This is a genomic window from Klebsiella sp. GG_Kp173 (assembly GCF_040062415.1).
Lineage (GTDB): Bacteria > Pseudomonadota > Gammaproteobacteria > Enterobacterales > Enterobacteriaceae > Klebsiella > Klebsiella quasipneumoniae.
This window is the reverse complement of the sequence record NZ_JBEAFZ010000080.1, coordinates 1-56,728: the sequence shown is the minus strand read 5'-3', so window position 1 is coordinate 56,728 and position 56,728 is coordinate 1. Positions and strand designations below refer to the sequence as shown.

Here is a 56,728-nt window from a genome sequence, read left to right as displayed (position 1 = left end):
CGCACGTCTTCTTCTTTATGGGCGGCCTGGGGATTGTGATTAGCTTTGTCTGGCTGAAAGTGATCCACGATCCGAACAACCATCCGGGAGTAAACAAGAAGGAACTGGAATATATCGCCGAAGGCGGCGCCCTGATCAACATGGATCAAAAGAGCAGCGCGCAGAAGGTGCCGTTCAGCGTCAAAATGGGCCAAATCAAGCAGCTGATCGGATCGCGGATGATGATCGGCATCTATATCGGTCAGTACTGCATTAACGCCCTGACCTATTTCTTTATTACCTGGTTCCCGGTTTACCTGGTGCAGGCGCGCGGCATGTCGATCCTCAAAGCGGGGTTTGTCGCCTCCGTTCCGGCGGTGTGCGGGTTCGTCGGCGGGGTGCTGGGCGGGGTGATCTCTGACTGGTTAATGCGCCGCACCGGCTCGCTGAACATTGCCCGCAAAACGCCGATAGTACTGGGGATGCTGCTCTCCATGACCATGCTGATGTGTAACTATGTCAACGTGGAGTGGATGGTGATTGGCTTTATGGCGATGGCCTTCTTCGGCAAAGGGATCGGCGCGCTTGGCTGGGCGGTGATGGCGGATACCGCGCCGAAAGAGATTAGCGGTCTTTCCGGCGGCCTGTTCAACATGTTCGGCAATATCTCCGGTATCGTCACCCCGATCGCTATCGGCTATATCGTCGGCACCACCGGCTCGTTCAACGGGGCGCTGGTTTACGTCGGCATCCATGCCCTGGTGGCAGTGCTGAGCTACCTGGTGCTGGTGGGCGACATCAAACGTATTGAACTGAAACCTGTAGCGGGACGTTAATCATGACTACCCAATCCAGCCCGATTATTACAGAGATGAAGGTCATTCCGGTGGCCGGACACGACAGCATGCTGCTGAACATCGGTGGGGCGCATAACGCCTGGTTTACCCGCAATATCGTGGTGTTGACCGATAACGCCGGCAACACCGGCGTGGGCGAAGCCCCTGGCGGTGAGGTTATCTACCAGACGCTGCTGGCGGCGATCCCGCAGGTGGTAGATCAGGAGGTCGCCAGACTGAATCGCGTGGTGCAGCAGGTACACAAAGGCAATCAGGCGGCGGATTTCGACACCTTTGGCAAAGGGGCGTGGACCTTTGAACTGAAAGTCAACGCGGTAGCGGCGCTGGAGGCCGCGCTGCTCGATCTGCTCGGCAAGGTGCTCAATGTGCCGGTCTGCGAGCTGCTGGGGCCGGGCAAGCAGCGTGATGCCGTCACCGTGCTGGGCTACCTGTTCTATATCGGCGATCGGCAGAAAACCGACCTTGGTTATCTGGACCATACGCCGGGCGATCACGAATGGTATCGCCTGCGCCACCAGCAGGCGTTGAGCAGCGAAGCGGTGGTGCGCCTGGCGGAAGCCGCTCAGGATCGCTACGGTTTCAAAGATTTTAAGCTGAAGGGCGGCGTGCTGCCCGGCGAGCAGGAAATTGACACCGCCCGGGCGCTGAAAAAGCGCTTTCCGGACGCGCGCATCACCGTCGATCCTAACGGCGCCTGGCTGCTGGATGAGGCGATCGCCCTGTGCAAAGGGCTGCAGGATGTTCTGACCTACGCCGAAGATCCGTGCGGCGCCGAGCAGGGTTTTTCCGGCCGGGAGGTGATGGCCGAGTTCCGCCGCGCCACTGGGCTACCGGTCGCCACCAATATGATCGCCACTAACTGGCGCGAGATGGGTCATGCGGTGATGCTCAACGCCGTCGATATTCCCCTGGCGGACCCGCACTTCTGGACGCTCTCCGGCGCGGTACGAGTGGCGCAGCTGTGCGACGAATGGGGGCTGACCTGGGGCTGCCATTCCAACAACCATTTTGATATTTCCCTGGCGATGTTTACCCACGTCGGCGCCGCGGCGCCGGGTCAGCCCACCGCCATCGACACCCACTGGATCTGGCAGGAAGGCGAGGCGCGCCTGACCAAAAATCCGTTGCAGATTATTAACGGCAAGATTGCCGTGCCAGATGCGCCGGGACTCGGCGTGGAACTTGACTGGGAGCAGGTGCGCAAAGCCCATGAGGCCTATAAAGCGCTGCCGGGCGGCGCGCGCAACGACGCGGGCCCGATGCAGTACCTGATCCCCGGCTGGACATTCGACCGCAAACGTCCCGTTTTCGGCCGCCACTAATTACAAAAGGATGATGCTATGACGACTTTCTCTTCCACGCCCGTTGTCACCACCATGCAGGTGATCCCGGTTGCCGGCCATGACAGTATGCTGATGAATCTGAGCGGGGCCCACGCTCCGTACTTCACCCGCAATATCGTGATTATCAAAGATAACGCCGGCCATACCGGCGTCGGTGAAATTCCGGGGGGCGAAAAAATTCGCCAGACTCTGGAGGATGCCATTCCGCTGGTGGTGGGCAAAACGCTGGGCGAGTATAAAAACGTGCTCGGTGCGGTGCGCAATCAGTTCGCCGACCGTGACGCCGGCGGCCGCGGCCTGCAGACCTTTGACCTGCGCACCACCATCCACGTGGTGACCGGAATCGAAGCGGCGCTGCTGGACCTGCTGGGCCAGCACCTTGGGGTCAACGTCGCCTCGCTGCTCGGCGATGGACAACAGCGCAGCGAAGTTGAAATGCTGGGCTACCTGTTCTTTATCGGTAACCGCCACGCCACGCCGCTGGCCTATCAGAGCCAGCCGGATGAACAATGCGAGTGGTATCGCCTGCGCCATGAAGAGGCGATGACGCCGGATGCGGTGGTCCGCCTCGCGGAAGCGGCGTATGAAAAATATGGCTTCAACGACTTTAAGCTGAAGGGCGGCGTGCTGGCCGGTTTTGAAGAAGCCGAAGCGATCGGCGCCCTGGCGAAGCGCTTCCCGAATGCCCGCGTGACCCTCGATCCGAACGGCGCCTGGCTGCTTGAAGAAGCCATTCAGATTGGCAAGCAGCTGAAGGGAGTGCTGGCCTATGCGGAGGATCCGTGCGGCGCTGAGCAGGGCTTCTCCGGCCGCGAAGTGATGGCGGAGTTCCGTCGCGCGACGGGCCTGCCGACCGCCACCAATATGATCGCCACCGACTGGCGGCAGATGGGCCATACGCTCTCCCTGCAGTCGGTGGATATCCCGCTGGCGGACCCGCACTTCTGGACCATGCAGGGATCGGTTCGCGTGGCGCAGATGTGCCATGAGTTTGGCCTGACCTGGGGTTCGCACTCTAATAACCACTTCGACGTGTCGCTGGCGATGTTCACCCACGTTGCGGCTGCGGCGCCGGGCAAGATCACCGCTATCGATACCCACTGGATCTGGCAGGAGGGCAATCAGCGTCTGACCAAACAACCGTTTGAAATTAAAGGCGGAATGGTGCAGGTGCCGAGCACGCCGGGTCTGGGGGTTGAGCTGGATATGGACCGCGTAATGCAGGCAAATGAGCTATATAAGAAACATGGCCTTGGCGCCCGCGACGATGCGATGGCGATGCAGTACCTGATCCCGGGCTGGACCTTTGACAACAAGCGTCCATGCATGGTGCGCTAAAAGGCCGCCGGCCTCTGCGGGGGCCGGCATTGCGCGATAGCCACAAGGGTTAGCTCAGAGTAAGGACTGCAGATGAAAATAGTGATCGCACCGGATTCCTGGAAGGAGAGCCTGAGCGCGCTGGAAGTAGCCAGTGCGATAGAGCAAGGCTTTCGCGAGATTTATCCTGACGCGGAATATGTCAGGCTGCCGGTTGCCGACGGCGGGGAAGGGACGGTGGAAGCCATGGTGGCGGCGACCGGCGGGCATCAGGTTCCGCTGACGGTGACCGGGCCGCTGGGGGAGCCGGTAGAGGCATTTTATGGGCTGTCCGGCGATCGCCAGTGCGCCTTTATCGAAATGGCGGCGGCCAGCGGGCTGGAAAGCGTTCCCCCGGCGCAGCGTAACCCGCTGCTGACCACCTCCTGGGGCACCGGGGAGCTCATCCGCCATGCGCTGGAAGCTGGTGTGCGGCAGATCATTATTGGCATTGGCGGCAGCGCGACCAATGACGGCGGCGCCGGCATGGCGCAGGCGCTGGGGGCGAAACTGCTGACCGCCGACGGTCAGCAGATCGCGCCAGGGGGCGGTGCGCTGGAGACGCTGGCGCGCATCGATCTTAGCGAGCTGGATCCACGGCTGGCAGATTGTCGGATTGAAGTGGCCTGCGACGTTACCAACCCGTTGACCGGCCCGCAGGGCGCCAGCGCGGTATTCGGCCCGCAAAAAGGGGCGACGGCGCAGATGATTGACCGGCTTGACGGCGGCCTGCGGCACTATGCCCGGATCATCGCCCGTGATTTAGATTGCGACGTGCTGAGCCTGGAAGGCGGCGGCGCGGCGGGCGGGATGGGCGCGGCGCTGTATGCGTTTTGCGGCGCTCAGCTGCGCCCGGGCATTGAGATTGTCACCGATGCGCTGCAGCTGGCGGAGCGGGTGGCGGATGCTGATTTAGTGATCACCGGCGAAGGGCGTATCGACAGTCAGACTATCCACGGTAAGGTGCCGGTGGGGGTGGCCCGGGTGGCGAAGCGATTTAACGTACCGGTGATCGGGATTGCCGGCAGCCTGACCGCCGATGTCGGCGTCGTGCATCAGCACGGGCTGGATGCGGTATTCAGCGTGTTGTACACCATCTGCACTCTGGATGAAGCGCTGGCCAATGCCGCCACCAATCTGCGGATGACGGCGCGAAACGTCGCCGCGGTTTTGCAGATGGGCGGTAAGCTGTAATTGAGGTATCCCGGCTGGCGCAGTGGTATTTGTAGCCCGGATAAGGTGCGTAGCACCGCGATCCGGGAACCATCCCCGGTGGCGCTTACGCTTACCGGGGCTACCAACCGAATACCGGACCGTAGGGCGTAGCCCGGATGAGGCGCATAGCGCCGCTATCCGGGGTTTACACCCCCATCCGGCACGCTTCGCGCGCCACATTGTCCATCTCATCTAACAGCTCAAGCAGCTCCGGCTCCAGATCCTCGGCGGCGGTGCCTGCGCGCAGCTGGCTCTCCAGAGTGTGGCACAGCTTTTTCAGCCGCGGCACGCCGCTGTAGCTGCAGCTGCCATGCAGTTTGTGGATCAGATCCACCAGCCCTTCCGGCTGCTCGCCAACCAGTTGCTCTTCCACTTTGTTACGTACCTCCGGCATAAAAGCGATCAGCATCTGCAGCATCTCCCTCGCCAGATCTGGCTTCATCGCCGCCTGGCGCAGCGCCAGCTGCCAGTCGAGTGTCTGGTTATGGTCGATGACCGGCTCTGTGGGCGGTATCGCCGCCGGGGCGATACTGTGTACTCCGGGCTGATAGCGCAGCAGCAGGGCGTGCAGTTTCTCTTCTTCGATCGGCTTCGCCAGATAGTCGTTCATGCCGGCGCTCAGGAGCTTCTCGCGCTGGCCCTCCAGGGCGTGTGCGGTGACGGCGATAACCGGCGTTAGCTGGTGATGCGGCAGATGATGGATAAGCTCACAAGCGCGGATGCCGTCCATATCCGGCATCTGAATATCCATCAGGATCAGATCCATCTGCAGTTGCTTGGCCTTGTCCACCGCCTGCTGGCCGCTGTCGCAGAGGATCACCTGCTGCACAAGGTCATCCAGCAGGGCGCCAATGAGCTTCAGGTTTGCCGGGTTGTCGTCGACGGCCATCACGGTCATCGGCAGCTTATGACTGTCGGCCTGCGTCAACGGCGCGGAGGCTGTCGCATGATTGGTGGCCACCAGCGCTGGCAGTAAACGGGTAGTGGTGAGCGGTTTCAACAGGCAGGCGGCGACGCCATCGCGTTTCAGGGCTTCGGCGCTAACCTGGGCATGACACGGCAGAGCCAGCAGTACGTTGTCTGACATCGCGCAGGCTTTGGCCAATTTTTCCCGGTGCGGTGACAAATCGCGCATTGAGACCGGGATACCGACCAGCAGAATGTCGTACTGGGCTTCCGCCAGCGAGGAGAAGGTGGGGCTGTAGATCACCTCCAGCGGCGTGGCGGCCAGCATCTCCAGCGTGCACTGCGCCGCCGTCGCGTTGGCTTCCACATAGGCCAGACGCTTGCCCGCCAGCCCGTCGGTATTCAGCATATCCGGGATGGCGTTCGGGTTGAGATCGAGGTTGATATGGAACCAGAAGGTGGAGCCGCGGTTCGGCTGACTGTGAAACGAGATATCGCCGCCCATTTCCTTGACCAGACGTTGGGTGATCACCAGCCCGAGCCCGGTGCCGCCGTGGCGGCGTGAAATACTGGCATCGGCCTGACGGAAGGCCTGGAACAGCCGGGACTGATCGCGCTCGGGGATGCCGATGCCGGTATCGTGGATCTGAATTTCGATCTGCACCCGCGAATTACTGATGGCCCGCTGCTCCACCAGCACGTCGATATTACCGTGCTCGGTAAATTTGATGGCGTTGCCCACGAGGTTGGTCACAATCTGCTGCAGACGCAGCGGGTCGCCGATGACGTTATCCGGCACGTTGTTCTTAATGTTCAGCGTCAGCTCCAGCCCCTTATCATGCGCGGAATGCGCCAGCAGGGTGACCACCTCATCAAGCGAGGTGCGCAGCAGGAACGGAATACTCTCCAGGATCAGTTTCCCCGCCTCCAGCTTGGAAAAGTCGAGCACGTCGTTGATGATCGCCAGCAGATTATTGGCCGAGCGTTCGATGGTGGTCAGGTGGTCGCGCTGCGTGGCGTTGAGATCGGTTTTCAGCGTCAGGCGGGTAAAGCCGATCACCCCATTGAGCGGGGTGCGCAGTTCGTGGGACATATTGGCCAGGAATTCAGACTTAATGCGCGCCGCCTCCTGGGCGCGCTTTTTCGCCAGGTCCAGTTCGACGTTCTGAATCTCCATCTGCTCAAGGGTTTCCCGCAGATCGGAGGTGGCCTGGTCGACGTTGTGCTGCATCTCCTCATGGTACGCCGCCAGCGACATGGCCATCGAGTTGATGCCGTTTTTCAGCATATCCAGCTCGCCGAGCATAAAGCCCTCGACCCGACTGTCCAGCTGCCCGCGGCGGATGCGGTCGACGGTATTGACCATATTGCGGATAGGGCCGGTGACGTCGCGCATCAGGCGCCAGCCGAAGATCAGCGCAATACCGATGCAGAACAGCATCATCACGCTGGAGATGAAAATCTCTTTGTACTGCTGCAGGCGGACCGATTTCAGATCCAGCTCCAGCGCGACGTAGCCCAGCATATTGCCCGGCATTTTGGCATCGGATTCGGGGGATTCATCCGGCGAATAACTTTCCGAGACGATCGGCGTGCGCAGGATCATCATGTCGCCGTCGCGGATGACGCTGAGACGACGGGGAAACGCCTCGCCTTTTGGGATCTGCAGGTCGCTGGGGTTGAGCTGGTAATTGGAGGTGACAAACAGGCGGTTATGCGAATCGTACACCGAGATGGCCCGCACGATCTCCGAGTGGCGACGATGCAGAACGCTGATCAACTGGCCGATGGATTCGCGGTTTTGCAGATTCATGCCATATTCGCTGGAGACTGCCAGCGGCTCAATAATGCTGGTGCCGGCGTCCTCCAGCTGACGTTGCAGGTCGTTATAACGGTGAGCGACAAAGAAAACACTGAGCAACAGCCCTATCAGGACGGTTGGCGCCAGAATCAGAATCATCATGCGAGCACGCAGGCTGTAGTTGGTCATGCGGTTCCATTATGGGAGAATATAGACATCATCGTTCGGTGCGCGTCGGTGCGCTTCGCGGCGCTGCCGCTCTGAACGAGCTCGTTTTATTTGATTGAGACAACTCTCTACGATGGCGCAATTCTACTCTGCAAAACGGCGTGTGACGACGCGCCAGATCATAACCGTTACAGTCAACGACCTCGATCCCTTTGGCCAGGGCGTGGCCCGCCACCAGGGGAAAGCGCTGTTCGTCGGCGGCGTGCTGCCGCAGGAGCAGGCTGAGGTGGTGCTGGTGGAAGACAAAAAGCAGTACGCCCGCGCCCAGGTAAAACGCCGTCTGACCGACAGCCCGCAGCGCCAGGCGCCTCGCTGCCCCCATTTTGGCGTGTGCGGCGGCTGCCAACAGCAGCATGCCAGCATCACGCTTCAGCAGCAAAGTAAACGCGCCGCGCTGGCGCGCCTGATGAAGCGCGAGGTGGATGAGATCATCGCCGGCGAGCCGTGGGGCTATCGCCGTCGCGCGCGCTTAAGCTTGAATTATCAGCCAAAGACCCAACAATTGCAGATGGGTTTTCGTCAGGCCAGCGACAAAGCGATCGTCGATGTGGTGCAGTGCCCTGTTTTGGTGCCCCAACTTGAGGCGCTGCTGCCCGCCGTGCGCGAGTGCTTAAGCGCGCTGAGCGCATTACGCTGCCTTGGCCACGTCGAGCTGGTGCTGGCGGACAACGGCCCACTAATGGTGCTGCGCCATACCGCTGCGCTGCCGGCCGCTGACAGGGAAAAACTGGAACGTTTTTCGCAAACTCACGGTCTTTCCCTGTACCTCGCGCCGCAAAGCGAGATACTGGAACATATTCACGGCGAAGCGCCATGGTATACCTCAGACGGACTACGCTTAGTGTTCAGTCCGCGGGATTTTATCCAGGTCAACGACGGCGTGAATCAGCAGATGGTGCGTACCGCGCTGGCGTGGCTGGATCTGCAGCCCGAAGACCGGGTGCTGGATCTGTTCTGCGGGATGGGCAATTTTACCCTGCCGCTGGCGACTCGCGCCGCCCACGTGGTCGGGGTGGAAGGGGTGCCGGCGCTGGTGGAGAAGGGGCGGGAAAATGCCGCCCTCAATGGTTTATCCAATGTCACCTTCTTCCATGAAAATCTGGAAGAGGATGTCACCCGCCAGGCCTGGGCGAAGCACGGCTTTGATAAAGTGCTGCTGGACCCAGCCCGTGCCGGCGCGCCGGGCGTGATGCCGCATATTATAAAACTGGCGCCGCGGCGGGTGGTGTATGTTTCCTGCAACCCGGCGACGCTGGCGCGAGACAGCGAAACCCTGTTGCAGGCTGGATATCAGATTCAACGCCTGGCGATGCTGGATATGTTCCCGCATACCGGTCATCTGGAATCAATGGTGTTGTTTGAGCGCAGGCTTACATAAGGTCATTCACAACGTCGCAGAAGAGCCGCCCCGGCCATCAATGCTGACGCGACCTGCAGGATGACATGTAGAAAGTTGAGGCTTGCCGACTTCGGCAGGCCGGTCCCTTAAGGAGAGGACAATGGTTGCGGTAAGAAGTGCACATCTTAATAAAGCTGGTGAATTTGACCCGAAGAAATGGATCGCGAGTCTGGGGATTTCCAGCCAGCAGTCGTGTGAGCGCTTAGCCGAAACCTGGGATTATTGTCGCGAAAAAACGCAAGGACACCCGCTGGCGGACCTGCTGCTGTGGCGGGGCGTCGAAATGGTGGAGATCCTCTCCACCCTAAGTATGGATATCGATACCCTGCGCGCGGCGCTGCTGTTCCCGCTGGCCGACAGCGAAGTCGTCAGCGAAGCGGTTATGCAGGAGAGCGTGGGTAAATCGGTCGTGACCCTGATTCACGGGGTACGGGACATGGCCGCCATCCGTCAGCTGAAAGCTACTCATACCGACTCAGTATCTTCCGAGCAGGTGGATAACATTCGCCGCATGCTGCTGGCGATGGTGGACGATTTCCGCTGCGTGGTTATCAAGCTTGCCGAACGTATCGCGCATCTGCGCGAGGTCAAGGACGCGCCGGAAGATGAGCGCGTGCTGGCGGCGAAAGAGTGCACCAATATCTATGCTCCCCTGGCGAACCGCTTAGGTATCGGCCAGCTGAAGTGGGAACTGGAAGATTACTGCTTCCGCTACCTGCACCCGGCAGAGTACAAGCGTATTGCCAAACTGCTCCACGAACGCCGTATCGACCGCGAGCATTATATCGACGAGTTCGTCGGCCACCTGCGGGCAGAAATGAAAGCCGAAGGGGTCAAGGCCGAGGTCTATGGTCGGCCGAAGCATATCTACAGCATCTGGCGCAAAATGCAGAAAAAACACCTCGCCTTTGACGAGCTGTTTGACGTTCGCGCGGTGCGCATCGTGGCCGAGCGGTTGCAGGATTGTTATGCCGCGCTGGGGATCGTTCATACTCACTACCGTCATCTGCCGGATGAGTTCGATGATTACGTGGCCAACCCGAAACCCAACGGCTACCAGTCTATCCACACCGTGGTGCTGGGGCCGAGCGGCAAGACGGTGGAGATTCAAATCCGCACCCGGCAGATGCATGAAGACGCCGAGCTGGGCGTGGCCGCGCACTGGAAGTACAAAGAGGGCGCGGGAGCGGGTACCAGCGGCGGTCGCGGCTATGAGGACCGTATCGCCTGGCTGCGCAAGCTGATTGCCTGGCAGGAAGAGATGGCCGACTCCGGCGAAATGCTCGACGAAGTGCGCAGCCAGGTCTTTGACGACCGGGTGTATGTCTTTACGCCGAAAGGCGACGTGGTGGACCTGCCGGCGGGGTCGACGCCGCTCGATTTTGCCTACCATATCCACAGCGACGTCGGTCATCGCTGCATCGGCGCTAAAATCGGCGGCCGCATCGTGCCGTTTACCTATCAGCTGCAGATGGGCGATCAGATCGAAATTATTACCCAGAAGCAGCCGAACCCGAGCCGCGACTGGCTCAACCCTAACCTCGGCTACGTTACCACCAGCCGCGGACGCTCCAAAATTCACGCCTGGTTCCGTAAGCAGGATCGCGACAAAAACATTCTTGCCGGCCGGCAGATCCTTGATGACGAGCTGGAGCATCTGGGCATCAGCCTGAAGGATGCGGAAAAGCACCTGCTGCCGCGCTACAATTTCAACGAGCTCGATGAACTGCTGGCGGCCATCGGCGGCGGCGATATCCGTCTCAACCAGATGGTCAACTTCCTGCAGGCGCAGTTCAATAAACCGAGCGCCGCCGAGCAGGATGCGGCAGCGCTGAAGCAGCTGCAGCAGAAAACCTATGCTCCGCAGAACCGCACCAAGGATAATGGCCGGGTGGTGGTGGAAGGGGTTGGCAATCTGATGCACCATATTGCCCGCTGCTGCCAGCCGATCCCGGGCGATGAGATCGTCGGCTTTATCACTCAAGGGCGCGGGATTTCCGTGCATCGTGCCGACTGCGATCAGCTCGCTGAACTGCAGTCGCATGCCCCGGAGCGCATCGTCGATGCGGTATGGGGCGAAAGCTACTCGGCGGGATATTCGCTGGTGGTCAGGGTGGAGGCGAACGATCGCAGCGGGTTATTGCGCGATATCACCACCATCCTCGCCAATGAGAAGGTGAACGTGCTGGGCGTTGCCAGCCGCAGCGATACCCGTCAGCAGCTGGCCACCATCGATATGACCATCGAGATTTACAACCTGCAGGTGCTGGGCCGGGTGCTCGGTAAGCTGAACCAGGTGCCCGATGTGATCGACGCGCGTCGTCTGCACGGCGGTTAATTCGTCTCCAGGCCGGATAAGGCGAAGCCGCCATCCGGCAATTTCGCAACGTCGGATAAGGTCGAAACGCCTTATCCGGCCGACTTTTTTTTGAATTTCCAGGATTGTCACATGACTCAAATTGACCGCTTGCTCGGCATCATGCGCCGCCTGCGCGACCCGGAAAACGGCTGCCCGTGGGATAAAGAGCAGACCTTTGCCACCATCGCCCCCTATACCCTCGAAGAAACCTATGAAGTGCTGGACGCTATTTCGCGAGAGGATTTTGACGACCTGCGCGGTGAGCTGGGCGATCTGCTGTTCCAGGTGGTGTTCTATGCGCAGATGGCGCAGGAAGAGGGACGTTTTAACTTTGACGATATCTGCGCCGCCATCAGCGACAAGCTGGAGCGCCGCCATCCCCATATCTTCGCTGATGCCACCGCGGGAAACAGCAGCGAAGTTCTGGCCCGCTGGGAGCAGATCAAAAGCGCGGAGCGGGCGGAAAAAGCCCAACACTCGGCGCTGGACGACATTCCGCATAGCCTGCCGGCGCTGATGCGCGCGCATAAAATCCAGCGTCGCTGCTCGGCGGTCGGTTTTGACTGGACCTCGCTGGGCCCGGTGCTCGACAAAGTGCATGAAGAAATTGATGAAGTGATGCATGAAGCGCAGCAGGCGGTGGTGGATGAAGCGAAACTGGAAGAGGAAGTGGGCGATCTGCTGTTCGCCACGGTGAATTTATCCCGCCATTTAGGGGTCAAAGCCGAGGTGGCGCTGCAAAAAGCGAACCGCAAGTTCGAGCGGCGCTTTCGCGAAGTCGAGCGCATTGTCGCCGCCCGCGGCCTGGAAATGACCGGCGTCGACCTCGATACCATGGAAGAAGTATGGCAACAGGTAAAACGCCAGGAAACTGATCTCTAACGAGTTTTCGTGATCAAGCGCGATTTGTGTGATTTTATAAATAACAAGCGCTTGATTTACGTCAAAAACATTTCGCCAAAAGCGTCTATTTTCTCTTTCCGTTATGTCGTTGAAACACCATGTAGCCTGCCTCTTCGAGTTGTTCGGGTCGCAACACAGGTGCAACTTGAAGAACGAAGGGGAGGGGAAGAATGAAAGTTTGTGGCGTCACGCATGTTCGGGTATACTACTTTCCCGTCCTGGTTATTCCATCGTTTTACCCTAACTTCTCAGGTTCAGCATGACAACGAACTATATTTTTGTGACCGGCGGGGTCGTATCCTCTCTGGGTAAAGGCATTGCCGCAGCCTCCCTGGCAGCCATTCTTGAAGCCCGTGGTCTCAACGTGACCATCATGAAACTGGATCCGTATATCAACGTCGATCCGGGCACCATGAGCCCAATCCAGCATGGGGAAGTGTTCGTTACTGAAGACGGCGCAGAAACCGATCTGGACCTGGGCCACTACGAGCGTTTCATCCGCACCAAGATGACTCGTCGCAACAACTTCACCACTGGTCGAATCTACTCCGACGTGCTGCGTAAAGAGCGCCGTGGCGACTATCTGGGCGCAACCGTACAGGTTATTCCGCACATCACCAACGCCATTAAAGAGCGCGTACTGGCTGGCGGCGAAGGCCATGACGTGGTGCTGGTGGAAATCGGCGGTACCGTAGGCGATATCGAATCCCTGCCGTTCCTCGAAGCTATTCGTCAGATGGCGGTAGAGATCGGCCGCGAGCATACCCTGTTTATGCACCTGACTTTAGTGCCGTACATGGCCGCCGCCGGTGAAGTCAAAACCAAACCGACTCAGCACTCCGTGAAAGAGCTGCTCTCCATCGGTATTCAGCCTGACATCCTGATTTGCCGCTCCGATCGCGCGGTTCCGGCCAACGAACGGGCGAAAATTGCTTTGTTCTGTAACGTTCCGGAAAAGGCTGTTATTTCTCTGAAAGACGTCGATTCCATTTATAAAATTCCAGGCCTGTTGAAATCTCAGGGGCTGGACGATTATATTTGTAAACGATTCAGCTTAACTTGTCCGGAAGCAAACCTGGCCGAATGGGAACAGGTAATCTATGAAGAAGCCAATCCGGCAGGCGAAGTCACCATCGGCATGGTCGGTAAGTACATTGAACTGCCGGACGCCTACAAGTCGGTGATTGAAGCGCTGAAACACGGTGGTCTGAAAAACCGCGTTACCGTCAACATCAAGCTGATCGATTCGCAGGATGTGGAAACGCGCGGCGTCGAAATCCTCAAGGATTTAGATGCTATCCTTATCCCGGGCGGCTTCGGCTACCGCGGTGTGGAAGGTAAGATCGCCACGGCGCGCTATGCGCGTGAGAACAATATTCCTTATCTGGGCATTTGCCTGGGTATGCAGGTTGCGCTGATTGAATTCGCGCGCAATGTAGCGGGTATGGAAAACGCCAACTCGACGGAATTTGTGCCAGACTGTAAATACCCGGTTGTGGCCCTGATTACCGAATGGCGTGACGAAGATGGCAACGTTGAAGTCCGCTCCGAGAAGAGCGATCTGGGCGGCACCATGCGCCTGGGCGCGCAGCAGTGCCAGCTGGATGAGGATTCTCTGGTACGCCAGCTGTACGGCGAGCCGACCATCACCGAGCGCCATCGTCACCGCTACGAAGTCAACAACATGTTGTTGAAACCGATTGAAGCTGCCGGTCTGCGCGTTGCGGGCCGTTCCGGGGATGATCAGTTGGTCGAGATCATCGAAGTGCCGAACCATCCGTGGTTTGTGGCCTGCCAGTTCCACCCGGAGTTTACTTCGACGCCGCGTGATGGACACCCGCTGTTTGCCGGCTTTGTGAAAGCCGCCAGCGAGTACCAGAAACGCCAGGCGAAGTAAAAAGAGTTAGAACGGCAATGCACCCATCCGGGTGCATTGTTTGTCTGGAGTTTTAGTTTAACTTGTACTGAGGAAAACCTAATGTCCAAAATCGTTAAAGTCATCGGTCGTGAAATCATCGACTCCCGTGGTAACCCGACTGTTGAAGCCGAAGTACACCTGGAAGGTGGTTTCGTCGGTATGGCAGCTGCTCCGTCAGGTGCTTCTACTGGTTCCCGCGAAGCGCTGGAACTGCGCGATGGCGACAAATCCCGTTTCCTGGGTAAAGGCGTAACCAAAGCTGTTGCTGCGGTAAACGGCCCGATCGCTCAGGCAATCCTGGGCAAAGATGCCAAAGATCAGGCTGGCATCGACAAGATCATGATCGACCTGGACGGTACTGAAAACAAATCTAACTTCGGTGCGAACGCAATCCTGGCCGTTTCTCTGGCGAACGCCAAAGCAGCTGCTGCCTCCAAAGGCCTGCCGCTGTACGCGCACATCGCTGAACTGAACGGCACTCCGGGCAAATACTCCATGCCGGTTCCGATGATGAACATCATCAACGGCGGTGAGCACGCTGACAACAACGTCGACATCCAGGAATTCATGATTCAGCCGGTTGGCGCGCCGACCCTGAAAGAAGCAGTACGCATGGGTTCTGAAGTGTTCCATCACCTGGCGAAAGTGCTGAAGTCCAAAGGCATGAACACTGCCGTTGGTGACGAAGGCGGCTACGCGCCGAACCTGGGTTCCAACGCCGAAGCGCTGGCTGTTATCGCTGAAGCGGTTAAAGCAGCAGGCTACGAGCTGGGCAAAGACATCACCCTGGCGATGGACTGCGCAGCGTCTGAATTCTACAAAGACGGTAAATACGTTCTGGCCGGCGAAGGCAACAAAGCGTTCACCTCTGAAGAGTTCACTCACTTCCTGGAAGAGCTGACCAAACAGTACCCGATCGTCTCCATCGAAGATGGCCTGGACGAATCTGACTGGGAAGGTTTCGCTTACCAGACCAAAGTACTGGGCGACAAAATCCAGCTGGTTGGTGACGACCTGTTCGTAACCAACACCAAGATCCTGAAAGAAGGCATCGAAAAAGGCATCGCTAACTCCATCCTGATCAAATTCAACCAGATCGGTTCTCTGACCGAAACTCTGGCTGCTATCAAGATGGCGAAAGACGCTGGCTACACCGCTGTCATCTCTCACCGTTCTGGCGAAACTGAAGACGCGACCATCGCCGACCTGGCTGTGGGTACCGCTGCAGGCCAGATCAAAACCGGTTCTATGAGCCGTTCTGACCGCGTTGCTAAATACAACCAGCTGATTCGTATCGAAGAAGCGCTGGGTGAGCAAGCGCCGTTCAATGGTCGTAAAGAGATCAAAGGCCAGGCTTAATCCTGTCCTTATGAAATAACCATGCCAGCCTTCGGGCTGGCATTTTTTTTATACCTGCGGCCATTATTTAAAGTCGACGGCCATTTGCTGAGGGATCGACAACCCGCGGGTGGTTTCCACGCAGCGGTCGATGTAATCGGTAAAGCGCGGCGGTTTTGGCATCCCCATGCTCAGCAGCTTGTCGTTGCTAAAGCGCACGTTCAGCGTGGCGAACGCGCCATATAAGCGCATCGCTTTCAGCATCAGTCGCTCATTGCACGGCCCAAAAATTCCTTTCAGTTCGCGACGCATTTTGACCAGCGTTTCATAACTCACCTGGGCGTACTTATCTCCCACCGGCGCCTGCTCCAGCGCCAGGGCCATCGCCCGGTCGATGTCGGCAAACTTCACGCTGTTCTCCTCACCGGCAGAGATATGCACTACCTCGCCGTGGGCCAGCGGCTGGTTAAGCAGCATCAGCAGGGCGTCGGCGCAGTAGTCCACCGGGATAACATCGATTCGGTCCTCCATCGCGCACATAAATTTCTGCAGCATCAGTCCCATGCTGAATACCCAGAAAATACTGCTGGAAGGCCGGCAGCCGTGATGAGTATGGCCCACCACAATAGAAGGGCGGGCAATGACCAGCGGTAGCGTAGGGCAGTGCTGCTGCATCAGTTGCTCGATGGCCGATTTCGAGTGGGTATATTCCACCAGATGCTCGGCGCGCTGCCGAAACTCCGCGCTCTCGGCGACCAGCGAATCCGGCTCCGGTGAGCAGGACATTGCGGTGCCGACGTGGAGAAAACGCTGCAGACCCGCCACCTGCGCCATCCGTTGCGCCAGACGCAGCGTACCCGTAACGTTAACCTTCCAGATGAGCGGGTTGCTGCCAAACGAGGCGACAGCGGCGCAGTTGAGAACATGGGTGACTTGCTCAAGCCGCGGATCGTTAAGAAAATGCTCCGGAGAGGCGAGATCGCCCAGCAGGATCTGCTGCGGTCGCAGCATCGCCAGTTTCTCCTCGGCGATGTTGAACTTACGCATGTTTTCCTTGACCCGTTCCAGGCCTGCCTCGGGGTTGTTGGCACGCACCAGTAGCAGCAGATCTAATTGACTATCCTGATGGAGTATTTTCTCTAACGCCGCGCCGCCCAGAAAACCGGTGACGCCGGTAATGAATAATGTGGTCATAAACGCTATCTCATTATGGTTGGTCTGCGGGATTCTAGGAGGGCCAAAGTAAACGACGATTAAATAAAAAATGGCGGGCAGCAGGACTTTATTAAGAGGGGCTTAAGCTTATTTTTGGCGGCGGATTGGATTCGACTCTCAGACCAGGTAAATAATTCACTCTTTCATGTATCAATTTGTACATGCATGTATTTAAACATGTTTTTATTTTTCCGCTGACGTTTTTTATGTTCTGGTATATAACACGAAAAACATGTTCTGTTACATCTTTCTTCGCTGCAGTACGCTCCGCTGTTTATTTAAATCCTTACCACACTAATGAAATAAACGAAAACAGATGCATACTTTTAATTAACAATGAATAACGTCCGGGGTGAGAAAGCGACCCCGTGAGGGAAAAACGATCGCAGCGCAGGACAAGACCTGGACAGTGAAATCTGCGATAATAAGCGTTTATCACCCTAAACAGAGATGACTATGCAGTACCCGATTAACGAGATGTTCCAGACCCTGCAAGGCGAGGGTTACTTCACCGGCGTGCCTGCCATTTTTATTCGTCTGCAGGGATGCCCGGTAGGATGCGCGTGGTGTGACACCAAGCATACCTGGGACAAACTGGCCGATCGGGAAGTGTCGTTGTTCAGCATCCTGGCGAAAACCAAAGAGAGCGATAAGTGGGGGCCGGCAAGCAGTGAAGATCTGCTGGCGATTATCGGTCGTCAGGGGTGGACTGCCCGCCACGTGGTCATTACCGGCGGTGAGCCCTGCATTCACGACTTAACGCCGTTAACCTCGCTTCTGGAACAAAACGGCTTTAGCTGTCAGATTGAAACCAGCGGCACCCATGAAGTGCTTTGCAGCCACAACACCTGGGTGACGGTTTCCCCGAAGGTCAACATGCGCGGCGGGTATGACGTGCTGTCTCAGGCCCTGCAGCGGGCGGATGAGATCAAGCATCCGGTAGGGCGCGTCCGCGACATCGAAGCGCTGGACGAACTGCTGGAAACGCTGAGCGATGACAAACCGCGGATCATCGCCCTGCAGCCGATCAGTCAGAAAGAAGACGCGACGCGCCTGTGTATCGACACCTGCATCGCCCGCAACTGGCGCCTGTCCATGCAGACGCATAAATATCTGAATATCGCCTGATAAAAAAGCCCGGTAGCATACTGACCGGGCTTTTTTTCGCTTACTCGCCGCGATAGACGCAGCCGGCGGTGCAGGTCTCTTTCACCATCACCGCGCTCAGCAGCGGGACTCGCGGTTTCATCTCATCCCAGATCCATTTGGCCAGCACTTCGCTGGTAGGGTTTTCCAGACCGGGGATATCGTTCAGATAATAGTGGTCCAGGCGATCGTAGGTCGGCTTGAAGGCGGCCTTCAGCTCGGCGAAATCCATGATCCACCCGGTATGGGGATCGACTTCACCGGTTATCTCCAGACGCACCATAAAGGAGTGGCCATGCAGGCGACCGCATTTGTGTCCTTCCGGGACGTGCGGCAGGTGGTGGGCGGCTTCGAAGGTGAAATCTTTAAACAGCGTGGTGGACATCATTGACTCTCAACAGGACGAAAAAAACCGCCGTAGGGTACCGGAAAGTACATTTTTTCGCATTAACTAAAACGGCCCTGAACAGAAAATCGACACATTTATCTGGGTTAAGTCCATAAAGTTTCGATATTTCAGATGGTTATTTAATCGATTTTGTTGTTAATAACTACAACTAAAACCGGTTAGTCCATTTGGTTATTTATTATTTCCATCCCTTCTTTAATTGTTACTATGCCCGCCGTTAACCTTCTATTCTCTTCTGTTTTTGTCGCGCTGACAGGGTGCGAATAACAGCTTTGCTTACTGGAACAAACGACGCATGACGACACAGGCCCCACCTTCCAACTTGCTGCCGCTCAACCCGGAGCAACTGGCGCGCCTTCAGGCGGCCACCACTGACTTCACGCCCACTCAGCTCGCCTGGGTGTCTGGCTATTTCTGGGGCGTGCTGAATCAGCACTCTGGCGCAACGGCAGTCGCTCCCGCCCCGGCCGCCGAGGTCCCGACGATCACGCTGATTTCCGCCTCGCAAACCGGCAACGCTCGCCGCGTCGCCGAAGCGCTGCGTGACGATCTGCTGGCGGCGAAGCTGAACGTGAAGCTGGTGAATGCAGGTGATTATAAATTCAAACAAATTGCTGCTGAAAAACTGCTGGTGGTCGTGACCTCCACCCAGGGGGAAGGTGAGCCGCCGGAAGAAGCGGTCGCATTGCATAAGTTTCTGTTCTCTAAAAAAGCGCCGAAGCTGGACGGAACCGCATTCGCCGTCTTTGGCCTCGGCGATACCTCTTATGAATTCTTCTGCCAGTCCGGCAAAGATTTCGACAGCAAGCTGGCCGAACTTGGCGCGGAACGCCTGCTCGATCGCGTCGACGCCGACGTTGAATATCAGGCTGCGGCCGCTGAATGGCGCGCGCGCGTCGTTGAGGTGCTGAAGGCCCGTGCGCCGGTTGCCGCGCCCGCTCAGCTGGCCGCCAGCGGCGCAGTGAACGACATTCATACCAGCCCATACACCAAAGAGGCTCCGCTAACGGCGACCCTGTCGGTCAACCAGAAAATCACCGGCCGCGATTCAGAAAAAGATGTACGCCATATCGAAATTGACCTCGGTGATTCCGGTCTGCGCTATCAGCCGGGCGACGCGCTGGGCGTCTGGTATCAAAACGATCCTCAGCTGGTGAAAGAGCTGGTGGAGCTGCTGTGGCTGAAAGGCGACGAGCCGGTAACCGTCGAGGGCAAAACCCTGCCGCTGGCGGAAGCCCTGCAGTGGCATTTTGAGCTGACGGTCAACACCGCCGCTATCGTTGAGAACTACGCCACCCTGACCCGCAGCGAATCGCTGCTGCCGCTGGTGGGCGATAAAGCTCAGCTGCAGCAGTATGCCGCCGCGACGCCGATCGTCGATATGGTCCGTTTCTCCCCGGCGCAGCTGGACGCTGAGGCGTTAATCGGTCTGCTGCGCCCGCTGACGCCGCGTCTGTACTCCATTGCCTCCTCGCAGGCGGAAGTGGAGAGTGAAGTGCATGTCACCGTGGGCGTGGTGCGCTATGACATTGAAGGCCGCGCCCGGGCTGGCGGCGCCTCCAGCTTCCTCGCCGACCGCGTGGAAGAGGATGGCGAAGTCCGCGTCTTCATCGAGCACAATGACAACTTCCGTCTGCCGGCTAACCCGGAGACGCCGGTGATCATGATTGGCCCGGGCACCGGTATTGCGCCGTTCCGCGCCTTCATGCAGCAGCGCGCAGCGGACGGGGCGCCAGGTAAGAACTGGCTGTTCTTCGGCAACCCGCACTTCACTGAAGATTTCCTCTATCAGGTGGAGTGGCAGAGCTATGTAAAAGAGGGGCTGCTGACCCGTATCGATCTGGCCTGGTCCCGCGATCAACAACAAAAAATCTATGTGCAGGACAAACTGCGTGAGCAGGGGGCCGAGCTGTGGCGCTGGATCAATGATGGCGCCCACATTTATGTCTGCGGCGACGCCAATCGTATGGCGAAAGACGTGGAACAGACTTTACTGGAAGTGATTGCCGAATACGGCGCGATGGACGCCGAAGCGGCGGACGAATTTTTAAGTGAGCTGCGCGTTGAGCGCCGTTATCAGCGAGATGTCTACTAATGAGCGAAAAACATCCGGGGCCTTTAGTGGTCGAAGGTAAACTGACCGATGCCGAGCGTATGAAGCTCGAGAGCAACTACCTGCGCGGCACCATTGCGGAAGATTTAAACGACGGTCTGACCGGCGGTTTTAAAGGCGATAACTTCCTGCTGATCCGTTTCCACGGTATGTACCAGCAGGACGATCGCGATATCCGCGCGGAACGCGCCGCTCAGAAGCTGGAGCCGCGCCATGCAATGCTCCTACGCTGCCGTCTGCCGGGCGGGGTGATCACCACCACCCAGTGGAAGGCGATCGATAAGTTTGCCGCCGAGAACACCATTTACGGCAGTATTCGCCTGACCAACCGGCAGACTTTCCAGTTCCACGGCATTTTGAAAAAGAACGTCAAGCCGGTGCATCAGATGCTGCACTCGGTGGGGCTGGACGCGCTGGCCACCGCCAACGATATGAACCGTAACGTGCTGTGCACCTCCAACCCTTACGAGTCGCAGCTGCACGCCGAGGCCTACGAGTGGGCGAAAAAGATCTCCGAGCATCTGCTGCCGCGCACCCGCGCCTATGCCGAAATCTGGCTGGATCAGAAAAAGGTCGCCACCACTGACGAAGAGCCGATCCTCGGTCAGACCTATCTGCCGCGTAAGTTTAAAACCACGGTGGTGATCCCGCCCCAGAACGATATCGATCTGCACGCCAACGACATGAACTTCGTAGCGATCGCCGAAAACGGCAAGCTGGTGGGCTTTAACCTGTTGGTGGGCGGCGGTCTGTCTATCGAACACGGTAACAAAAAAACCTACGCCCGCACGGCGAGCGAATTCGGTTATCTGCCGCTGGAGCATACTCTGGCGGTGGCGGAAGCGGTCGTGACCACCCAGCGCGACTGGGGTAACCGTACCGACCGTAAGAATGCGAAAACCAAGTACACCCTTGAGCGCGTTGGCGTCGAAACCTTCAAGGCGGAAGTGGAGCGCCGGGCAGGTATTAAGTTTGAGCCGATCCGCCCGTACGAATTCACCGGCCGCGGCGACCGCATCGGCTGGGTGAAGGGGATTGATGATAAATGGCACCTGACGCTGTTTATTGAAAACGGCCGCATTCTGGATTATCCGGGGCGCCCGCTGAAAACCGGTCTGCTGGAGATTGCTAAGATCCATCAAGGTGAATTCCGCATCACCGCCAACCAGAACCTGATCGTCGCCAGCGTACCGGAAGATCAGAAGGCGCGGATCGAGAAGCTGGCGCGGGATCATGGCCTGATGAATGCCGTCACCCCGCAGCGCGAAAACTCGATGGCCTGCGTCTCCTTCCCGACCTGCCCGCTGGCGATGGCGGAAGCCGAGCGTTTCCTGCCGTCGTTTATCGACAAGGTGGAAGGGGTGATGAGCAAGCACGGCGTGAGCGATGAGCATATCGTCACCCGCGTCACCGGCTGCCCGAACGGCTGCGGTCGCGCGATGCTGGCGGAAGTGGGGCTGGTGGGGAAAGCGCCAGGTCGCTATAACCTGCACATCGGCGGTAACCGCAGCGGCACCCGCATCCCGCGGATGTACCGGGAGAACATTACCGAGTCGGAAATTCTCGACTCGCTAGACCAACTGGTAGGGCGCTGGGCGAAAGAGCGCGAAGCGGGTGAAGGCTTCGGCGACTTTACGGTGCGTGCGGGCATCATTCGCCCGGTGCTCGATCCAGCCCGCGATTTCTGGGAGTAACATCCTGGTGCCCGGTGGCGCGTAGCGATCCGGGCCTGTAAAACCCGTAGGCCGGGCAAACGCAGTGCCGCCCGGCAAAACAGGCAAACGAGGTTCTTATGTCCGTACTCGATCTAAACGCGCTTAATGCATTGCCGAAAGTGGAACGCATTCTGGCACTCGCGGAAACCAACGCCCAGCTGGAAAAGCTCGACGCCGAAGGGCGTGTGGCCTGGGCGCTGGAAAACCTGCCGGGAGACTATGTGCTGTCGTCAAGCTTTGGCATTCAGGCGGCGGTGAGTTTGCACCTGGTGAACCAGATCCGCCCGGACATTCCGGTGATCCTTACCGATACCGGTTACCTGTTCCCGGAAACCTACCAGTTTATTGATGAGCTGACGGACAAACTCAAGCTGAACCTGAAGGTCTACCGCGCGGCTGAAAGCGCGGCCTGGCAGGAGGCGCGCTACGGCAAGCTGTGGGAGCAGGGCGTTGAGGGCATTGAGAAATACAATGAGATCAACAAGGTTGAACCGATGAACCGGGCGCTGAAAGAGCTCAACGCGCAGACGTGGTTTGCCGGTCTGCGCCGCGAGCAGTCGGGCAGTCGGGCTACGCTTCCGGTGCTGGCGGTCCAGCGCGGGGTGTTCAAGGTGTTGCCGATTATCGACTGGGATAACCGGACGGTGTATCAGTACCTGCAAAAGCACGGGCTGAAATACCATCCGCTGTGGGATCAGGGCTATCTGTCGGTAGGCGATACCCACACCACCCGCAAATGGGAGCCGGGCATGGCAGAAGAAGAGACCCGGTTCTTCGGGCTTAAACGCGAGTGCGGATTGCACGAGGGTTAATAGCGCCTCCTGAGGGAAGGGGGGGCAAGAGAACACGCGGGTTTGCCGCGTGTTCATTTGCAGCCGTCAGCTTTTCTTCTCCACCTTCGCCAGCTCTTTCACCAGCGGCAGCATCACTTTCACGACATCGCGCCCGCGATGCTCGATCCGTCCCGGCAGCGCGTGGTCGATATACTGCTGATTATCCAGCTGCACGTCATGCCAGCTGATGCCCTGCGGGAAGCTGCGCGATTTGCTCCGCTGCTGATAGCCATCTTTCTTGCCTAATGACCAGTTGGTCGCTTCCACCGACAGCACCGGGATCCCCGCGTTGTCGAAGACGCTGGCGTCATTACAGCAGCTGGTGCCTTTCGGGTAAGCCGGATTGAGTCCCGGATTGGTGTAGGCGGCAATGCCTTTGCTGCGGGCGATAGCCAACGCGCGATCGCGGGTCAGCTTGCGTACCGAGGCCGGCGTGCGGCGGCCGCTGTTGAAGTAAAGCTTATCGCCCACCACCAGGTTATCGAGATTGATCACCAGCAGGGTATTTTTCTTTTCCGCCTCGCTCATCCGCTGCAGCAGGTTTTGCGCGCCGAGACGACCTTCCTCTTCGCCGCTGGTGGCGATAAAGCGAATGCCATAGCGGGTGGGGACGTTCTTTAAATGCTCCGCCAGCTCCAGCATCACCCCGAGCCCCATCGCGTTGTCGTCAATTCCCTGCAGCGTCAGGCCGCCGAGGTTATTTTCGACGTCTTTATCGCTCTGCGGCGCGTAGGTATCAAGGTGGGCCATGATGATGATTTGCTGGCGAGACTGGCCTTCATGGGCGGCGATCACCGTACTGCCGGTGGCGTTATGCCAGTTTTTACGCTGGTTGCTGTCGGTATAGATGTAGCGGGTATTGAAGCTCCGCACGTCGCTCTGATAGCCCATCCGGGCGAACTGCTGGCGCAGATAGTCAGCTGAGAGCATTTCCGGGGGCGTTCCGGTCATGCGTCCCGGGAAGACGGTGGCGATATGGCGAGCCTGACTACTGGCGGTGTCGCCCAGCGCGCCGAAGGCGGGGGCGTCGGCGAAAACAAAACCGGTGCCGAGCGCCAGCGGAAGCAGACGGCGGCACAACGCGGAAAACATAAGGGGTCCTTACACGAACGAGACAATTTGACGCGTACAGTATGAAACTGTGACCGCGGTTAAACAATTTCAATTGCTCTTAAATAGCGGAAAAATAGCGTGTTAAGCACTTTTTGATATTTGGATTTCCATCGCGTTATTCCTTTGCGTCACAACTCATTCCATTTCGTAATTTCATTTGCTCTAAGGCGCACCCTATAGTCGCAGTATCGCTGATTGTAAGAGAGTTGTTACCCCGTGGATTACTTGCCCCTTTTTGCCGAACTGAAACAAAGGCCCGTACTGGTGATCGGCGGCGGTGAGATTGCCGAACGCAAGATCAAGTTCCTGCTGCGAGCCCAGGCGCAGGTGCAGGTGGTCGCCGGGACGTTGTCTCCGGCGCTGGCCGATCTGGCGGCGCGCCAGGCGCTTAGCTGGCGGGCGACGGAATTTAGCGACGCTCTGGTGGACGATGTCTTTCTGGTGATTGCCGCCACGGAGGACGAGGCGCTTAACCAGCGGGTGTTTGCGGCGGCTAACGCGCGCTACCGACTGGTCAACGTAGTGGATAACCAGGCGCTGTGCTCGTTTGTTTTCCCTTCTATCGTCGACCGTTCGCCGCTGCTGGTGGCGATCTCCTCCAGCGGGAAAGCGCCGGTGCTGTCGCGCATTCTGCGCGAAAAAATCGAAGCGCTGCTGCCGACGAACCTCGGGCGTCTGGCGGAATCGGCGAGCTACTGGCGCAACCATCTGAAAACCCGTCTGACGACCACCGAAGCGCGTCGCCGCTTTTGGGAGCGGGTCTTTACCGGTCGCTTCGCCAGCCTGATGGTGGCGGGCAACGCTGCGGAGGCGGAAAAGGCGCTGCAGGATGAGCTGGATAAGCCCGAACGCGAAACGGGTGAAATTATTCTGGTAGGGGCCGGACCGGGCGATGCCGGGCTGCTGACCCTGCGTGGCTTGCAGGCGATCCAGCAGGCGGACGTGGTTTTCCACGATCATCTGGTGACCCAGCCGGTTCTCGAGCTGGTGCGCCGCGATGCCGAGCTGGTTTGCGTCGGCAAACGCGCCGGCGAGCACTCGGTGCCGCAGCATGAAACCAATCAGCTGCTGGTGGAGGCGGCGAAGGCGGGGAAAACCGTCGTGCGCCTGAAAGGCGGCGATCCGTTTATTTTTGGCCGCGGCGCTGAAGAGCTGCAGGCCGCCGCCGCTGCGGGCATCCCGTTCCAGGTGGTGCCAGGCGTCACTGCCGCCGCCGGCGCGACGGCCTACGCCGGTATTCCGCTGACCCATCGCGATTATGCGCAAAGCGCCGTCTTTGTCACCGGGCACTATAAGCCGGACAGCGCCCCCTTCGACTGGGCGCTGTTGGCGAAGAGCCAACAGACGCTGGCGATTTACATGGGCACCATGAAGGCGGCGGAAATCAGCGCCCAGCTGATTGCCCACGGTCGCGACAGCAATACGCCGGTAGCGGTGATATCCCGCGGTACCCGCGACGATCAGCAGACGATAACCGGCACATTGCAACAACTCGAACACCTGGCGAAAGACGCCCCGATGCCCGCCCTGCTGGTGGTCGGCGAAGTGGTGCAGCTGCATCAGCAGCTCGCCTGGTTTCAACATACATCATCCGCCGAGGGGTTTAACTCTTCGGTGGTCAATCTGGCTTAAGGAACGGTTATGGACCAAAAACGACTCACTCACCTGCGGCAACTGGAGGCGGAAAGCATCCATATTATTCGTGAGGTGGCCGCCGAATTTTCTAACCCGGTGATGATGTACTCCATCGGGAAAGATTCCAGCGTAATGCTGCATCTGGCGCGCAAAGCGTTTTATCCGGGAACCCTGCCGTTCCCGCTGCTGCACGTCGATACCGGCTGGAAATTCCGTGAGATGTATGAGTTCCGCGACCGTACCGCCAAAGCCTATGGCTGCGAGCTGCTGGTGCATAAAAACCCGGAAGGGGTGGCGATGGGCATTAACCCGTTCGTCCACGGCAGCGCCAAGCATACCGATATCATGAAAACCGAAGGGCTGAAGCAGGCGCTGAACAAATACGGCTTTGACGCCGCATTCGGCGGTGCGCGCCGTGATGAGGAGAAATCCCGCGCCAAAGAGCGCATCTACTCCTTCCGCGACCGCTTCCACCGCTGGGACCCGAAAAACCAGCGTCCGGAGCTGTGGCACAACTACAACGGCCAGATTAACAAAGGCGAAAGCATCCGCGTCTTCCCGCTCTCCAACTGGACCGAGCTGGATATCTGGCAGTACATCTATCTGGAAAACATCGAAATCGTGCCGCTGTATCTGGCCGCTGAGCGCCCGGTGCTGGAGCGCGACGGCATGCTGATGATGATCGATGACGACCGTATCGATCTGCAGCCGGGCGAAGTGATTGAAAAGCGGATGGTGCGTTTCCGTACCCTCGGCTGCTGGCCGCTGACCGGCGCAGTGGAGTCTGAAGCGCAAACGCTGCCGGAAATTATTGAAGAGATGCTGGTATCCACCACCAGCGAACGTCAGGGGCGCGTCATTGACCGCGACCAGGCCGGCTCGATGGAGCTGAAGAAACGTCAGGGGTATTTCTAAGGAGCCGCCATGAACACGACCATTGCCCAACAAATTGCTAATGAAGGCGGCGTAGAAGCTTATCTGCACGCGCAACAGCACAAGAGCCTGCTGCGTTTTCTGACCTGCGGCAGCGTCGATGACGGTAAAAGCACCCTGATTGGCCGTCTGCTGCACGATACCCGCCAGATCTATGAAGATCAGCTCTCTTCGCTGCACAACGACAGCAAGCGCCACGGCACCCAGGGCGAAAAACTGGACCTGGCGCTGCTGGTGGATGGCCTGCAGGCCGAGCGCGAGCAGGGCATCACCATCGACGTGGCCTATCGCTATTTCTCCACCGAGAAGCGCAAATTTATCATCGCTGACACCCCGGGGCACGAGCAGTACACCCGCAATATGGCCACCGGCGCGTCCACCTGCGATCTGGCGATCCTGCTGATCGACGCGCGCAAAGGCGTGCTGGATCAGACCCGCCGTCACAGCTTTATCTCCACCCTGCTGGGCATTAAACACCTGGTGGTGGCGGTCAACAAAATGGATCTCGTCGAGTTTAGCGAAGCGCGCTTCAACGAGATCCGTGAAGCTTACCTGACCTTTGCCGAGCAGCTGCCGGGCAACCTCGATATCCGCTTTGTACCGCTGTCGGCGCTGGAGGGCGATAACGTCGCCAGTCAGAGCGCGAACATGCCGTGGTACAGCGGCCCGACCCTGCTGGAAGTCCTCGAAACCGTGGAGATCCAACGGGTAGTAGAGAGCCAGCCGCTGCGCTTCCCGGTGCAGTATGTTAACCGTCCGAACCTCGATTTCCGCGGCTTCTCCGGTACGGTCGCCTCCGGCACCGTGCAGGTCGGCCAGCGCCTGAAGGTGCTGCCGTCGGGCGTCGAATCGAGCGTGGCGAGGATCGTCACCTTCGACGGCGATCTGCAGGAAGCCGCCGCCGGGGAAGCCATTACCATTGTGCTGAAAGATGAAATCGACATCAGCCGCGGCGACCTGCTGGTTGACGCGCAAGCCACGCTGCCGGCGGTGCAAAGCGCCAGCATCGACGTGGTGTGGATGGCCGAGCAGGCGTTGACCCCGGGGCAGAGCTACGACATCAAAATCGCCGGTAAGAAGACCCGCGCCCGCGTGGACGCTATCCGTTACCAGGTGGATATTAACAACCTGACCCAGCGTGAAGTCGAGTCTCTGCCGCTGAACGGCATCGGGCTGGTGGAGCTGACCTTTGACGAACCTTTAGTGCTGGATCCGTATCAGCAAAACCCGGTGACCGGCGGGCTCATCTTTATCGATCGTCTGACCAACGTCACCGTCGGCGCCGGGATGGTCAACGAGCCGCACCTGCAGGCGTCGACGTCGGCATCGCAGTACAGCGCTTTCGAGCTGGAACTGAACCAGCTGATCCGCAAACACTTCCCGCACTGGGACGCCCGCGACCTGCTGGGAGGCAAATAATGGCCCAGCATGACGAAAACGTCGTCTGGCATGCCCACCCTGTGACCCAGCAGCAGCGGGAACAGCATCACGGCCATCGCGGCGTGGTGCTGTGGTTTACCGGCCTTTCGGGGTCGGGTAAATCCACCGTCGCCGGGGCGCTGGAGGAAGCCTTGCATGAGCGCGGCGTCAGCACCTATCTGCTGGACGGCGATAACGTGCGTCATGGCCTGTGCAGCGACCTGGGATTCAGCGATGAGGATCGCAAAGAGAACATTCGCCGCGTCGGTGAAGTGGCCAGGCTGATGGTCGATGCCGGGCTGGTTGTATTGACGGCATTTATATCTCCGCACCGCGCGGAGCGACAGATGGTGCGCGAGCGCCTGGGGGAGGGACGCTTTATCGAAGTGTTCGTCGATACCCCGCTGGCCATTTGCGAGGCGCGGGATCCGAAAGGATTGTATAAGAAGGCGCGGGCAGGGGAATTACGCAATTTTACCGGCATAGACTCGGTCTATGAGGCACCGGAAAAGGCGGAAATTCATCTGGATGGTGAACAATTGGTAACAAATTTGGTGCACCAACTATTAGACCTGCTGCAACAGAGCGATATTATCAGATCCTGAAACGGCAGCGGCATCGAGGGGTGCCGGTTGCCCGGTCTACAGGATTCGATATGCGCAATACCCAGAACCTCAGTATTATTCGTTCAGAACCGCCTCCGGCGACCGGCGACGAGACCACCTGGTCTTTGTCGGGCGCTGCCGTGGGCTTTATTTCATGGCTGCTGGCGCTGGGTATTCCCTTCCTTCTCTATGGCAGTAATACACTTTTCTTCCTCCTCTACACCTGGCCATTCTTCCTTGCGTTGATGCCAGTGGCGGTGGTGGTCGGTATTGCGCTGCACTCTCTGCTCAATGGCAAACTGCTCTATAGCGCCAGCGCGACCATCCTGACCGTCGGGCTGATGTTTGCGCTACTCTTCCTCTGGCTGTTGGGATAACCCGTTTCTGGTATGAATCAAGCATGGGTATCAGCGGCAAAAATATGGTACAGTCCCCGCGTTACGCGGCATCGTCCGCGCGCCCCGGTAGCGTACCCGGGCGAGTTTTGGGATGATGATGCCGTTTTTCAGGGGGCAGGATGGGTAAACTAACGCTGCTATTATTAGCTTTGCTGGTCTGGCTACAGTATTCGCTGTGGTTCGGTAAAAACGGCCTGCATGACTACACGCGGGTTAACGACGACGTCACCGCCCAGCAGGCGACTAACGCCAAATTAAAAGCACGCAACGATCAGCTGTTTGCCGAAATTGACGACCTCAACGGCGGTCAGGAAGCGATCGAGGAGCGTGCGCGCAATGAACTCAGCATGACCCGCCCGGGCGAAACCTTCTATCGTCTGGTACCGGATGCGTCTAAACGCAACCAGGCATCGGGGCAACAGCAGAACAATCGATAACCAGGCCCAGGATTACGACATGGCAGCCACTTTTCCGGGCATTTGCGCCGTGGTGCCGGCAGCCGGTTTTGGCCGCCGCATGCAAACGGAATGCCCGAAACAATATCTCTCAATCGGTAACAAAACGATTCTCGAACACGCGGTCGCCGCGCTGCTGGCGGATCCGCGCGTCAAGCGCGTGGTGATTGCCGTCAGCCCCGGCGATCGGCGCTTCAGCCAGCTGCCGCTGGCCCAGCACCCGCAAATTATCGTCGTGGATGGCGGCGCCGAGCGCGCCGATTCGGTACTCGCCGGCCTGCAGGCGTTACCGGAAGCGCAGTGGGTGCTGGTGCATGACGCCGCGCGCCCCTGCCTGCATCAGGATGACCTCAGCCGCCTGCTGGCACTCTGTGAAACCAGCCGCGTCGGCGGGATCCTCGCGGCCCCGGTGCGCGACACCATGAAGCGCGCCGAGCCGGGCAAAACCGCCGTCGCCCATACCGTCGATCGTAATGACCTGTGGCACGCGCTCACCCCGCAATTTTTCCCTCGCGAGCTGCTGGTGGATTGCCTCACCCGGGCGCTGAACGAGGGGGCCACCATCACCGATGAAGCCTCGGCGCTGGAGTATTGCGGCTTCCATCCGCAGCTGGTCGCCGGACGCGCTGATAATATTAAAGTGACGCGCCCGGAAGATCTGGCGCTGGCGGAATTTTACCTCACCCGTTCCCGACACCAGGAGAAAGCTTAATGCGAATTGGACATGGTTTTGACGTACACGCTTTTGGCGGTGAAGGCCCAATCATCATTGGCGGGGTACGCATTCCTTATGAAAAAGGGCTGCTGGCCCACTCCGACGGCGACGTCGCGCTGCATGCGCTGACCGACGCGCTGCTGGGCGCCGCGGCGCTCGGCGATATTGGCAAGCTGTTCCCGGATACCGATCCGGCGTTTAAAGGCGCCGACAGCCGCGAACTGCTGCGCGAAGCGTGGCGCCGCATTCAGGCCAAAGGCTATACGCTCGGCAACGTCGACGTCACCATTATCGCCCAGGCACCGAAAATGCTGCCGCATATCCCGCAAATGCGTGTCTTTATCGCTGAAGATCTCGGCTGCCATATGGACGACGTCAACGTGAAAGCGACCACCACCGAGAAGCTGGGCTTCACCGGCCGCGGGGAAGGGATCGCCTGCGAAGCGGTCGCGCTGCTGCGTAAGGCCGACAAATGATCGCCTTTGACCAACTGACCTGGCTGCACGGCAAGCCGCAGAGCAGCGGGCTGCTGAAAGCCAATCCGGAAGATTTTCTGGTAGTGGAAGACCTGGGCTTTGCCCCGGACGGCGAAGGCGAGCACGTGCTGGTGCGGATCCTTAAAAACGGCTGCAATACGCGTTTTGTCGCCGACGCGCTGGCGAAATTCCTCAAAATCCATGCCCGTGAAGTGAGCTTCGCCGGGCAAAAAGATAAGCACGCCGTCACCGAGCAGTGGCTGTGCGCTCGGGTGCCTGGCAAAGAGATGCCGGATCTGAGCAAATTTCAGCTTGAGGGCTGCCAGGTACTGGAATATGCCCGCCATAAGCGTAAGCTGCGATTAGGCGCGCTGAAGGGCAACCAGTTTACCCTGATCCTGCGCGAGATTAGCGATCGCCAGGAGGTGGAGACGCGTCTGCAGGCCATCGCTGAACGGGGCGTGCCGAACTATTTCGGCGCTCAGCGCTTCGGCATTGGCGGCAGTAACCTGCAGGGCGCGCTGCGCTGGGCGGAGAGCGGCGCGCCGGTGCGCGATCGCAATAAGCGCAGTTTTTGGTTGTCGGCGGCCCGCAGCGCGTTGTTTAATCAGCAAGTCAGTATTAGATTAAAAAAAACGGAATTTAATCAGGTTGTTGATGGCGATGCGCTACAATTAGCGGGGCGTGGGAGCTGGTTTGTCGTCACACCGGAAGAACTCGAGGTTTCGCAGGCGCGGGTGCACAACCGCGAACTGATGATCACGGCTGCGCTACCGGGCAGCGGCGACTGGGGAAGCCAGCGCGACGCCCTGGCCGCCGAGCAGGCCGCCATCGCCGAGGAAACCTCGCTGCAGACACTGTTGGTGCGGGAGAAAGTCGAGGCGGCGCGCCGGGCGATGCTCCTCTATCCGCAGCAGTTGAGCTGGAACTGGTGGGATGATGTAACCGTTGAACTGCGTTTCTGGCTGCCGGCGGGCAGCTTCGCCACCAGCGTGGTCAGGGAGCTTATCAATACAACGGGTGACTATGCGAATATTGCTGAGTAACGATGACGGGATCCATGCGCCGGGGATACAGACCCTGGCGAAGGCCTTAAGGGAATTTGCCGAGGTCCAGGTGGTTGCACCCGATCGTAACCGCAGCGGGGCTTCGAATTCGCTGACGCTGGAATCGTCACTGCGCACCTTTACCTATGAAAATGGCGATATCGCCGTCCAGATGGGGACGCCGACGGACTGCGTCTACCTTGGCGTGAACGCGCTGATGCGCCCGCGCCCGGACATCGTCGTTTCCGGCATCAACGCCGGACCCAACCTGGGCGATGACGTCATTTACTCCGGCACCGTGGCGGCGGCGATGGAAGGCCGCCATCTGGGGTTCCCCGCGCTGGCCGTGTCGCTCAATGGCTATCAACACTACGACACCGCCGCGGCGGTGACCTGTACTCTCCTGCGCGGACTCAGCCGTGAACCGCTGCGCACCGGGCGGATCCTCAACGTCAATGTCCCGGACCTGCCCCTTGATCAGATCAAAGGCATCCGCGTGACCCGCTGCGGCAACCGCCATCCTGCCGACCAGGTGATTCCGCAAAAGGATCCGCGCGGCAATACCCTGTACTGGATAGGCCCCCCGGGCGATAAGCGCGACGCCGGGCCGGGCACCGATTTTGCGGCAGTGGATGAAGGCTATGTTTCCGTTACGCCATTGCACGTCGATTTAACCGCCCATCAGGCGCATGAGGTGGTCACCGATTGGCTGGAACGTGTCGGGGTTGACAGGCAATGGTAAGTAAACGTGTTGAAAGTTTGTTGAATCAACTGCGCACGCAGGGCATCGTCGATGAACGTGTCCTCGAGGCGATCGCGCGCGTCCCGCGCGAAAAGTTTGTTGATGAAGCCTTTGAACATAAAGCGTGGGAAAACACCGCGCTGCCGATTGGCCAGGGGCAAACCATCTCCCAGCCGTACATGGTGGCGCGGATGACCGAGCTGCTGACGTTGACGCCGGAGTCGCGGGTGCTGGAGATCGGCACCGGTTCCGGTTACCAGACGGCCATCCTGGCGCATCTGGTGCATCACGTTTGCTCGGTAGAGCGAATAAAGAGTTTACAGTGGCAGGCGCGTCGTCGCCTGAAACAACTTGATTTACATAATGTTTCAACCCGTCATGGCGATGGGTGGCAAGGTTGGCAGGCGCGGGCGCCGTTTGATGCCATTATTGTGACGGCGGCGCCGCCGGAAATACCGACCGCGCTGCTGGCGCAGCTGGATGACGACGGCGTGCTGGTACTGCCGGTTGGCGAGGAGCATCAGTTTCTCAAACGGATCCGTCGCCGGGGCAACGAATTTATCATTGATACCGTCGAGGCCGTTCGCTTTGTTCCCCTGGTGAAAGGGGAGCTGGCCTGAGACCCGGATTATTCCAGGTTTTTTTTGCCTGACTTTAGGCGTAGGGTGGACACATTTTTCAGTGTCCTGGCCGGGCGTCGCCCGGTAAGCAAGATATTGGCAGTTAACATATTCCTGGGGGATAAATGAGCGCGGGAAGCACCAAATTTACCGTCAGCCGTATTGCGGCTCTTTCACTGGTTTCACTCTGGCTGGCCGGATGTACCAACACCAATAATCCGCCTGCGCCGGTCAGCTCTGCCGGCGGTGCCGCCTCTTCCAGCACCAACTCCGGCATGTTGATTACGCCGCCATCCTCCGGCGTCAAGTCTGCTCCTCAGGCGCAGCCGATCCAGCCGGTGCAGACCCAGACCATTCAGCCGCAGCCAATGGCGCAGGAGCCGGTGCAGACGGTGAATGGCAAGATCGTTTACAACCGCAAATATGGCGATATTCCGAAAGGTAGCTATACCGGCGGCAGTACCTATACGGTCAAACGCGGCGACACGCTGTTCTATATCGCCTGGGTCACCGGCAACGATTTCCGTGACCTGGCGCAACGCAACAATGTCCCGGCCCCGTACGCCCTGAACGTCGGCCAGGTGCTGCAGGTCGGCAACGCTTCAGGCCAGCCGATCACCGGTGAAAATGCCGTTTCTCAGGCCAGCGCAAGGGCGAGCGGCGGTGCGACGGCCACCACAACTTCTGCACAAAAATCGACCGCGGTGGTTGCTTCACAACCGACTATTACGTATTCTGAATCCTCAGGTGAACAAAGTGCTACCAAGATGTTGCCTAATAATAAACCAGCGACCACGACCTCGACGGTCGTCGCGCCGGTGACGGCACCAACAACGGTGAGCACAACCCAGCCGACTGCAAGCAGTACGTCAACCAGTTCGCCGATCTCATCATGGCGCTGGCCGACTGATGGCAAAGTTATCGAAAACTTTAGTGGCGCGGAAGGCGGCAATAAAGGTATCGACATTGCAGGCAGTAAGGGACAGGCTATTGTCGCGACCGCCGATGGGCGCGTCGTCTATGCCGGTAACGCACTGCGCGGCTACGGTAATCTTATTATCATCAAACACAACGATGATTACCTGAGTGCCTACGCTCATAACGATACCATGCTGGTTCGGGAGCAACAGGAAGTCAAAGCGGGGCAGAAAATCGCTACCATGGGTAGCACCGGAACCAGCTCAACAAGATTACATTTTGAAATTCGTTACAAGGGGAAATCCGTCAACCCGCTGCAGTACTTACCGCAGCGATAATTTGGCAAAGTACGGATAAGCGAAGCATTAGCTAACAGGCGCCAGGGCGGTGTCTATGCGCCTCTCGCAGAGAGGAGTAGGGAAAATCGTCCTGGCGTCTTTTGTTGATGCGCCGTGGAAGGTGCTTTGCTCAGGGATCACGGGTAGGAGCCACCTTTATGAGTCAGAATACGCTGAAAGTTCATGATTTAAATGAAGACGCGGAATTTGATGAGAACGGAATTGAGGTTTTCGACGAGAAGGCCTTAGTAGAAGAGGAACCCAGTGATAGCGATCTGGCTGAGGAAGAGCTGCTGTCGCAAGGCGCAACGCAACGCGTGCTTGACGCCACTCAGCTTTATCTTGGAGAGATTGGTTATTCCCCACTGCTGACCGCGGAAGAGGAAGTCTATTTCGCGCGTCGCGCACTGCGTGGTGATGTCGCTTCACGCCGTCGCATGATTGAAAGCAACCTGCGTCTGGTGGTGAAGATTGCCCGTCGTTACAGCAATCGTGGTCTGGCGCTGCTGGATCTGATTGAAGAAGGTAACCTCGGCCTGATCCGCGCCGTTGAGAAGTTTGACCCGGAACGTGGGTTCCGTTTTTCGACCTATGCGACCTGGTGGATCCGCCAGACCATTGAACGGGCGATCATGAACCAAACCCGTACGATCCGTTTGCCGATCCACATTGTCAAAGAGCTGAACGTCTATCTGCGTACCGCGCGCGAGTTGTCCCATAAGCTGGACCACGAGCCGAGCGCGGAAGAGATTGCCGAACAGCTGGACAAACCGGTCGATGACGTCAGCCGTATGCTGCGTCTGAACGAGCGCATCACCTCGGTGGATACCCCGCTGGGTGGCGATTCAGAAAAAGCGCTGCTGGATATTCTGGCCGATGAGAAAGAGAACGGCCCGGAAGACACCACGCAGGACGATGATATGAAACAAAGCATCGTTAAATGGCTGTTCGAACTGAACGCCAAGCAGCGTGAGGTTCTGGCGCGTCGTTTCGGTCTGCTGGGTTATGAAGCCGCCACCCTGGAAGATGTGGGCCGTGAAATTGGCCTCACCCGCGAGCGTGTGCGTCAGATCCAGGTGGAAGGTCTGCGTCGTCTGCGGGAAATTCTGCAGGGGCAAGGACTGAATATCGAAGCGCTCTTCCGCGAATAAGATCTTTTCTCTCAAAAAGGCCCCCTCGAAAGTCGGGGCCTTTTTCTTTACGCTAGCCGCGGCGGGTTTCCTGCAGATGGCGCCAGACAATTCTCCCTTCCGCTTGCTGAAAAATCGCCGTCGACCAGCGTACGTTCTCACTGCCATCCGCCAGCGTTTGGCGTTCACGGTATAGCACGGCGGCGCCGTCGTGCCACTCGCTGATGATTTTCGTCTGATCCACCACGATGTGTAATCCCGGACGGCTTGCGCCCGCCTCGTGAAAAAAACGGCTCACCGTCGGGTAGTCCATCTTCTCGCCGCTCAGAGGGATCATAGTGAATTCGGCGGCAAAACGGCTTATCAGCGCCTCAGCGCTCCCTTCCCCCTGGCTTAACCAGCGTTCGATAAGGACATGGGCGTCGAGGACTTCCTGCAGATACGGGTTCATGACTTCTCCAGAGTGGTGTGCAGGCGATGGATAATCGCCCGATTATTCAGCCGCAGGCAACACAACAGCGGCAACAGGGTTATGGCGGCGGCGCAGCTAAACGCGCCTTGCCAGGCGTAGGCCGGCGGGAATACCCTCAGCAGCAGAGCGAGCAGCGCGCTGCCGGCAAAGAAGCTGAGCTGGCGGTTAAGGTTCCACAGCGCGCTGGCGTCAGGCATCTCTTCGCCAGGCGTATGCAGGAAAGCGCTGCTTTGCGCGGTGCTGCTGCATAAGCTGCCTCCGCCGCCCATCAGCGTAAAGGCCAGAATCAACAGCGCCAGCGGGCTGTGCGCATCGACCTGCAGCAGCAGCAGGATCCCTGCCGCCTGAAGCAGGCAGCCGACTATCACCAGAGGCCGCGGTCCGAAGCGGTTGAAATACCTGCCGGTAAAGGTGATGGCGACAAACGAGGCCAGCGACCAGGGCACCATCAGGGCGCCAATGGCCCCCGGTGCCATCCCGGTGACGCGTTGCAGGTAGAACATTCCCACGACGTTGACGCCAATAAACATTCCCGGTACGCAGAGATAAATAAGCATGGCGAAGCGCAGGAGAGGATCGGCCAGCAACGACAGCGGGAGCAAGCGGGCCGGCCGGACAGGGGCGGAGGTGTCGTTCAGCCATCGCGCCGCCAGCATAAAGGTAAGCAGGGCGACAGGCAGGCTGGCGAAAAAGACCCAGCGCCAGCTGAAGGCCTGGACTAGCAGACCGCCGATCGCCGGCGAGCAGGCGGGCGCCAGCAGGCCGACCAGCATCACCGCCGCCGATAGCTTCGCCCGCTCCTGCGGCTGAAACAGCGGCCAGGTCAGCGCCTGACCGAGGGGGATTAGCAGCCCGCCGCCCATCCCCTGCAACGTCCGCCAGAAAATCAGCGCACCCAGGCTGTGGGCCAGCCCTGATGCCAGCGCGCCGAGGCTGAACAGCCCCAGCGAGAGTAAAAACAGCCGTTTTGGTCCACAGCGCTGGCTGAGCCAGGCGCTGAACGGCACGACGACCGTCAGGCCAAGAATATAGGCATTGCTGACCCACGCCAGCTGCGAGACGGATACCGCCAGCGCGTGGCTGATAGCCGGGAAGGCGATGCTGGCGATAAACATATTGATTAAGTCGAGAAAAAAGCCGAACAGAAAAACGGTGGCAACGCGGTGGCGATAGGTCATGATTCACTCCCTCAGACAGGCGGCTACTGTAAACCCGGCGCCACGGGGGATAAACGGGGTGAATCGGGATATACTGTCTGAATATTTTTGACAATTATCCGGACGACGATGCTAAACCTTCAGCGCGTGACCATGTTTATCGCCGTGGTGGACGCCGGCAGCTTCACCCAGGCCGCCGCGGCGCTGGGGCAGACCAAAGCGGTGGTCAGCTTTAACGTAAGGCAACTGGAAAATGAGCTGGGGGTGACCCTGCTGCTGCGCTCGACGCGACGTCTGCGGCTCACTGACGCCGGGGCGCTGTTCTATCAGCGTGGGGTGGCGCTGCTGAAAGCGGCGGAAAATCTGCAGGATGAGGTTCGGGCCAGCCATAGCGGTTTAAGCGGAGAGCTGCGGATCACCACCACGCCGGAGTATGGCGCACAGGTTATCATCCCGGCGCTGGCGGCGTTTTCCCGTCATCATCCGGCGTTACGGGTGCGGCACGTCTCGTCCTCCCATCATGCGGATCTTATCTCCGAACGATTTGACGTGGCGATACGCCTCGGCACGTTGGCCGATTCCCGCTACCGGGCGACGCGGATTGCCAGTTTTGCGATCCTGCCCGTCGCCTCACCGGCCTGGCTGGCGAGCCATCCGCTGCAGACGCTGTCCGATCTGGCGCAAGCTGATTGGATTATTCACGAGCGTCTGCCTGCGCCGCTGCGCTGGCAGCTGCGAACGGATGAACAGGCAGAGGTGGATTTTACGATAGTCAACGCGCCACGGTTTTCAGCCGACAGCGCCACGGCGCTGATGAGCTTTGCTCTGGCCGGATGCGGCGTCGCTTTGCTGCCTGCCTGGCTGGTGGCCGGGAAACTGGCGCAGCGGGAGCTGGTGGCTGTCCTGCCGGAATACCATTTCCCGCCGCAGGGCGTGTATGCCCTTTTTCCCGATGCGCAGCATATGCCGACCCGGGTGCGGGCGTTTATCGACTTTCTGCGTGAGCAGCTCGACTAGGCGCTTGCTCAGGGAACCATCATCTTACGCACCAGCCGGGAGAACTGCTCGCGTTCATCATCGCTCAGGCGGCCGAGAAACTCGTCATCGACCTCATTGCCTTGCGGAATGGAACGGTTAAGCAGCGCCTCGCCTTCGTCGGTCAGAAAGACAAAACGGCGGCGTTTATCGGCCGGATCGTGCTCCCGGCGCACCAGGCCGCGCGCTTCCATCCGGCTGAGCATCTCCGCCAGCGTGGCCTTAGTACTGACCGCCGCTTCAATCAGCACCACCTGTTCGATCCCCGGCTGCTCGGCAACCGAGCGCATCACCGCATACTGAGGCTTAGTCAGGTCCGGTAACGCCTGCTGCCAGCGGGCGGTATGTTGTTGAAAAAGCTGGCGCAGCAGGTGGAATGCTTCGTTTCGTAACTCCATGAATACTCCGTAACAAAACTGTCACCTCTATGATAGCTGTTCGTACGCCTTTTTATACCTTTTCCCTGTTTGATTAAAAATGCGAACGTATACGAACGATCTTGTCATTTGGCTCAGGAGGGGGTAATTTAAGTATAAAGTTCGTATACGAACAAAGTGAGTGAGGTATTGAATGAAACTGATTATTGGGATGACGGGGGCCACCGGGGCTCCGCTTGGGGTGGCATTGCTGCAGGCGCTGCGCGATATGCCGGAGGTGGAAACCCATCTGGTGATGTCGAAGTGGGCCAAAACCACCATCGAGCTGGAAACGCCGTGGACGGCACGGGAAGTGGCCGCGCTGGCGGACTTTTCCCACAGCCCGGCCGACCAGGCCGCCACCATCTCATCAGGTTCATTTCGCACCGACGGCATGATCGTTATTCCCTGCAGTATGAAGACGCTGGCGGGCATTCGCGCGGGCTATGCCGAAGGGCTGGTGGGCCGCGCGGCGGACGTGGTGCTTAAAGAGGGGCGCAAGCTGGTGCTGGTCCCGCGGGAAATGCCGCTCAGCACGATCCATCTGGAGAACATGCTGGCGCTGTCCCGGATGGGCGTGGCGATGGTCCCGCCGATGCCGGCTTACTACAACCACCCGGAAACGGTTGACGATATCACCAACCATATTGTGACCCGGGTGTTGGATCAGTTTGGCCTCGACTACCACAAGGCGCGCCGCTGGAACGGCTTGCGTACGGCAGAACAATTTGCACAGGAGATCGAATAATGGCTTTTGATGATTTGCGCAGCTTTTTGCAGGCGCTGGATGACCAGGGACAACTGCTGAAAATCAGTGAAGAGGTGAACGCTGAGCCAGACCTGGCGGCGGCGGCCAATGCCACCGGACGCATCGGCGACGGCGCCCCGGCGCTGTGGTTCGATAATATTCGCGGCTTTACCGACGCCCGGGTGACGATGAACACCATCGGCTCGTGGCAGAACCATGCCATCTCGCTGGGTCTGCCGCCCAACACGCCGGTGAAAAAGCAGATTGATGAATTCATCCGCCGTTGGGATAACTTCCCGGTGACGCCAGAGCGCCGCGCCAACCCGGCATGGGCGGAAAACACCGTGGATGGCGACGATATCAACCTGTTCGATATTCTGCCGCTGTTCCGCCTCAACGATGGCGATGGCGGGTTCTACCTCGACAAAGCCTGTGTCGTTTCGCGCGATCCGCTTGACCCTGACAACTTCGGTAAGCAAAACGTCGGTATCTACCGTATGGAAGTGAAAGGCAAGCGCAAGCTCGGCCTGCAGCCGGTGCCGATGCACGATATCGCCCTGCATCTGCATAAAGCGGAAGAGCGCGGGGAAGACCTGCCGATCGCCATTACCCTCGGTAACGACCCGATTATCACCCTGATGGGCGCCACGCCGCTGAAATACGATCAGTCAGAATATGAAATGGCCGGCGCGCTGCGCGAGAGCCCGTATCCCATCGCCACCGCGCCGCTGACCGGCTTTGACGTGCCCTGGGGTTCGGAAGTGATCCTCGAAGGGGTGATTGAAGGCCGCAAGCGTGAGATAGAGGGGCCGTTCGGTGAGTTTACCGGCCACTACTCCGGCGGTCGTAACATGACGGTAGTGCGCATCGACAAAGTCTCGTATCGCAGCAAACCGATTTTTGAATCGCTCTATCTCGGTATGCCATGGACCGAAATCGACTATCTGATGGGCCCGGCCACCTGTGTGCCGCTGTATCAGCAGCTGAAGGCAGAGTTTCCGGAAGTGCAGGCGGTCAACGCCATGTACACCCACGGTCTGCTGGCGATCATCTCCACCAAAAAACGCTACGGCGGCTTTGCCCGCGCGGTGGGACTGCGGGCGATGACCACTCCCCACGGCCTCGGCTATGTGAAGATGGTGATTATGGTTGATGAAGACGTCGACCCGTTCAATCTGCCGCAGGTGATGTGGGCGCTCTCCTCTAAGGTTAACCCGGCGGGAGACCTGGTGCAGTTGCCGAACATGTCGGTCCTTGAACTTGACCCAGGCTCCAGCCCGGCGGGCATCACCGACAAACTCATTATCGACGCCACCACCCCGGTTGCGCCGGACCTACGCGGCCACTACAGCCAGCCGGTGCAGGATCTGCCGGAAACCAAAGCCTGGGCTGAAAAACTGACCGCCATGCTGGCCAACCGTAAATAAGGAGAAGAATATGATTTGTCCACGTTGCGCCGATGAAAAGATTGAAGTCATGGCAAAATCGCCGGTGAAAGGGGTCTGGACTGTGTATCAGTGCCAGCACTGCCTTTATACCTGGCGGGATACCGAGCCGCTGCGCCGCACCAGCCGCGAGCACTATCCGGAAGCGTTCAGGATGACGCAGAAAGATATTGATGAGGCGCCGCAGGTGCCGCACGTACCGCCGCTATTGCCGGAAGATAAGCGTTAATGAAAAGGGCCCGCTAAGGGCCTATTTCATTTGGGCTATTTTACCGGCCATATTAAAACTGGGCAGTGCGCAAACTGCCTGCGACAAATACGCCGACTGGGATAATCTCTCAGTCGGTTTTTTTATATTTCGCAGAATGATAAAAGTTATTTTATTCATTAAATCCAGAAATGGTGTAAAGGGATAATAGCGTGGGATGACTTTGCGAGCCTGCTTCCAGATTATTATAAAATCCGTCTGATTAATTCCTTGCAGATAAATTTCACACCCTGACGAGTATAGAATAACGGCGGGTGCTTGAGGCTGTCTGGCCTTGAGCATTACCAGGACCCCAGACAGACGAAAGCCCCAGGAGATATTTCTATCAACTGAGGCTAGCGAATGAACATCGACAATTCAGATGTTAGTCTCTTCTTTGCAGGGAGGCAAGATATGCTGACGAAATATGCCCTTGTGGCAATCATCGTACTCTGTATTACGGTACTGGGATTTACGCTGTTGGTGCACAGCTCACTATGCGAGCTGAGTATTAAAGAGCGTAATATTGAGTTTAAAGCTGTTCTCGCTTACGAATCGAAGAAGTAGCATCCGCGCGGGGGCAACCCCGCGTATCGGTTGTCAGGACGCATCCTCTTGCACCCATTTTTAGTTTGTTAAAACGGCAGCGCTGAGCGGCGCTGCCGTTTTTCACCTTAATGGGGCGCTAGACCAGACTTTTCAGACGGTAGATCCACTCCAGCGCCTGACGCGGGGTCAGGGAGTCCGGATCAAGATTCTCCAGCGCCTCAACCGCAGGCGAGGTCTCTTCCGGGGCGGCGAGCAGCGACATCTGCGTGCCGTCGACCTGGGTCGCCGCCGCGTTGGGCGAAATACTCTCCAGCTCGCGCAGTTTCTGCCGCGCGCGCTTGATCACCTCTTTCGGCACCCCGGCCAGTGCGGCGACCGCCAGGCCATAGCTCTTGCTGGCTGCGCCATCCTGCACGCTGTGCATAAAGGCGATGGTATCGCCATGCTCCAGCGCGTCGAGGTGGACGTTGGCGACGCCTTCCATTTTCTCCGGCAGCTGGGTGAGCTCGAAGTAGTGGGTGGCGAAAAGCGTCAGCGCCTTGATTTTGTTGGCCAGATTTTCCGCACAGGCCCATGCCAGCGACAGACCGTCGTAGGTGGACGTGCCGCGGCCAATCTCATCCATCAGCACCAGGCTGTGTTCGGTGGCGTTGTGCAGAATATTGGCGGTTTCGGTCATCTCCACCATAAAGGTCGAGCGGCCGCTGGCCAGGTCATCCGCCGCGCCGACGCGGGTAAAGATGCGATCGATGGGGCCTATCTCCACCTTATGCGCCGGGACGTAGCTGCCGATATAGGCCAGCAGCGCAATCAGCGCGGTCTGGCGCATATAGGTACTTTTACCGCCCATGTTCGGCCCGGTGATGATCAGCATCCGCCGCTGCGGCGCCAGCTGCAGCGGGTTGGCGATAAACGGCTCTTTCAGCACCTGCTCGACCACCGGATGGCGGCCTTCGCTGATGCGAATGCCCGGCTTATCGCTAAAGGTCGGGCAGCAGTAGTTCAGGGTTTCCGCGCGTTCCGCCAGGTTGACCAGCACGTCCAGCTCGGCCAGCGCGCTTGCGCTCGCCTGCAGGTCGGCAAGGTGCGGCAGCAGCAGGTCGAACAGTTCGTCATAAAGCTGTTTTTCCAGCGCCAGCGCCTTGCCCTTGGAGGTCAGCACCTTATCTTCGTATTCCTTCAGCTCAGGAATAATGTAGCGTTCGGCGTTTTTCAGCGTCTGGCGACGCACGTAGTGGATCGGCGCCAGGTGGCTCTGGCCGCGGCTGATCTGGATATAGTAGCCGTGGACGGCGTTGTAGCCGACCTTCAGGGTATCGAGGCCCAGCCGCTCGCGCTCGCGGATCTCCAGCTTATCGAGATAATCAGTGGCGCCATCGGCCAGCGCCCGCCACTCGTCCAGCTCTTCGCAGTAGCCCGGGGCGATAACCCCGCCGTCGCGGACCAGCACCGGCGGCGCGTCGATCACTGCGCGCTCCAGCAGTTCGCGCAGTTCGCTAAACTCGCCCATTTTCTCGCGCAATTTTTGCACCGGCTGACTGTCAACGTCGGCCAGCTGCTCGCGCAGCAGAGGCAACTGCTGCAGGGCATGACGCATGCGGGCTAAATCGCGTGGACGGGCGGTACGCAGCGCCAGACGCGCCAGAATACGTTCCAGATCGCCAACCTGGCGCAGTACCGGCTGCAGTTCGGTATAGCGCTCCTGCAGCGCGCCGATGGTCTGCTGGCGCTCCACCAGCACGGCGGTATCGCGGACCGGCATATGCAGCCAGCGCTTGAGCATCCGGCTGCCCATCGGCGTCACCGTGCAGTCGAGCACCGAGGCCAGGGTGTTATCGGTGCCGCCGGCGAGATTCTGGGTGATCTCCAGATTACGGCGGGTGGCAGCATCCATAATGATGCTGTCCTGCTGGCGTTCCATGGTGATGGAGCGAATATGCGGTAGCGAGGTGCGCTGGGTGTCTTTGACATACTGCAGCAGGCAGCCGGCGGCGCACAGGCCGCGGGGGGCGTTTTCCACGCCGAAGCCGACCAGATCGCGGGTGCCGAACTGCAGGTTAAGCTGCTGGCGCGCGGTGTCGATTTCAAATTCCCACAGCGGGCGACGGCGCAGACCGCGGCGGCCTTCGATCAGCGACGATTCGGCAAAATCTTCCGCATACAGCAGCTCCGCTGGATTAGTGCGCTGCAGCTCTGCCGCCATGGTTTCGCGGTCGGCCGGTTCGCTCAAGCGGAAGCGGCCGGAGCTGATGTCCAGCGTCGCGTAGCCAAAGCCTTTGCTGTCCTGCCAGATGGCGGCCAGCAGGTTGTCCTGGCGCTCCTGCAGCAGCGCTTCATCGCTGATGGTGCCCGGCGTGACGATACGCACCACTTTACGCTCGACCGGCCCTTTGGTGGTGGCCGGGTCGCCTATCTGCTCGCAAATGGCTACCGACTCGCCCTGATTAACCAGTTTCGCAAGATAGTTTTCCACCGCGTGGTGGGGGATGCCGGCCATGGGAATGGGTTCGCCCGCGGAGGCGCCGCGCTTGGTCAGCGAGATATCGAGCAGCTGCGACGCGCGTTTCGCATCGTCATAAAACAGCTCGTAAAAATCCCCCATCCGGTAAAACAGCAGAATGTCAGGATGTTGCGCCTTCAGCTTGAGATACTGCTGCATCATTGGCGTATGGGCGTCGAGATTGTCAATTGTGCTCATGGGGTGTTATCCAGATCCCTGATTTGAAATGGCTGCGATTTTGTTGTTTTCGTCGTTATCACATGGATGAGACATGATAACGGAGATGGGCAGGCGAGGGAAACTGACGAACGCGCGCGGCGCGATCCGGATTCCGGTTGCGCCGCGTGGGGGTTACGGCGCCAGATAGACCTGGGGGGCCGCGTTGTCCGGATGCTGGCCGAGGCGGATATCCGCCCCATACCAGCGATGGATAACCGGCTGCTGGATTACCTCCTGCGGCGTGCCCTGGGCGACCAGATGGCCCTGGTGAAGCAGCAGGATGCGGTCGGCCCACAGGGCGGCGAGGTTAAGGTCATGCAGCACCACGCACACGTGCAGTTGCCCGCCGGCGGTGAGCCGTTTGAGCAAGCGCAGCAGATACTGTTGATAGTAAAGGTCCAGCGCCGAGGTGGGTTCATCAAGAAACAGCCAGCCCTGCGGCGCGCCGTCGCGCCACAGCTGCGCCAGACAGCGGGCGAGCTGCACCCGCTGCTGCTCGCCGCCGGAGAGGCCGGGATAGCGGTGGCCGGCAAGGTCATCGCAGCCGGTGACGGCCATTACCGCCGCCAGCACCGCCGGGTCCGCGGTCGGACCCCACGGCGAGCGCCCCATGGCGATGACCGTTTCCACCGTCCAGTCAGCCTGTAGGGCCGTGCGCTGCAGCATGACCGCCCGCCGGCGCGCCAGCGCCTCGGGTGACCATTCCTCCAGCGGCGTACCCGCCAGATGGCGAGTGCCGCTATCCGGAGTCAGGTACCCGGTAAGCAACCGCAGCAGGGTAGATTTGCCAGCACCGTTCGGCCCGATAAGCGCCGTCATCTCGCCGCCGCGCAGCGCGACGGAGACGTTGTCGATAATCTGCCGCTGGCCGAGGCGAAGCGCCAGTCCCTGCGCGCAGTATTCATTAGCCATGTTTGAGATTCTCCCGGCGAAAGACCAGCCACAGAAACCAGGGGGCGCCCAGCAGGCTGGTGAGCAGACCGACCGGCATCTCCGCTGGCGCCGCTACGGTGCGGGCCAGGGTATCGGCCAGCAGAAGCAGGATCGCGCCGGCCAGCAGCGAGCCGGGGACCAGCCCGCGATGATCCGGCCCCAGCCACAGGCGCATCAGGTGCGGCACCACCAGGCCGATAAAGCCGATGACTCCGCTGATGGCCACCGCCGCGGCCACCAGCACCGCGCTGCACAGCAGCAGCCAGCGCTGCAGCGCCCGCACGTTGACCCCGAGATAGTGCGCCTCTTCATCGCCGAGCTGCAGCAGATTCAGGTGGGAGGCCATCCACCACACCGCCAGCGCCGCCGGGATGATCAGGGTCGTAGCCACCAGCAGGGTCGGCCACTCGGCCTGGCCCAGGCTGCCCATGCCCCACAGCGACAGCTGGCGCAGCTGGGCGTCGTTGCTCAGCCAGGCCAGCACGCCGACCAGCGCCCCGCACAGCGCGTTGATGGCGATCCCTACCAGCAGCAGGCGCGACAGCGAACCCTCCTCCGCCCGGCTGAGGATAAAAATCACCATCATCACTGCCAGGCTGCCGATGAACGCCGCCAGCATCGGCATATACAGGGCGATCAGCCCCGATGCGGAAAGAGGGAGCACCAGCCAGCAGGCCACCGCCAGCGCGGCGCCGCTGCTGATGCCCAGCAGGCCCGGGTCGGCAAGCGGGTTGCGAAACAGCCCCTGCATCACGCAGCCGGAGAGGGCCAGCGCCGCGCCTACCAGCAGGGCCAGCAGCACCCGCGGCAGACGGATGGTCAGCCAGATGTGGCGCAGCATCTCATCCCCGGCGGGCAGCAGGCTGGCCAGCGGCAAACGCATCGCGCCAAGGGTGGTGGCGAACAGCGTCAGCGAAACCAGCAGTAGCGTCATCATCAGCAAACGGCGGGTGAGGGCAGGGCGCATCAGGGCAGTTGCTCCGCTTTTTCACGCAGCGCGATAATTGCCTGCGGGGTGCGCGGCCCAAAGCCGAGCAGGGCCATGTCGTCGATCGTCAGCAGCTGTTTATGGCGACCCGCCGGGGTCTGCGCCAGGCCGGGCAGGCTCCACAGCCCGGCTTCGCCGCCCATCCCTTTGAGACCATCGGTGGAGATCACCACCAGATCCGCCTGGCTGGCGGCCACTCCCTCCTGCGACATCGCCCGATAGTGGTCGAAGCCCTGCATCGCGTTCTGCAGACCGGCGGCGCGAATGGCTCCATCGGCCGCGGTGTGTTGCCCGGCCACCAGGGTATTCATTCCGCCGTGGCTGAGAATAAACAGCACCCGCCTGGCAATCGGCTGCGTTGGAATGGCGGCGATCTGCTGCTGAAGCTGCTGGCGCAGCGCGTCGCCTGCCGGGGTTTTGCCTAATGCTTCGGCAATGACGGCCACTTTTTTATCGATCGCGGCCAGGTTTTCGCCGCCAGGCACGTTAACCACCTTCACGCCGCTCGCCTGCACCTTTTGTAAGACCAGCGAGGGCTGCGCCTGGGCGCTCGCTAACACCAGCTGCGGACGTAATGCGAGGATCCCCTCAGCGTTCAGCTGCCGCAGGTAGCCGACATCCGGCAGTTTTTGCGCCGCCGGGGGCCAGCTGCTGGTGCTGTCCCGGGCGACCAGGCTCTGTTGCGCGCCAAGGGCATAGACGATCTCAGTGACATCTCCGCCGAGGGTGACGAGCCGCTCCACAGCGGCGTGGCTCAGCAGCGGGAAGGCGATGAGAAGCAGTAACCAGCGCATCATGCGGGCAGTCCTTCGCGAGTCAGACGATCCACCTGCTGGCGCCATTGCGCCTGCTCGGGGTGGCCCTCGCTGCGCTGGCCATAGAGCTGGGCAATCTGAGTGCCGTCTTTGGCGAACAGCTCGACGCTGGTGACGTGTCCGTCTGAGGTCGGCTTACGGGTCACCCACACTTCATCGATGCTCTCTTCGCGCAGATGGAGGGTAAAGGTGGGATTGAAGATATTCAGCGAGCCGCGCATCGGCGCCAGCTTTTCCAGGGCGCCGGTGAAAATCTGCACGCAGCCGCGATTGCCGACGAAGATCATGATTTCATTGCCCTCCTGGCGCACCGTCTCCAGTAACGCTGGCAGCGCATGGCGATCAACGCGGCAGGCGAGGTCGTCGCTCACCAGACGGAAGGCCTGCTGGCGGGAAAGCTGATATTTACGCAGCAGACCGAAGAACTGGTGTACGTCGGTCATCGCGCGCCAGTCGTTCTCCAGCGCGGCTCCATCGGCGCTCTCGGCATATTTCACCGGCTCCAGCGGGCGCAGGGTCAGCGGTGCCGGGGCCGCCACCCGATACTCCGCGATCAGGGTGTCCCAGGCCGCCATGTCGGTCTGCGTGGTCGCATAGACTTTCAGCAGGGCGTCACCGTGGTGGTCGAAAAACTGAATGCTCTGGCGACCGTTATCGTTCAGATGGAAGGCGCTGGCCCACTGGCTGAGGAACAGACGCAGATCGAGCGCGCGCGGGTTGAGTACCAGCCCGGCGTGGCCGCTGAGGTGCTGGTGCGTGAACTGGCCGACCTGCTCATGCACGGCATACTCGTTGCGGCAGATGCATTTGGTTTCACCGACGCGCTCCAGGGCGGCAATCAGCGCCCGGGCGTCATCGCTCAGGCGTACGGTATCGTGGCCGAGGCGGGCGGCGGTCAGTTCGGCTTCGCTGATCCCCATTTCCGCGGCGATATCGCGGGCATATTTCGCGGCGCTGGCCGCTTTGGTGGCCTGGTAGCGCTGCCACAGGTCAGGTTGTGCATTTGGCATAATCATATCCTTCTCGACGATCAATATCCCCGGCCTGCGGGCCGGGGGCAGGTGCGTTATTATTCGGGCAATCAGAAGTCGACGTTGACTCCGAGCTGCCAGGTGCGGCCCGGCATCACCGCCAGCGCTTTATCGTTGGCGTCCTGGTTGGTGCCGGTCTCGATATTGCGGCTGCTCAGGTAATCCCAGTATTTACGATCGGTGAGGTTGTAGACCCCGCCATTGAGGCGCACGTTTTTCGCTACCTGCCAGTACGCGGTCCAGTCCAGCATGCCGTAGCCCGGCACGCGCATATAATCGCTGCTGGCATCGGTGATGGCGGATCCGCTGTTGCTGTAGCTTTCGCGATTGGTGGCGGTCGCCTGTTTCCCTTTGACGAAGGTCGCCGTCAGGGCGGTGCCGTAGCGTTTCGCCGGATCGTCCCACGCCACGCCGACGATGGCTTTCATCGGCGCCACGCTGTCGAGGTCGACGTATTTATCGCCGCTGTAGCTGGATTTCGATTTCCCTTCGCTATAGCCGAGGGCGAGGGTGGCGCTCAGGCCGTCCACCTGCTCATACCAGGTGCCAAAGTTAAATTTAGTGCTGATTTCACCGCCGTAGATATAGGCTTTATCGCGGTTTTCCGCCTGATAAATGGTGTAGATATTCGACGGCACGTTGGTGAACTGGCCCGGATTATTCGCCCGGGTATAGCGGGTATAGGCGATAAAGTTCTTATAGCTGTTGTAGAACAGCGCCGTGCGCAGAGTGATGCCTTCGGTAACTTCCCCCTTCAGTCCCCACTCAAGATTATCGCTGGTTTCCGTCTTCAGATCGGTATTGCCGATCAGGGCATACTGCTGGCTGCCGGCGTAGCTGGAGCCAAGGTTCCAGGAGCCATACAGCTGGCTGGCGTTGGGGAACTGCGCCCCGCGCTGGTACTGCAGGTAGGTCATCAGACGCGGGGTGAGGTCGTACTGGAAGGTCAACGACGGCAGAACCTGGGTATCGCTGTTTTTACCATACAGCCTGGCCACTGACGATTCGGTCAGCGCGCTGCTGTTGGCGGCGAGGTCGGACAGATTTTCCGGCTTCGTCGATTGATGCACCACACGCACGCCGGGAATAATGGCGAAATTGTGGCTATCGAGATCGAAGTTGATCTTATCCTGAACAAAACCGCCGAGGGTGTAGCTGCGGCTATCCGCCTCCGGCTGCATGATCTCGCTGTAAACGCTGGGGATTGGCGACTGGCTGAACGGCCGCTGGGTTTTGCTGGTGCTGGCGTTAAAGCCGGCGCTCAGATCGTGGCGGCCCAGAGTTTTCGCCAGTGCGGTCTGCAGGCCCCAGGTGTCGGTGTCGTAGTTGGAGTTCACCGTCTGCATTCTGCGGGTGACGCTGTCCGGCATATACGTCCAGTCATGGGCTTCGGTATGCTGGTAATAGATTTTACTGGAGACGCTGTCGAGGTAGTCATTCATCGGCGTCCAGTCATCCTTCAGGCTCAGGCCCCAGCGCCGGGTCTGGCTGGTCTGGTTGGCGGTGCCGATGGTGCTGTTGCCGCTGGAGTCCCAGGTATCGTAGTGGGTGTGGTTGGTTTTATGGTAATAGTCGAAGGTGCTGGTTAGCTTGTGCTCGTCGTTGGGCTGCCAGATCCCGGAGGCCAGAAAGGCATCGGAGTGCCAGTTCGCCGGGTAGGCATCGACGGTGCCGCTGTTATTTTCGGTTTCCTGACCATCGCGGCGGCTGTAGACCAAAATGCCGCGCAGGAACTCATCGCCGCCGGCGACGGTCACCCCGTTGTGCCAGCTGCGATCCGCGGAGTCGTAGCCGCTGCGATAGCCGAAGGCGCTGGTTTTGCCCGGGCGCAGGTAATCATCCGCCGATTTCGGGCGGAAGGAGACATTCCCCCCGATGGCGCTGTTGGCCGTTTCCGTCGAGGTGGCGCCGGACTGGATATCCACGCTGCCGTACATATAGGGGTCGATATAATCGCGGCCGATGCCGAAGGTGTTGAGCCCGGCGCGACCGACGTAGCCGCGGCCGGTGGCGTTGGGCTGGGCGATACCGTCCACGTCGATGCCGACGCGGTTGCTCTCCATACCGCGAATGTTGTAGCCGGTGTAGCCCCCGCGGTCGAAGCCGCTTTTGCCGTTGCCGGAGCCGCCGCTGGCCCCGGTGGCGCTGATGAGCGGCTCATAGCGCATGATCGAGCCGAAATCGTTAGCGCCTTTATCCTCCAGCTCCCGGGCGCTGATGCTGTGCTCGTTACCGGCTTTTTGCGCCGGCGCGGGAGCGGTGACGGTCATTTGTTCCGAGGTGTCATCCACCGCCTCGCCGCCGATGGCGGAAGTGCCTGCTGCGACGGCAGAAGTTTGATAAATTGCTGCAAGCAAAGAGGTCACCAGCAGGCGTTTTTTACACCCTGCTGCTGACGGAGTCGATTTGTACATAGTCGCCACGCCTTGATCGTTATTAGTATCGGCTCACGCGTTACTTCCAGAGTTGCAGGTTGCTCCGTCTTTTCCGTTGCGGATAGGGTCTAACTCCATTTGTTGATTGCGAATGGTAATGATATGTATTATCGTTTGCAACAAAATATTGATGTATTCCTCATTTAAACTGCACTTTGTTTACACTGTGCCCTTTCAGCCTGAGCGAGATGACGATGAATTCAAAAGCGGCTATCACCATCACCTATTGTTCCCAGTGCAACTGGATGCTGCGCGCCAGCTGGATGGCGCAGGAGCTGTTACACACCTTCAGCACCGATATCGCCTCGGTGACGCTGGTGCCGGGCACCGGCGGGATCTTCACTATCGATATCGACGGCCAGCAGATCTGGGAGCGCAAGCAGGATGGCGGCTTTCCGGATGCGGCAGAGCTGAAACGCCGGGTGCGCGATGTCTGCTTCCCGGAAAAAGCATTGGGGCATGTTGATAAACCCGCTAACCCGACCTGATCGTTAGGAAAGCGGCTGCGTGGCCGGCTTAAAAGGTGTATTATTGATGCATCTTTTTGTGGGGAGGGAAATTGACGGTGGGCAAACGCATCGAACGTGAAAAGCAGACGATCGGTCGGATGATTGGGCTTTATCAGCGCCGCTGTCCGGAGGCCCGCGACGACGCCGAACACTATCAGGCGCTGAACGCCTACGCCGATAAGCGCCTTGATAAGTGCGTGTTTGGCGACAATAAACCGGCCTGCAAGCAGTGTCCGGTGCATTGCTACCAGCCGGCGAAGCGCGAAGAGATGAAGCAGATTATGCGCTGGGCCGGGCCGCGAATGCTCTGGCGTCACCCGATCCTGACCCTTCGCCATCTGCTGGATGACAGGCGGCCGGTGCCGCCGCTGCCGGAAAAATACCGACCGAAAAAATAGCGGCCTTCCCCGGCCTGCGCGGCGCGCAGCCGGCGGACAACTCGCATTTTTTGTAGCCCCGGTAAGGCGTTAGCCGCCGCCGGGGATGGTTGCTGAAGTTTTCTGTTTCCGGCTATCCCGGATCGTGCTTGCCACAAAGGCGACCATAAACAGCGCGGTGAACAGCACCACGATAGTCGGCGCCGGCGCGCTATCGAGATAAAACGCCAGCCACACCCCTCCCGCCGAGCAGCAGACCGCCACTGCCACCGCCAGCAGCAAGGCGTGGATAAAGCGCCGTACCAGCAGGAGCGCGATCGCCCCGGGGGCAATCAGCAGCGAAATCGACAGAATAATCCCTACCGACTGCAGCGTCGCGACGATGGTCAGGGCGATCATGCACAGCAGGCCGTAGTGCAGCAGCCCCCCGCGCAGGCCGCTGGCTTTGGCCTGCGTCGGATCGAAGGCGTGCAGCAAAAAATCCCGCCATTTCAGCCCGATAATCAGCGCAATCACCAGCGCGATAGCCGCCGTTTGTCCAATATCGCTGAGGGAGATCCCCAGCATATCGCCGAACAGAATATGGTCGAGATGGACGTCGGACTGGATCGCTACGTACAGCACCAGCCCGGCGCCAAACATGCCGGAGAAGACAATTCCCATAATGGTATCGCGTTTGAGGCGGCTGTTATCGTCAAGAAAACCGGTCGTTACGGCGCACAGCAGCCCGGCGATAAATGCGCCGATGGCGAAGGGGATGCCGATAATGTAGGCCAGCACCACGCCGGGAAATACCGCGTGGCTCATGGCGTCGCCCATCAGCGCCCAGCCTTTAAGCACCAGAAAGACCGACAGCAGCGCGCAGGGCACGGCGACGACCATCGATACCGTTATCGCGTTGACCATAAATGGAAACTGGAACGGAGCCAGGAACAGATTCAGCATGCAGCCTCCCTGGCGCGGCGGCGGTTGGCCAGCAGGCCATGCTTCGGCGCAAAGATAAAGGTGATGAGGAACAGCAGCGTTTGCGCCACCACGATAATGCCGCCGGTGGCGCCGTCGAGATAGTAGCTGAGCCAGGCGCCGAAGAAGCTGGTCAGGCTGCCGATGGCGACGGCGATGGCCAGCAGGCGCGGGAAGCGGTCGGTTAACAGCCAGGCGGTGGCCCCGGGAGTGACCACCAGGCAGATGACCAGAAAGGCGCCGACGGTCTGCAGCGCCGCTACGGTGCAGGCCGCCAGCAGGGTAAAGAACAGCAGCTTCAGGCCGCGGGTGTTCAGACCAATCGAGCGGGCGTGGTTTTCATCGAAGAAGGTCACCATCAGATCTTTCCACTTCAGCAGCAGGATCGCCATCGAGATAAAGCCGATCGCCGCCAGCTGGATAATATCCTCCGGGGCGATGGCCAGAATATTGCCGAGGATAATGGTCTGGATATTCACCGACGTCGGGTTCAGCGACACCATAAACAGCCCGATACCGAAGAAGGAGGAGAAGATCAGGCCGATAATCGCATCCTCTTTCAGCCGCGATCGCTGCTGCAAAAACAGCATACTGCCCGCCGCCAGGCCGCCGGAGAGAAACGCGCCGAGGGCAAACGGCAGGCCGAGCATATAGGCCCCGGCGACGCCGGGCACAATCGAGTGGGAAAGGGCGTCGCCAATCAGCGACCATCCTTTGAGCATCAGGTAGCAGGAGAGAAAGGCGCAGACGCCGCCCACCAGCGCCGATACCCACATCGCATTGAGCATATAGTGATAGCCAAACGGCTCCAGCAGCCAGCTCATCGTGGTCCTCCCGCCGCGCGCCGGCTGATAAACGGCCGCTCGTCATCGGTGATAATCTGCGCTTCCGCGCCGGTGAAGGCGACGTGGCGCAGCACGCCGCTGAAAGCCCGCTCCAGATTCTCGGCGGTGAAGGTGGTTTCTGTCGGGCCGCTGGCCAGCACGGTGCCTTTTACCATCACCGTATAATCGCAAAACTCACTTACGGACCCGAGGTTATGGGTAGAGACCAGCATGGTGCAGCCCTCATCGCGTAGCTCGCGCAGCAGGCTGATGATCCGCGCTTCGGTCTGCACATCGACGCCGGTAAAAGGCTCATCCAGCAGGATCACCTGACCCTGCTGAGCGATGGCGCGGGCAAGGAAGACGCGCTTTTTCTGCCCACCGGAGAGCTCGCCAATTTGCCGATGGCGGTACTCGCTCATGCCCACGCGGGCCAGCGCGGCATCGACGATTTCGCGATCGCGCGGCTTTGCCCGCCGCAGCCAGCCCATATGGCCGTAGCGGCCCATCATCACCACATCCTCCACCAGCACCGGGAAGGACCAGTCCACCTCTTCCGACTGCGGGACATAGGCGACCAGATTCTGGCGCAGCGCGCGATTGACCGGCTGGCCGAGTATGGCGATCTCGCCGTGACCGATGCGCACAAAACCCATCAGCGCTTTAAACAGCGTGGATTTACCCGAGCCGTTAACCCCCACCAGCGCGGCAATGGCGCCGCGTGGTACGCTGAACGAGGCGTCGCGCAGGGCGGTGTGGCCGTTGCGCCAGGTAACGGTGAGCTGGTCGACATACAGACCCGCTTGCGCTGTATTCATGGCTGTTTCCTCATCCCGTCCTGGATACCGTTGACGATGGTTTCGGTGGTGACGCGCAGCAGGTCGAGCCAGGTAGGCACCGGGCCGTCGGCGGCGCTCAGGGAATCGACATACAGCACGCCGCCGTAGTGGGCGCCGGCTTCGCGCGCCACCTGACGCGCCGGTTTATCGGAGATGGTGCTTTCGCTGAAGATGGTCGGGATCTGTTCTCTCTTCATGGTGTCGATAACCTTGCGCACCTGTTGCGGGGTACCCTGCTGGTCGGCGTTAATCGGCCACAGATACAGTTCGCGCAGGCCATAGTCGCGGGCCAGATAGGAGAAGGCTCCCTCGCTGGTGACCAGCCAGCGCTTATCCTCCGGCAGCTGCGCCAGTCTGGCCTGCAGTGGCGCCATCGTCTGGCGGATCTTCTCTTTGTAGGCCTCGGCGTTGCGGCGATAGGTGTCGGCGTGAGGCGGATCGTATTTCACCAGCGCGTCGCGAATATTATCGACATAGATCAGGGCGTTATCTGCCGACATCCAGGCATGGGGATTGGGCTTCCCGCTATAGGGGCCCGCGCTGATGCCCATCGGCTGGATCCCCTCGCTGACCACCACCTCCGGGACGCCCTGCAAGTGCTGATAAAAGCGGGCAAACCACCGTTCGAGATTGAGACCATTGCTGAGGATCAGCTGCGCCCCCTGCGCGCGTTTGATATCGCCGGGGGTGGGCTGGTAGTCGTGGATCTCCGCGCCCGGTTTGGTGATGGAGCTGACGACGGCGGCATCGCCGGCCACGTTCTGCGCCATATCGGCGATAACCGTGAAGGTGGTGATAACCCTGAATTTCTCCTGCGCCGAGGCCGGCGCCGCGGCCAGCAGGGCCAGCGCGCTGGCCAGCAGCAATGATTTCAGCGGTGTCAGATGCAGCATAGGATCCCTCGCAATGGTGTGGTTAATTTCTCAGCGTTTATAGCAATTGCTATGTTATATAGCACAAGCTATTTATAAATGAAAATAATTCTTATTTGCGTGCGGGGATAATAATGAGCCGGGAAACGAAAGCGCGAGAAAGGGGGAGGCAAGGTTGGCCCGGCGCGAACCGGGCGGAGATCAAGAGATATCGGCGACCGACTGGCGCGGGATCAGGCGGCCGGCCAGCGAGCGGCCCTCGGCGGTGAACGTTGGCCGGTCGTCTATCAGGCTGCGAATACGCTGAATACAGTTATCCAGCAGCGCCTCCAGTGGCCATGAGATGCAGGTCAGCGGCGGATAGAGCAGCGAGGCGAGGGGGGAATCCTCAAGGCTCAGCAGGGAGACCTCCTGCGGGACGGCGATGGTGAATTCGCGCAGCAGGCGCATTGCTTCAGCCGCGTAGCGGTCGCGTTTAACGATAATGACTGAGTATTTACTGAAGCTGTTAATTAAGGTCAGCAGCGCCTGCTCGACATCATCGTTGGCCGTCAGCACCAGCTGGCGGTTAAAAGGAATGGAGTAGTTCTGCAGGACGTTGCGGTAGCCTTCCAGCATCTGGCGGCTGGCATCGTCGCTATCGCTGTCCACCAGCAGGGCGATGTTGCGGTGTCCCTTGCCAATCACATAGCGGCAGGCGCTTTCGGTGGCGAAGGCGAAGTCATAGCCCTGGCTGTTGCTTCCAGCGACGCCGAAGCGGTCAAAGGCGATAACGTTGCGCGGCGCGTCGGCGGCAACGGCGCCCAGCACCACCACCGCCACGCACTGGCGCTGCAGATCGTCGATCGCCGCCGCCTGCTCTACCGGGTCGCTGACGTACTGGACCAGCAGGCTTTTATTCAGCCCTTTCAGCGCCTGCGAGAGGAGCGGCAACAGACGCGCGCCGTGGCTCTCGTCCTGCGCGGAAATCACCAGGCCAACGTGGCTGGATGTCTGACTGGCGAGGTTTTGCGCGGCAAAGCTCGGGCGATAGTTGAGTTCTTCAACGGCCCGCAGCACAGCTTCCCGGCTCTCTTCGCGCACGCCCCGGGTGCCGGTCAGCACGCGGGAAACCGTCGCTCTTGAGACATTCGCTAATCTTGAAACATCATCAATCGTTGGCATGGCTTTTTCTGTCTGGACATTTTCGCCTAGCTTAACATACCTGCTGAAAAAAGTGTCTACCGAGGCCCGTCCGCGGCGCCGGGCAACCGGGGCAGCCAGGCCGCGCCGCGCACGCCGCTGGCGTCGCCGAAGCGGGCCGGTTTGATCTGCGTGCGGCAGCTGTCGGAGAAGATCCACGGCACGATGGCGGCAGGCAGATCGCGATAGATCTGGCTGACGTTGGACAAACCGCCGCCCAGCACAATCACCTGCGGGTCGAGAATGTTGATCACTGACGCCAGGCTGCGGGCAAAGGCGTCGATAAAATGACGCCAGTGGGCCAGCGCGCGCGGATCGCCGTTTTGCGCTGCGGCGACAATGGCTTCCGCACGCGCTTGTTCCCCGTAGCGGCGGGCGAAGCCGGTGCCGGAAACAAAGCTTTCGATGCAGTTCGTTTTGCCGCAGTAGCAGGGCTGCGGCGGGCCATCGCGCTCAGGAGTATAGCCCGGCAGCGGATTATGTCCCCACTCTCCGGCGATAGCGTTGGGGCCGCTGAGCAGCTGTTGATGAACGGCGATCCCGCCGCCGCAGCCGGTACCGATAATCACCCCGAAGACGGTGGTGGGGGCGGCGGC

53 protein-coding genes (1 of these 53 cut by a window edge) are annotated in these 56,728 nt (G+C 59.5%); 33 read left to right on the top strand and 20 right to left on the bottom strand.

Annotation, left to right across the window (positions count from 1 at the left end):
* From ABLU50_RS18050 to ABLU50_RS18035, 4 genes are all read left to right on the top strand, one after another.
* Positions 1-815, top strand: the 3' portion of a protein-coding gene (locus tag ABLU50_RS18050) for an MFS transporter (protein ID WP_004205562.1). The gene continues 538 nt to the left of window position 1, outside the view; the window shows 815 of its 1,353 coding nt (coding positions 539-1,353); its start codon lies off the left edge, out of view; it ends in the stop codon at positions 813-815.
* Between the two features lie 2 nt (positions 816-817).
* Complete coding sequence (locus ABLU50_RS18045; protein WP_087833244.1) at positions 818-2,158, top strand: enolase C-terminal domain-like protein; 1,341 nt, start codon at positions 818-820, stop codon at positions 2,156-2,158.
* An 18-nt stretch (positions 2,159-2,176) separates the two neighbouring features.
* Entirely contained in the window at positions 2,177-3,517 is a 1,341-nt protein-coding gene (gene gudD / locus ABLU50_RS18040; protein ID WP_032456528.1) for a glucarate dehydratase, read from the top strand.
* Between the two features lie 72 nt (positions 3,518-3,589).
* A complete protein-coding gene (locus ABLU50_RS18035) occupies positions 3,590-4,729 on the top strand; it encodes a glycerate kinase (protein ID WP_087833245.1) in 1,140 nt (379 codons plus the stop codon).
* 166 nt (positions 4,730-4,895) lie between these two features.
* Here the strand turns inward: ABLU50_RS18035 and barA are convergent, their stop codons facing one another.
* Entirely contained in the window at positions 4,896-7,646 is a 2,751-nt protein-coding gene (gene barA / locus ABLU50_RS18030; RefSeq protein WP_023319018.1) for a two-component sensor histidine kinase BarA, read from the bottom strand.
* 112 nt (positions 7,647-7,758) lie between these two features.
* On the opposite strand from barA, the gene rlmD reads away from it, so the two are divergent.
* The 5 genes from rlmD to eno all read left to right on the top strand — a co-directional run bounded on the left by rlmD (position 7,759) and on the right by eno (position 15,623).
* The gene (gene rlmD / locus ABLU50_RS18025) at positions 7,759-9,063 is read left to right on the top strand and encodes a 23S rRNA (uracil(1939)-C(5))-methyltransferase RlmD (RefSeq protein ID WP_004205574.1); all 1,305 of its coding nucleotides are present in this window, start codon (positions 7,759-7,761) and stop codon (positions 9,061-9,063) included.
* A gap of 121 nt (positions 9,064-9,184) precedes the next feature.
* The gene (gene relA / locus ABLU50_RS18020; protein ID WP_004205575.1) at positions 9,185-11,422 is read left to right on the top strand and encodes a GTP diphosphokinase; all 2,238 of its coding nucleotides are present in this window, start codon (positions 9,185-9,187) and stop codon (positions 11,420-11,422) included.
* Positions 11,423-11,533: 111 nt separating this feature from the next.
* The gene (gene mazG, locus ABLU50_RS18015) at positions 11,534-12,325 is read left to right on the top strand and encodes a nucleoside triphosphate pyrophosphohydrolase (protein ID WP_004205577.1); all 792 of its coding nucleotides are present in this window, start codon (positions 11,534-11,536) and stop codon (positions 12,323-12,325) included.
* A 280-nt stretch (positions 12,326-12,605) separates the two neighbouring features.
* Positions 12,606-14,243, top strand: a complete 1,638-nt coding sequence (pyrG, locus tag ABLU50_RS18010; protein WP_004205579.1) for a glutamine hydrolyzing CTP synthase — start codon at positions 12,606-12,608, stop codon at positions 14,241-14,243.
* 81 nt (positions 14,244-14,324) lie between these two features.
* Complete coding sequence (eno, locus tag ABLU50_RS18005; protein ID WP_002915213.1) at positions 14,325-15,623, top strand: phosphopyruvate hydratase; 1,299 nt, start codon at positions 14,325-14,327, stop codon at positions 15,621-15,623.
* A gap of 63 nt (positions 15,624-15,686) precedes the next feature.
* Here eno and ABLU50_RS18000 read toward each other — a convergent pair whose 3' ends face one another.
* Complete coding sequence (locus ABLU50_RS18000; protein WP_087833246.1) at positions 15,687-16,796, bottom strand: SDR family oxidoreductase; 1,110 nt, start codon at positions 16,794-16,796, stop codon at positions 15,687-15,689.
* Positions 16,797-17,273: 477 nt separating this feature from the next.
* On the opposite strand from ABLU50_RS18000, the gene queE reads away from it, so the two are divergent.
* A complete protein-coding gene (gene queE, locus ABLU50_RS17995; RefSeq protein WP_004205582.1) occupies positions 17,274-17,945 on the top strand; it encodes a 7-carboxy-7-deazaguanine synthase QueE in 672 nt (223 codons plus the stop codon).
* Positions 17,946-17,985: 40 nt separating this feature from the next.
* Here the strand turns inward: queE and queD are convergent, their stop codons facing one another.
* Positions 17,986-18,351: a 6-carboxytetrahydropterin synthase QueD gene (queD, locus tag ABLU50_RS17990; protein WP_004174641.1), complete on the bottom strand. Its 366-nt coding sequence runs from the start codon at positions 18,349-18,351 to the stop codon at positions 17,986-17,988.
* Positions 18,352-18,667: 316 nt separating this feature from the next.
* On the opposite strand from queD, the gene cysJ reads away from it, so the two are divergent.
* The 3 genes from cysJ to cysH all read left to right on the top strand — a co-directional run bounded on the left by cysJ (position 18,668) and on the right by cysH (position 23,012).
* Positions 18,668-20,467 carry an NADPH-dependent assimilatory sulfite reductase flavoprotein subunit gene (gene cysJ, locus ABLU50_RS17985; RefSeq protein WP_043520757.1) on the top strand — a complete coding sequence of 600 codons (1,800 nt, stop codon included), beginning with the start codon at positions 18,668-18,670 and terminating at the stop codon, positions 20,465-20,467.
* Positions 20,467-22,179, top strand: a complete 1,713-nt coding sequence (cysI, locus tag ABLU50_RS17980; RefSeq protein ID WP_004205585.1) for an assimilatory sulfite reductase (NADPH) hemoprotein subunit — start codon at positions 20,467-20,469, stop codon at positions 22,177-22,179. Before cysJ ends, cysI begins: the two co-directional genes overlap by 1 nt.
* A gap of 98 nt (positions 22,180-22,277) precedes the next feature.
* Positions 22,278-23,012, top strand: coding sequence for a phosphoadenosine phosphosulfate reductase (cysH, locus tag ABLU50_RS17975; RefSeq protein WP_004205586.1), 735 nt, complete (start codon positions 22,278-22,280; stop codon positions 23,010-23,012).
* Positions 23,013-23,078: 66 nt separating this feature from the next.
* Here cysH and ABLU50_RS17970 read toward each other — a convergent pair whose 3' ends face one another.
* A complete protein-coding gene (locus ABLU50_RS17970; RefSeq protein ID WP_087833247.1) occupies positions 23,079-24,125 on the bottom strand; it encodes an aminopeptidase in 1,047 nt (348 codons plus the stop codon).
* A 246-nt stretch (positions 24,126-24,371) separates the two neighbouring features.
* On the opposite strand from ABLU50_RS17970, the gene cysG reads away from it, so the two are divergent.
* The 11 genes from cysG to ABLU50_RS17915 all read left to right on the top strand — a co-directional run bounded on the left by cysG (position 24,372) and on the right by ABLU50_RS17915 (position 33,190).
* Positions 24,372-25,778 carry a siroheme synthase CysG gene (cysG, locus tag ABLU50_RS17965; protein ID WP_072096587.1) on the top strand — a complete coding sequence of 469 codons (1,407 nt, stop codon included), beginning with the start codon at positions 24,372-24,374 and terminating at the stop codon, positions 25,776-25,778.
* A gap of 9 nt (positions 25,779-25,787) precedes the next feature.
* Positions 25,788-26,696, top strand: a complete 909-nt coding sequence (cysD, locus tag ABLU50_RS17960; RefSeq protein ID WP_002915160.1) for a sulfate adenylyltransferase subunit CysD — start codon at positions 25,788-25,790, stop codon at positions 26,694-26,696.
* A gap of 9 nt (positions 26,697-26,705) precedes the next feature.
* Positions 26,706-28,133: a sulfate adenylyltransferase subunit CysN gene (gene cysN, locus ABLU50_RS17955; RefSeq protein ID WP_004205589.1), complete on the top strand. Its 1,428-nt coding sequence runs from the start codon at positions 26,706-26,708 to the stop codon at positions 28,131-28,133.
* A complete protein-coding gene (cysC, locus tag ABLU50_RS17950) occupies positions 28,133-28,738 on the top strand; it encodes an adenylyl-sulfate kinase (protein WP_002915158.1) in 606 nt (201 codons plus the stop codon). The genes cysN and cysC overlap by 1 nt, the downstream gene beginning before the upstream one ends.
* 50 nt (positions 28,739-28,788) lie before the next feature.
* On the top strand, positions 28,789-29,115 hold the full coding sequence (locus ABLU50_RS17945; RefSeq protein ID WP_004205590.1) for a DUF3561 family protein: 327 nt from the start codon (positions 28,789-28,791) through the stop codon (positions 29,113-29,115).
* 140 nt (positions 29,116-29,255) lie between these two features.
* Entirely contained in the window at positions 29,256-29,573 is a 318-nt protein-coding gene (gene ftsB, locus ABLU50_RS17940) for a cell division protein FtsB (protein WP_002915156.1), read from the top strand.
* 19 nt (positions 29,574-29,592) lie between these two features.
* Positions 29,593-30,303 carry a 2-C-methyl-D-erythritol 4-phosphate cytidylyltransferase gene (ispD, locus tag ABLU50_RS17935; protein WP_087833248.1) on the top strand — a complete coding sequence of 237 codons (711 nt, stop codon included), beginning with the start codon at positions 29,593-29,595 and terminating at the stop codon, positions 30,301-30,303.
* Positions 30,303-30,782, top strand: coding sequence for a 2-C-methyl-D-erythritol 2,4-cyclodiphosphate synthase (gene ispF / locus ABLU50_RS17930; RefSeq protein ID WP_004181093.1), 480 nt, complete (start codon positions 30,303-30,305; stop codon positions 30,780-30,782). The genes ispD and ispF overlap by 1 nt, the downstream gene beginning before the upstream one ends.
* Positions 30,779-31,828: a tRNA pseudouridine(13) synthase TruD gene (gene truD, locus ABLU50_RS17925; protein ID WP_004205599.1), complete on the top strand. Its 1,050-nt coding sequence runs from the start codon at positions 30,779-30,781 to the stop codon at positions 31,826-31,828. Before ispF ends, truD begins: the two co-directional genes overlap by 4 nt.
* Positions 31,809-32,570 carry a 5'/3'-nucleotidase SurE gene (gene surE / locus ABLU50_RS17920; RefSeq protein ID WP_004205600.1) on the top strand — a complete coding sequence of 254 codons (762 nt, stop codon included), beginning with the start codon at positions 31,809-31,811 and terminating at the stop codon, positions 32,568-32,570. Before truD ends, surE begins: the two co-directional genes overlap by 20 nt.
* Complete coding sequence (locus tag ABLU50_RS17915) at positions 32,564-33,190, top strand: protein-L-isoaspartate(D-aspartate) O-methyltransferase (RefSeq protein ID WP_004205602.1); 627 nt, start codon at positions 32,564-32,566, stop codon at positions 33,188-33,190. The genes surE and ABLU50_RS17915 overlap by 7 nt, the downstream gene beginning before the upstream one ends.
* 103 nt (positions 33,191-33,293) lie before the next feature.
* Here ABLU50_RS17915 and ABLU50_RS17910 read toward each other — a convergent pair whose 3' ends face one another.
* The gene (locus ABLU50_RS17910; protein ID WP_224052236.1) at positions 33,294-33,425 is read right to left on the bottom strand and encodes a peptidase; all 132 of its coding nucleotides are present in this window, start codon (positions 33,423-33,425) and stop codon (positions 33,294-33,296) included.
* Between ABLU50_RS17910 and nlpD the strand changes: the two genes are divergently transcribed.
* Together nlpD and rpoS are read left to right on the top strand one after the other, a co-directional pair.
* Positions 33,367-34,446 (top strand): murein hydrolase activator NlpD, encoded by a 1,080-nt coding sequence (gene nlpD, locus ABLU50_RS17905; RefSeq protein ID WP_224052234.1) that lies wholly within the window; start codon positions 33,367-33,369, stop codon positions 34,444-34,446. The two genes, ABLU50_RS17910 and nlpD, sit on opposite strands and share 59 nt — an antisense overlap.
* 158 nt (positions 34,447-34,604) lie before the next feature.
* Entirely contained in the window at positions 34,605-35,597 is a 993-nt protein-coding gene (rpoS, locus tag ABLU50_RS17900; protein WP_002915106.1) for an RNA polymerase sigma factor RpoS, read from the top strand.
* Positions 35,598-35,649: 52 nt separating this feature from the next.
* Here rpoS and ABLU50_RS17895 read toward each other — a convergent pair whose 3' ends face one another.
* Both ABLU50_RS17895 and ABLU50_RS17890 read right to left on the bottom strand, forming a co-directional pair.
* Complete coding sequence (locus ABLU50_RS17895) at positions 35,650-36,027, bottom strand: DUF4440 domain-containing protein (RefSeq protein WP_087833249.1); 378 nt, start codon at positions 36,025-36,027, stop codon at positions 35,650-35,652.
* The gene (locus ABLU50_RS17890) at positions 36,024-37,226 is read right to left on the bottom strand and encodes an MFS transporter (protein ID WP_065878732.1); all 1,203 of its coding nucleotides are present in this window, start codon (positions 37,224-37,226) and stop codon (positions 36,024-36,026) included. The genes ABLU50_RS17895 and ABLU50_RS17890 overlap by 4 nt, the downstream gene beginning before the upstream one ends.
* 108 nt (positions 37,227-37,334) lie before the next feature.
* Here ABLU50_RS17890 and ABLU50_RS17885 point away from each other — a divergent pair, with 108 nt between their 5' ends.
* Positions 37,335-38,222, top strand: coding sequence for a LysR family transcriptional regulator (locus tag ABLU50_RS17885; protein ID WP_004205610.1), 888 nt, complete (start codon positions 37,335-37,337; stop codon positions 38,220-38,222).
* 8 nt (positions 38,223-38,230) lie between these two features.
* On the opposite strand, the gene ABLU50_RS17880 is transcribed toward ABLU50_RS17885, so the two are convergent.
* Complete coding sequence (locus ABLU50_RS17880) at positions 38,231-38,638, bottom strand: MarR family transcriptional regulator (protein ID WP_004205611.1); 408 nt, start codon at positions 38,636-38,638, stop codon at positions 38,231-38,233.
* 172 nt (positions 38,639-38,810) lie between these two features.
* On the opposite strand from ABLU50_RS17880, the gene ABLU50_RS17875 reads away from it, so the two are divergent.
* The 4 genes from ABLU50_RS17875 (at position 38,811) to ABLU50_RS17860 (ending at position 41,663) form a co-directional block, all read left to right on the top strand.
* Positions 38,811-39,404 carry a non-oxidative hydroxyarylic acid decarboxylases subunit B gene (locus ABLU50_RS17875; RefSeq protein ID WP_002915099.1) on the top strand — a complete coding sequence of 198 codons (594 nt, stop codon included), beginning with the start codon at positions 38,811-38,813 and terminating at the stop codon, positions 39,402-39,404.
* Positions 39,404-40,831: a non-oxidative hydroxyarylic acid decarboxylases subunit C gene (locus tag ABLU50_RS17870; protein ID WP_004205612.1), complete on the top strand. Its 1,428-nt coding sequence runs from the start codon at positions 39,404-39,406 to the stop codon at positions 40,829-40,831. The genes ABLU50_RS17875 and ABLU50_RS17870 overlap by 1 nt, the downstream gene beginning before the upstream one ends.
* 10 nt (positions 40,832-40,841) lie before the next feature.
* Positions 40,842-41,078, top strand: coding sequence for a non-oxidative hydroxyarylic acid decarboxylases subunit D (locus ABLU50_RS17865; RefSeq protein WP_004205613.1), 237 nt, complete (start codon positions 40,842-40,844; stop codon positions 41,076-41,078).
* A gap of 432 nt (positions 41,079-41,510) precedes the next feature.
* Complete coding sequence (locus tag ABLU50_RS17860) at positions 41,511-41,663, top strand: Hok/Gef family protein (protein ID WP_002915097.1); 153 nt, start codon at positions 41,511-41,513, stop codon at positions 41,661-41,663.
* Positions 41,664-41,781: 118 nt separating this feature from the next.
* On the opposite strand, the gene mutS is transcribed toward ABLU50_RS17860, so the two are convergent.
* From mutS to ABLU50_RS17830, 6 genes are all read right to left on the bottom strand, one after another.
* Positions 41,782-44,343 carry a DNA mismatch repair protein MutS gene (gene mutS, locus ABLU50_RS17855; RefSeq protein ID WP_087832723.1) on the bottom strand — a complete coding sequence of 854 codons (2,562 nt, stop codon included), beginning with the start codon at positions 44,341-44,343 and terminating at the stop codon, positions 41,782-41,784.
* A 153-nt stretch (positions 44,344-44,496) separates the two neighbouring features.
* Positions 44,497-45,276, bottom strand: a complete 780-nt coding sequence (locus tag ABLU50_RS17850) for a heme ABC transporter ATP-binding protein (RefSeq protein WP_087832724.1) — start codon at positions 45,274-45,276, stop codon at positions 44,497-44,499.
* Positions 45,269-46,264, bottom strand: a complete 996-nt coding sequence (locus ABLU50_RS17845; RefSeq protein ID WP_087832725.1) for an iron ABC transporter permease — start codon at positions 46,262-46,264, stop codon at positions 45,269-45,271. Before ABLU50_RS17845 ends, ABLU50_RS17850 begins: the two co-directional genes overlap by 8 nt.
* Entirely contained in the window at positions 46,264-47,082 is an 819-nt protein-coding gene (locus tag ABLU50_RS17840; protein ID WP_087832726.1) for an ABC transporter substrate-binding protein, read from the bottom strand. Before ABLU50_RS17840 ends, ABLU50_RS17845 begins: the two co-directional genes overlap by 1 nt.
* Complete coding sequence (locus tag ABLU50_RS17835) at positions 47,079-48,110, bottom strand: ChuX/HutX family heme-like substrate-binding protein (protein WP_087832727.1); 1,032 nt, start codon at positions 48,108-48,110, stop codon at positions 47,079-47,081. The genes ABLU50_RS17840 and ABLU50_RS17835 overlap by 4 nt, the downstream gene beginning before the upstream one ends.
* Positions 48,111-48,181: 71 nt before the next feature.
* Positions 48,182-50,545 (bottom strand): TonB-dependent receptor, encoded by a 2,364-nt coding sequence (locus ABLU50_RS17830; RefSeq protein ID WP_017899164.1) that lies wholly within the window; start codon positions 50,543-50,545, stop codon positions 48,182-48,184.
* Between the two features lie 215 nt (positions 50,546-50,760).
* Between ABLU50_RS17830 and ABLU50_RS17825 the strand changes: the two genes are divergently transcribed.
* Complete coding sequence (locus ABLU50_RS17825) at positions 50,761-51,054, top strand: SelT/SelW/SelH family protein (protein WP_004205627.1); 294 nt, start codon at positions 50,761-50,763, stop codon at positions 51,052-51,054.
* Between the two features lie 77 nt (positions 51,055-51,131).
* Positions 51,132-51,473, top strand: a complete 342-nt coding sequence (locus tag ABLU50_RS17820) for a nitrous oxide-stimulated promoter family protein (RefSeq protein ID WP_017899162.1) — start codon at positions 51,132-51,134, stop codon at positions 51,471-51,473.
* Positions 51,474-51,542: 69 nt separating this feature from the next.
* Here the strand turns inward: ABLU50_RS17820 and ABLU50_RS17815 are convergent, their stop codons facing one another.
* The 6 genes from ABLU50_RS17815 to ABLU50_RS17790 all read right to left on the bottom strand — a co-directional run.
* A complete protein-coding gene (locus ABLU50_RS17815; protein ID WP_004205629.1) occupies positions 51,543-52,397 on the bottom strand; it encodes a metal ABC transporter permease in 855 nt (284 codons plus the stop codon).
* Entirely contained in the window at positions 52,391-53,239 is an 849-nt protein-coding gene (sitC, locus tag ABLU50_RS17810) for an iron/manganese ABC transporter permease subunit SitC (protein ID WP_023319000.1), read from the bottom strand. The genes ABLU50_RS17815 and sitC overlap by 7 nt, the downstream gene beginning before the upstream one ends.
* The gene (locus ABLU50_RS17805) at positions 53,236-54,057 is read right to left on the bottom strand and encodes a manganese/iron ABC transporter ATP-binding protein (protein WP_004205631.1); all 822 of its coding nucleotides are present in this window, start codon (positions 54,055-54,057) and stop codon (positions 53,236-53,238) included. The genes sitC and ABLU50_RS17805 overlap by 4 nt, the downstream gene beginning before the upstream one ends.
* Positions 54,054-54,971, bottom strand: coding sequence for a metal ABC transporter substrate-binding protein (locus ABLU50_RS17800; protein ID WP_004205632.1), 918 nt, complete (start codon positions 54,969-54,971; stop codon positions 54,054-54,056). The genes ABLU50_RS17805 and ABLU50_RS17800 overlap by 4 nt, the downstream gene beginning before the upstream one ends.
* 180 nt (positions 54,972-55,151) lie before the next feature.
* The gene (locus tag ABLU50_RS17795; RefSeq protein ID WP_004205633.1) at positions 55,152-56,114 is read right to left on the bottom strand and encodes a LacI family DNA-binding transcriptional regulator; all 963 of its coding nucleotides are present in this window, start codon (positions 56,112-56,114) and stop codon (positions 55,152-55,154) included.
* A 56-nt stretch (positions 56,115-56,170) separates the two neighbouring features.
* A partial coding sequence (locus tag ABLU50_RS17790; RefSeq protein WP_348864907.1) for an ROK family protein occupies positions 56,171-56,728 on the bottom strand: 558 nt, incomplete at its 5' end.

Excerpts from the sequence above, each read along its gene's own strand:
- ABLU50_RS18045 (WP_087833244.1), top strand. The coding sequence starts at position 818 with ATGACTACCCAATCCAGCCCGATTATTACAGAGATGAAGGTCATTCCG.
- gudD (WP_032456528.1), top strand. The coding sequence starts at position 2,177 with ATGACGACTTTCTCTTCCACGCCCGTTGTCACCACCATGCAGGTGATC.
- ABLU50_RS18035 (WP_087833245.1), top strand. The coding sequence starts at position 3,590 with ATGAAAATAGTGATCGCACCGGATTCCTGGAAGGAGAGCCTGAGCGCG.
- barA (WP_023319018.1), bottom strand. The coding sequence starts at position 7,646 with ATGACCAACTACAGCCTGCGTGCTCGCATGATGATTCTGATTCTGGCG.
- rlmD (WP_004205574.1), top strand. The coding sequence starts at position 7,759 with ATGGCGCAATTCTACTCTGCAAAACGGCGTGTGACGACGCGCCAGATC.
- relA (WP_004205575.1), top strand. The coding sequence starts at position 9,185 with ATGGTTGCGGTAAGAAGTGCACATCTTAATAAAGCTGGTGAATTTGAC.
- mazG (WP_004205577.1), top strand. The coding sequence starts at position 11,534 with ATGACTCAAATTGACCGCTTGCTCGGCATCATGCGCCGCCTGCGCGAC.
- pyrG (WP_004205579.1), top strand. The coding sequence starts at position 12,606 with ATGACAACGAACTATATTTTTGTGACCGGCGGGGTCGTATCCTCTCTG.
- eno (WP_002915213.1), top strand. The coding sequence starts at position 14,325 with ATGTCCAAAATCGTTAAAGTCATCGGTCGTGAAATCATCGACTCCCGT.
- ABLU50_RS18000 (WP_087833246.1), bottom strand. The coding sequence starts at position 16,796 with ATGACCACATTATTCATTACCGGCGTCACCGGTTTTCTGGGCGGCGCG.
- queE (WP_004205582.1), top strand. The coding sequence starts at position 17,274 with ATGCAGTACCCGATTAACGAGATGTTCCAGACCCTGCAAGGCGAGGGT.
- queD (WP_004174641.1), bottom strand. The coding sequence starts at position 18,351 with ATGATGTCCACCACGCTGTTTAAAGATTTCACCTTCGAAGCCGCCCAC.
- cysJ (WP_043520757.1), top strand. The coding sequence starts at position 18,668 with ATGACGACACAGGCCCCACCTTCCAACTTGCTGCCGCTCAACCCGGAG.
- cysI (WP_004205585.1), top strand. The coding sequence starts at position 20,467 with ATGAGCGAAAAACATCCGGGGCCTTTAGTGGTCGAAGGTAAACTGACC.
- cysH (WP_004205586.1), top strand. The coding sequence starts at position 22,278 with ATGTCCGTACTCGATCTAAACGCGCTTAATGCATTGCCGAAAGTGGAA.
- ABLU50_RS17970 (WP_087833247.1), bottom strand. The coding sequence starts at position 24,125 with ATGTTTTCCGCGTTGTGCCGCCGTCTGCTTCCGCTGGCGCTCGGCACC.
- cysD (WP_002915160.1), top strand. The coding sequence starts at position 25,788 with ATGGACCAAAAACGACTCACTCACCTGCGGCAACTGGAGGCGGAAAGC.
- cysN (WP_004205589.1), top strand. The coding sequence starts at position 26,706 with ATGAACACGACCATTGCCCAACAAATTGCTAATGAAGGCGGCGTAGAA.
- cysC (WP_002915158.1), top strand. The coding sequence starts at position 28,133 with ATGGCCCAGCATGACGAAAACGTCGTCTGGCATGCCCACCCTGTGACC.
- ABLU50_RS17945 (WP_004205590.1), top strand. The coding sequence starts at position 28,789 with ATGCGCAATACCCAGAACCTCAGTATTATTCGTTCAGAACCGCCTCCG.
- ftsB (WP_002915156.1), top strand. The coding sequence starts at position 29,256 with ATGGGTAAACTAACGCTGCTATTATTAGCTTTGCTGGTCTGGCTACAG.
- ispD (WP_087833248.1), top strand. The coding sequence starts at position 29,593 with ATGGCAGCCACTTTTCCGGGCATTTGCGCCGTGGTGCCGGCAGCCGGT.
- ispF (WP_004181093.1), top strand. The coding sequence starts at position 30,303 with ATGCGAATTGGACATGGTTTTGACGTACACGCTTTTGGCGGTGAAGGC.
- truD (WP_004205599.1), top strand. The coding sequence starts at position 30,779 with ATGATCGCCTTTGACCAACTGACCTGGCTGCACGGCAAGCCGCAGAGC.
- surE (WP_004205600.1), top strand. The coding sequence starts at position 31,809 with ATGCGAATATTGCTGAGTAACGATGACGGGATCCATGCGCCGGGGATA.
- ABLU50_RS17915 (WP_004205602.1), top strand. The coding sequence starts at position 32,564 with ATGGTAAGTAAACGTGTTGAAAGTTTGTTGAATCAACTGCGCACGCAG.
- rpoS (WP_002915106.1), top strand. The coding sequence starts at position 34,605 with ATGAGTCAGAATACGCTGAAAGTTCATGATTTAAATGAAGACGCGGAA.
- ABLU50_RS17895 (WP_087833249.1), bottom strand. The coding sequence starts at position 36,027 with ATGAACCCGTATCTGCAGGAAGTCCTCGACGCCCATGTCCTTATCGAA.
- ABLU50_RS17890 (WP_065878732.1), bottom strand. The coding sequence starts at position 37,226 with ATGACCTATCGCCACCGCGTTGCCACCGTTTTTCTGTTCGGCTTTTTT.
- ABLU50_RS17885 (WP_004205610.1), top strand. The coding sequence starts at position 37,335 with ATGCTAAACCTTCAGCGCGTGACCATGTTTATCGCCGTGGTGGACGCC.
- ABLU50_RS17880 (WP_004205611.1), bottom strand. The coding sequence starts at position 38,638 with ATGGAGTTACGAAACGAAGCATTCCACCTGCTGCGCCAGCTTTTTCAA.
- ABLU50_RS17875 (WP_002915099.1), top strand. The coding sequence starts at position 38,811 with ATGAAACTGATTATTGGGATGACGGGGGCCACCGGGGCTCCGCTTGGG.
- ABLU50_RS17870 (WP_004205612.1), top strand. The coding sequence starts at position 39,404 with ATGGCTTTTGATGATTTGCGCAGCTTTTTGCAGGCGCTGGATGACCAG.
- ABLU50_RS17865 (WP_004205613.1), top strand. The coding sequence starts at position 40,842 with ATGATTTGTCCACGTTGCGCCGATGAAAAGATTGAAGTCATGGCAAAA.
- ABLU50_RS17860 (WP_002915097.1), top strand. The coding sequence starts at position 41,511 with ATGCTGACGAAATATGCCCTTGTGGCAATCATCGTACTCTGTATTACG.
- mutS (WP_087832723.1), bottom strand. The coding sequence starts at position 44,343 with ATGAGCACAATTGACAATCTCGACGCCCATACGCCAATGATGCAGCAG.
- ABLU50_RS17850 (WP_087832724.1), bottom strand. The coding sequence starts at position 45,276 with ATGGCTAATGAATACTGCGCGCAGGGACTGGCGCTTCGCCTCGGCCAG.
- ABLU50_RS17845 (WP_087832725.1), bottom strand. The coding sequence starts at position 46,264 with ATGCGCCCTGCCCTCACCCGCCGTTTGCTGATGATGACGCTACTGCTG.
- ABLU50_RS17840 (WP_087832726.1), bottom strand. The coding sequence starts at position 47,082 with ATGATGCGCTGGTTACTGCTTCTCATCGCCTTCCCGCTGCTGAGCCAC.
- ABLU50_RS17835 (WP_087832727.1), bottom strand. The coding sequence starts at position 48,110 with ATGCCAAATGCACAACCTGACCTGTGGCAGCGCTACCAGGCCACCAAA.
- ABLU50_RS17830 (WP_017899164.1), bottom strand. The coding sequence starts at position 50,545 with ATGTACAAATCGACTCCGTCAGCAGCAGGGTGTAAAAAACGCCTGCTG.
- ABLU50_RS17825 (WP_004205627.1), top strand. The coding sequence starts at position 50,761 with ATGAATTCAAAAGCGGCTATCACCATCACCTATTGTTCCCAGTGCAAC.
- ABLU50_RS17815 (WP_004205629.1), bottom strand. The coding sequence starts at position 52,397 with ATGCTGAATCTGTTCCTGGCTCCGTTCCAGTTTCCATTTATGGTCAAC.
- sitC (WP_023319000.1), bottom strand. The coding sequence starts at position 53,239 with ATGAGCTGGCTGCTGGAGCCGTTTGGCTATCACTATATGCTCAATGCG.
- ABLU50_RS17805 (WP_004205631.1), bottom strand. The coding sequence starts at position 54,057 with ATGAATACAGCGCAAGCGGGTCTGTATGTCGACCAGCTCACCGTTACC.
- ABLU50_RS17800 (WP_004205632.1), bottom strand. The coding sequence starts at position 54,971 with ATGCTGCATCTGACACCGCTGAAATCATTGCTGCTGGCCAGCGCGCTG.
- ABLU50_RS17795 (WP_004205633.1), bottom strand. The coding sequence starts at position 56,114 with ATGCCAACGATTGATGATGTTTCAAGATTAGCGAATGTCTCAAGAGCG.